The 50,023-nt window shown below is 71.3% G+C and carries 45 protein-coding genes; 29 read left to right on the top strand and 16 right to left on the bottom strand.

Annotated elements, in window-relative coordinates:
* Positions 1-174: 174 nt before the first annotated feature.
* From AB0F11_RS17850 to AB0F11_RS17830, 5 genes are all read right to left on the bottom strand, one after another.
* Complete coding sequence (locus AB0F11_RS17850; RefSeq protein ID WP_362174142.1) at positions 175-1,158, bottom strand: PAC2 family protein; 984 nt, start codon at positions 1,156-1,158, stop codon at positions 175-177.
* 127 nt (positions 1,159-1,285) lie between these two features.
* Positions 1,286-2,893, bottom strand: coding sequence for a glycerol-3-phosphate dehydrogenase/oxidase (locus AB0F11_RS17845; RefSeq protein ID WP_362174139.1), 1,608 nt, complete (start codon positions 2,891-2,893; stop codon positions 1,286-1,288).
* A gap of 38 nt (positions 2,894-2,931) precedes the next feature.
* Positions 2,932-4,473, bottom strand: coding sequence for a glycerol kinase GlpK (gene glpK / locus AB0F11_RS17840; protein ID WP_362174135.1), 1,542 nt, complete (start codon positions 4,471-4,473; stop codon positions 2,932-2,934).
* Between the two features lie 75 nt (positions 4,474-4,548).
* On the bottom strand, positions 4,549-5,331 hold the full coding sequence (locus AB0F11_RS17835; protein ID WP_362174132.1) for an MIP/aquaporin family protein: 783 nt from the start codon (positions 5,329-5,331) through the stop codon (positions 4,549-4,551).
* A 319-nt stretch (positions 5,332-5,650) separates the two neighbouring features.
* A complete protein-coding gene (locus AB0F11_RS17830) occupies positions 5,651-6,418 on the bottom strand; it encodes an IclR family transcriptional regulator (protein ID WP_362174129.1) in 768 nt (255 codons plus the stop codon).
* Positions 6,419-6,670: 252 nt separating this feature from the next.
* Between AB0F11_RS17830 and metH the strand changes: the two genes are divergently transcribed.
* The 4 genes from metH to AB0F11_RS17810 all read left to right on the top strand — a co-directional run bounded on the left by metH (position 6,671) and on the right by AB0F11_RS17810 (position 14,731).
* The gene (gene metH, locus AB0F11_RS17825; protein WP_362174126.1) at positions 6,671-10,183 is read left to right on the top strand and encodes a methionine synthase; all 3,513 of its coding nucleotides are present in this window, start codon (positions 6,671-6,673) and stop codon (positions 10,181-10,183) included.
* Between the two features lie 111 nt (positions 10,184-10,294).
* Positions 10,295-10,996, top strand: coding sequence for an HAD family phosphatase (locus AB0F11_RS17820; protein ID WP_362174123.1), 702 nt, complete (start codon positions 10,295-10,297; stop codon positions 10,994-10,996).
* Between the two features lie 476 nt (positions 10,997-11,472).
* Positions 11,473-13,077, top strand: a complete 1,605-nt coding sequence (locus AB0F11_RS17815) for an ABC transporter substrate-binding protein (protein WP_362174120.1) — start codon at positions 11,473-11,475, stop codon at positions 13,075-13,077.
* A 73-nt stretch (positions 13,078-13,150) separates the two neighbouring features.
* Positions 13,151-14,731: an ABC transporter substrate-binding protein gene (locus AB0F11_RS17810; protein ID WP_362174117.1), complete on the top strand. Its 1,581-nt coding sequence runs from the start codon at positions 13,151-13,153 to the stop codon at positions 14,729-14,731.
* 206 nt (positions 14,732-14,937) lie between these two features.
* On the opposite strand, the gene AB0F11_RS17805 is transcribed toward AB0F11_RS17810, so the two are convergent.
* Positions 14,938-15,612 carry a response regulator transcription factor gene (locus AB0F11_RS17805; RefSeq protein ID WP_362174115.1) on the bottom strand — a complete coding sequence of 225 codons (675 nt, stop codon included), beginning with the start codon at positions 15,610-15,612 and terminating at the stop codon, positions 14,938-14,940.
* A gap of 64 nt (positions 15,613-15,676) precedes the next feature.
* A complete protein-coding gene (locus AB0F11_RS17800; RefSeq protein WP_362174112.1) occupies positions 15,677-16,582 on the bottom strand; it encodes a RecB family exonuclease in 906 nt (301 codons plus the stop codon).
* Positions 16,583-16,651: 69 nt separating this feature from the next.
* On the opposite strand from AB0F11_RS17800, the gene AB0F11_RS17795 reads away from it, so the two are divergent.
* The 3 genes from AB0F11_RS17795 (at position 16,652) to AB0F11_RS17785 (ending at position 19,740) form a co-directional block, all read left to right on the top strand.
* Positions 16,652-17,971 carry a site-2 protease family protein gene (locus tag AB0F11_RS17795; RefSeq protein WP_362174109.1) on the top strand — a complete coding sequence of 440 codons (1,320 nt, stop codon included), beginning with the start codon at positions 16,652-16,654 and terminating at the stop codon, positions 17,969-17,971.
* 18 nt (positions 17,972-17,989) lie between these two features.
* Positions 17,990-18,880 carry a tRNA (adenine-N1)-methyltransferase gene (locus tag AB0F11_RS17790; protein ID WP_362174106.1) on the top strand — a complete coding sequence of 297 codons (891 nt, stop codon included), beginning with the start codon at positions 17,990-17,992 and terminating at the stop codon, positions 18,878-18,880.
* Between the two features lie 335 nt (positions 18,881-19,215).
* Positions 19,216-19,740, top strand: coding sequence for a hypothetical protein (locus AB0F11_RS17785; RefSeq protein ID WP_362174309.1), 525 nt, complete (start codon positions 19,216-19,218; stop codon positions 19,738-19,740).
* 4 nt (positions 19,741-19,744) lie between these two features.
* On the opposite strand, the gene AB0F11_RS17780 is transcribed toward AB0F11_RS17785, so the two are convergent.
* Positions 19,745-20,074, bottom strand: a complete 330-nt coding sequence (locus tag AB0F11_RS17780) for a ferredoxin (protein WP_362174104.1) — start codon at positions 20,072-20,074, stop codon at positions 19,745-19,747.
* A gap of 265 nt (positions 20,075-20,339) precedes the next feature.
* Here AB0F11_RS17780 and arc point away from each other — a divergent pair, with 265 nt between their 5' ends.
* From arc to prcA, 6 genes are all read left to right on the top strand, one after another.
* Entirely contained in the window at positions 20,340-22,106 is a 1,767-nt protein-coding gene (arc, locus tag AB0F11_RS17775) for a proteasome ATPase (protein ID WP_362174101.1), read from the top strand.
* 248 nt (positions 22,107-22,354) lie between these two features.
* A complete protein-coding gene (dop, locus tag AB0F11_RS17770) occupies positions 22,355-23,866 on the top strand; it encodes a depupylase/deamidase Dop (RefSeq protein ID WP_362174098.1) in 1,512 nt (503 codons plus the stop codon).
* A 207-nt stretch (positions 23,867-24,073) separates the two neighbouring features.
* Positions 24,074-24,286: a ubiquitin-like protein Pup gene (locus AB0F11_RS17765; protein WP_042803062.1), complete on the top strand. Its 213-nt coding sequence runs from the start codon at positions 24,074-24,076 to the stop codon at positions 24,284-24,286.
* Between the two features lie 70 nt (positions 24,287-24,356).
* Positions 24,357-24,932, top strand: a complete 576-nt coding sequence (locus AB0F11_RS17760) for an endonuclease VII domain-containing protein (RefSeq protein WP_362174306.1) — start codon at positions 24,357-24,359, stop codon at positions 24,930-24,932.
* Positions 24,884-25,723, top strand: a complete 840-nt coding sequence (gene prcB / locus AB0F11_RS17755; RefSeq protein WP_362174096.1) for a proteasome subunit beta — start codon at positions 24,884-24,886, stop codon at positions 25,721-25,723. Before AB0F11_RS17760 ends, prcB begins: the two co-directional genes overlap by 49 nt.
* 46 nt (positions 25,724-25,769) lie before the next feature.
* On the top strand, positions 25,770-26,531 hold the full coding sequence (gene prcA, locus AB0F11_RS17750; protein ID WP_362174093.1) for a proteasome subunit alpha: 762 nt from the start codon (positions 25,770-25,772) through the stop codon (positions 26,529-26,531).
* A 71-nt stretch (positions 26,532-26,602) separates the two neighbouring features.
* On the opposite strand, the gene AB0F11_RS17745 is transcribed toward prcA, so the two are convergent.
* Complete coding sequence (locus AB0F11_RS17745) at positions 26,603-27,616, bottom strand: LacI family DNA-binding transcriptional regulator (protein ID WP_362174090.1); 1,014 nt, start codon at positions 27,614-27,616, stop codon at positions 26,603-26,605.
* A 148-nt stretch (positions 27,617-27,764) separates the two neighbouring features.
* On the opposite strand from AB0F11_RS17745, the gene AB0F11_RS17740 reads away from it, so the two are divergent.
* From AB0F11_RS17740 to AB0F11_RS17680, 13 genes are all read left to right on the top strand, one after another.
* Entirely contained in the window at positions 27,765-29,015 is a 1,251-nt protein-coding gene (locus AB0F11_RS17740) for an MFS transporter (protein ID WP_362174087.1), read from the top strand.
* A gap of 58 nt (positions 29,016-29,073) precedes the next feature.
* A complete protein-coding gene (pafA, locus tag AB0F11_RS17735) occupies positions 29,074-30,435 on the top strand; it encodes a Pup--protein ligase (protein ID WP_362174084.1) in 1,362 nt (453 codons plus the stop codon).
* 103 nt (positions 30,436-30,538) lie between these two features.
* Complete coding sequence (locus tag AB0F11_RS17730) at positions 30,539-31,477, top strand: FKBP-type peptidyl-prolyl cis-trans isomerase (RefSeq protein WP_362174081.1); 939 nt, start codon at positions 30,539-30,541, stop codon at positions 31,475-31,477.
* A 74-nt stretch (positions 31,478-31,551) separates the two neighbouring features.
* Positions 31,552-31,932 carry an FKBP-type peptidyl-prolyl cis-trans isomerase gene (locus AB0F11_RS17725; RefSeq protein WP_362174078.1) on the top strand — a complete coding sequence of 127 codons (381 nt, stop codon included), beginning with the start codon at positions 31,552-31,554 and terminating at the stop codon, positions 31,930-31,932.
* Positions 31,933-32,095: 163 nt separating this feature from the next.
* Entirely contained in the window at positions 32,096-33,052 is a 957-nt protein-coding gene (locus AB0F11_RS17720) for a WYL domain-containing protein (RefSeq protein WP_362174075.1), read from the top strand.
* Between the two features lie 126 nt (positions 33,053-33,178).
* Positions 33,179-34,147 carry a WYL domain-containing protein gene (locus AB0F11_RS17715; RefSeq protein WP_362174071.1) on the top strand — a complete coding sequence of 323 codons (969 nt, stop codon included), beginning with the start codon at positions 33,179-33,181 and terminating at the stop codon, positions 34,145-34,147.
* Between the two features lie 127 nt (positions 34,148-34,274).
* Entirely contained in the window at positions 34,275-34,550 is a 276-nt protein-coding gene (locus AB0F11_RS17710; RefSeq protein WP_362174068.1) for a hypothetical protein, read from the top strand.
* 26 nt (positions 34,551-34,576) lie between these two features.
* The gene (locus AB0F11_RS17705) at positions 34,577-34,777 is read left to right on the top strand and encodes a hypothetical protein (protein ID WP_362174065.1); all 201 of its coding nucleotides are present in this window, start codon (positions 34,577-34,579) and stop codon (positions 34,775-34,777) included.
* Between the two features lie 225 nt (positions 34,778-35,002).
* Positions 35,003-35,287, top strand: a complete 285-nt coding sequence (gene tatA / locus AB0F11_RS17700) for a Sec-independent protein translocase subunit TatA (protein ID WP_362174062.1) — start codon at positions 35,003-35,005, stop codon at positions 35,285-35,287.
* Between the two features lie 106 nt (positions 35,288-35,393).
* Positions 35,394-36,359: a twin-arginine translocase subunit TatC gene (gene tatC / locus AB0F11_RS17695; protein ID WP_362174059.1), complete on the top strand. Its 966-nt coding sequence runs from the start codon at positions 35,394-35,396 to the stop codon at positions 36,357-36,359.
* Positions 36,360-36,379: 20 nt separating this feature from the next.
* Complete coding sequence (locus tag AB0F11_RS17690) at positions 36,380-37,270, top strand: diacylglycerol kinase (RefSeq protein WP_362174056.1); 891 nt, start codon at positions 36,380-36,382, stop codon at positions 37,268-37,270.
* A 98-nt stretch (positions 37,271-37,368) separates the two neighbouring features.
* Positions 37,369-40,221, top strand: coding sequence for a DEAD/DEAH box helicase (locus AB0F11_RS17685; RefSeq protein WP_362174053.1), 2,853 nt, complete (start codon positions 37,369-37,371; stop codon positions 40,219-40,221).
* A 90-nt stretch (positions 40,222-40,311) separates the two neighbouring features.
* The gene (locus tag AB0F11_RS17680) at positions 40,312-40,995 is read left to right on the top strand and encodes a helix-turn-helix domain-containing protein (RefSeq protein ID WP_362174050.1); all 684 of its coding nucleotides are present in this window, start codon (positions 40,312-40,314) and stop codon (positions 40,993-40,995) included.
* 18 nt (positions 40,996-41,013) lie between these two features.
* Here AB0F11_RS17680 and AB0F11_RS17675 read toward each other — a convergent pair whose 3' ends face one another.
* From AB0F11_RS17675 to AB0F11_RS17660, 4 genes are all read right to left on the bottom strand, one after another.
* Entirely contained in the window at positions 41,014-41,973 is a 960-nt protein-coding gene (locus AB0F11_RS17675; protein ID WP_362174047.1) for a pseudouridine synthase, read from the bottom strand.
* Positions 41,974-42,025: 52 nt separating this feature from the next.
* The gene (locus AB0F11_RS17670; RefSeq protein ID WP_362174044.1) at positions 42,026-43,567 is read right to left on the bottom strand and encodes a serine hydrolase; all 1,542 of its coding nucleotides are present in this window, start codon (positions 43,565-43,567) and stop codon (positions 42,026-42,028) included.
* A gap of 118 nt (positions 43,568-43,685) precedes the next feature.
* Positions 43,686-44,531, bottom strand: coding sequence for a siderophore-interacting protein (locus AB0F11_RS17665; RefSeq protein WP_362174041.1), 846 nt, complete (start codon positions 44,529-44,531; stop codon positions 43,686-43,688).
* Between the two features lie 49 nt (positions 44,532-44,580).
* Complete coding sequence (locus AB0F11_RS17660; protein WP_362174303.1) at positions 44,581-45,486, bottom strand: 5'-3' exonuclease; 906 nt, start codon at positions 45,484-45,486, stop codon at positions 44,581-44,583.
* A 266-nt stretch (positions 45,487-45,752) separates the two neighbouring features.
* Here AB0F11_RS17660 and AB0F11_RS17655 point away from each other — a divergent pair, with 266 nt between their 5' ends.
* Together AB0F11_RS17655 and AB0F11_RS17650 are read left to right on the top strand one after the other, a co-directional pair.
* Positions 45,753-46,364 (top strand): XRE family transcriptional regulator, encoded by a 612-nt coding sequence (locus AB0F11_RS17655; protein WP_362174038.1) that lies wholly within the window; start codon positions 45,753-45,755, stop codon positions 46,362-46,364.
* Positions 46,365-46,373: 9 nt separating this feature from the next.
* Complete coding sequence (locus AB0F11_RS17650) at positions 46,374-47,096, top strand: helical backbone metal receptor (RefSeq protein ID WP_362174035.1); 723 nt, start codon at positions 46,374-46,376, stop codon at positions 47,094-47,096.
* Here AB0F11_RS17650 and AB0F11_RS17645 read toward each other — a convergent pair.
* The gene (locus AB0F11_RS17645) at positions 47,093-48,250 is read right to left on the bottom strand and encodes a TDT family transporter (RefSeq protein WP_362174032.1); all 1,158 of its coding nucleotides are present in this window, start codon (positions 48,248-48,250) and stop codon (positions 47,093-47,095) included. The two genes, AB0F11_RS17650 and AB0F11_RS17645, sit on opposite strands and share 4 nt — an antisense overlap.
* Positions 48,251-48,320: 70 nt before the next feature.
* On the opposite strand from AB0F11_RS17645, the gene AB0F11_RS17640 reads away from it, so the two are divergent.
* Positions 48,321-49,244 (top strand): LysR family transcriptional regulator, encoded by a 924-nt coding sequence (locus AB0F11_RS17640; protein WP_362174029.1) that lies wholly within the window; start codon positions 48,321-48,323, stop codon positions 49,242-49,244.
* Positions 49,245-49,272: 28 nt separating this feature from the next.
* On the opposite strand, the gene AB0F11_RS17635 is transcribed toward AB0F11_RS17640, so the two are convergent.
* Positions 49,273-49,590, bottom strand: a complete 318-nt coding sequence (locus AB0F11_RS17635) for a DUF1876 domain-containing protein (protein WP_362174027.1) — start codon at positions 49,588-49,590, stop codon at positions 49,273-49,275.
* Between the two features lie 11 nt (positions 49,591-49,601).
* Positions 49,602-49,802, bottom strand: coding sequence for a DUF5988 family protein (locus AB0F11_RS17630; RefSeq protein WP_362174024.1), 201 nt, complete (start codon positions 49,800-49,802; stop codon positions 49,602-49,604).
* Between the last annotated feature and the right edge of the window lie 221 nt (positions 49,803-50,023).

Here is a 50,023-nt window from a genome sequence, read left to right as displayed (position 1 = left end):
CGACAACCCCCCCCACACCCCCCGGGGGGTGTATTATACACCCCCCGCGGGTGTTTGGGGGGGGGGGGCGGGGGGCCCCCCCCCCCGTTTCCGGGGGCACCTCCCAGCGGTAGCCGGGGGAGAAGGGGCGGGGAGGGGACACGCTCCGCGCAGCGGCATACGCGGCCCCCGGGGTCACGCGACGGGCGGCTCCGGCGGGGCCGGGTCGTCGCCCGGCTCCTGGTCCGGGTCCGACGGGCGGCGCGGCGGCCGGGTACGCCCCGAGGACGTGTCCCGGAGGTACGAGCCGTCGGCCCCCCCGGCGCCCGGCTCGGCAGCCGGATCCCGCCGCCGCAGATACCGCTCGAACTCCCGGGCAATGGCGTCCCCGGACGCCTCCGGCAGGTCCGCGGTGTCCCGCGCCTCCTCCAGCGTCTGCACGTACTCCGCGACCTCGCTGTCCTCCGCGGCCAGTTGGTCGACGCCGAGCTGCCAAGCCCGCGCGTCCTCCGGCAGTTCGCCGAGCGGGATCCGGATGTCGATCAGGTCTTCCAGCCGGTTCAGCAGGGCCAGCGTGGCCTTCGGGTTCGGCGGCTGCGAGACGTAGTGCGGGACCGCCGCCCACAGCGACACCGCCGGCACCCCGGCGTGCGTGCAGGCCTCCTGGAGGATCCCTACGATGCCCGTCGGCCCCTCGTACTTGGTCTCCTCCAGGTCCATCGTGCGCGCCAGGTCCGGGTCGGAGGTGACCCCGCTGACGGGCACGGGCCGGGTGTGCGGGGTGTCGCCCAGCAGCGCACCCAGGATGACCACCATCTCGACGCCCAGCTCGTGGGCGAAGCCCAGCAGTTCGTTGCAGAACGACCGCCACCGCATGGACGGCTCGATGCCCCGCACGATCACCAGGTCGCGCGGCTTCGCGCCGCCGATCCGCACCACGGACAGCCGCGTCGTCGGCCACGTGATCTTCCGTACGCCGTTGTCCAGCCACACGGTCGGCCGGTTGACCTGGAAGTCGTAGTAGTCCTCGGCGTCCAGTGCCGCGAAGACCTCGCCCTTCCACTCCCGGTCCAGGTGCGCCACCGCACCGGAGGCCGCGTCACCCGCGTCGTTCCAGCCCTCGAACGCGGCCACCATGACCGGGTCGATCAGCTCGGGCACGCCCTCAAGCTCGATCACCCAGGTCTCCTTCCGAAGTTCCCTTGTGTACGTGGGAAAGCCTAAGCCTTGTGGGGACGCCCGCCACAGCCCACGACAGAGGGGCGGTTCCCCTCGGAACCGCCCCTCTTCCCCACCTGCGCCGCAGCTATGCCTTGCGGGCCAGCATCTCCTCGACGCGGCCGCGGACCGCGTCGTCGTCGAGGCCGCGGATGGTCACCGTCGTGCGGCGGCGCAGCACGTCGTCGACGGTCTCGGCCCACTCGAAGTCGCGGGCGTAGGCGACCTGCGCCCAGATCTCCGGGCCGTCCGGGTGGATCCGCTCGGCCAGCGCCGGGTCCTCGTTGGCCAGGCGCGCGATGTCGAAGGCGAGCGAGCCGTAGTGGGAGGCCAGGTGGCGGGCGGTCAGCGGGTCCATGCGCGCGCCGGGCTCGCGGTCGACGAGCAGGCGGTGCGCGACCGCGTTCGGGTTGGCGACACCGGGCAGCGGCACCCGGCGCACCAGGGACTTCACCGGCTCCATGTCGTCGGTCAGCGGGCTGCCGGGCAGCTTGGCCAGCTTGTCCATGACCACGCGGCCGATGTGGCGGTACGTGGTCCACTTGCCGCCGGCCACCGACAGCATGCCGCCCGCACCCTCGGTGACGACCGTCTCGCGCTTGGCCTTCTCCACGCCGCCGGGGCCGCCGGGCAGGACGCGCAGGCCGGCGAAGGCGTACGTCATCAGGGACCGGTCGAGGTCGGCGTCCTTCACGGAGAAGGCGGCCTCGTCCAGGATCTGCTGGATGTCCTTCTCGGTGGCGCGCACGTCCGCCGGGTCGCCCTCGTACACCTCGTCGGTGGTGCCCAGCAGCAGCTGGTCCTCCCACGGCAGGGCGAAGGTGATGCGGTACTTGTCGATCGGGGTGGCCATCGCGGCCTTCCACGGCGACTTGCGCTTCATGACGATGTGGGCGCCCTTGGACAGGCGGATCGACGGCAGCGCGTGCTTGTCTTCCATGCGCCGCAGGTGGTCCACCCACGGGCCGGTGGCGTTGAGCACGACGCGGGCGTCGATGCCGAACTCGGTGCCGTCCAGGCGGTCCTTGAGCTCGGCGCCGGAGACCCGGCCGCGCGTGGTGCGCAGGCCGGTGACCTCGGCGTGGTTGAGGACGACGGCGCCGGACTCGACGGCCGCGCGGACCGTCATGACGGCGACGCGGGAGTCGTTCATCTGGTGGTCGTAGTAGACCGCGACGGCCTTGAGGTTGTCCGTCTTCAGGCCGGGGTTGTCGGCGACGGCACGGGCCGGGGATATGACCTTGCCCATGCCGTCGCCGAAGGCCGAGAGGGCGGAGTAGGCGAAGACGCCCGCGCCCAGCTTGGCCGCACCCACCGGGCCGCCCTTGTAGACCGGCAGGTAGAACGTGAGCGGGTTGACCAGGTGCGGGGCCACGTCCTTGGCCAGCACCCGCCGCTCGTGGTGGTTCTCGGCCACCAGCTTGACCGCGCCGGTCTGCAGGTAGCGCAAGCCCCCGTGGACGAGCTTGGAGGAGGCGGAGGACGTGGCGCCGGCGAAGTCGCCGGCGTCCACCATGGCCACCCGCAGACCCGACTGCGCGGCGTGCCAGGCCACCGAGGTGCCCAGGATTCCGCCGCCGATGACCAGCAGGTCGTACGTGGCCTTCGACAGCTGCTCACGGGTCTCGGCGCGGCCCGGGTTCGAGCCGGCGGTCGGGTGCGTTCCCAGGGCGGGGACGCTCTGCAGGGTGCTCATGTCTCTTCAGCTCCTCATCGGTTCGTCGGCTGGTGCGGTCAGCCGGCGTTTTCCTCGTCGATCCAGCCCATGGACCGCTCGACGGCCTTGAGCCAGTTCTTGTACTCGCGGTCCCGCTGCTCGGCGGGCATCCGCGGGGTCCACTCCGCCGCGCGGCGCCAGTTGGCGCGCAGGGCGTCGGTGTCGGGCCAGAAGCCGACGGCCAGGCCGGCGGCGTAGGCGGCGCCGAGGCAGGTGGTCTCGGCGACCATCGGACGGACCACGGGGGCGTCCAGGAAGTCCGAGAGCGTCTGCATCAGCAGGTTGTTGGAGGTCATACCACCGTCGACCTTGAGGGCCGCCAGCTCGACGCCGGAGTCCTTGGTCATGGCGTCGGTGATCTCGCGGGTCTGCCAGGCGGTGGCCTCGAGCACGGCACGGGCGATGTGCGCCTTGGTGACGTAGCGGGTGAGGCCGGCGATCACACCGCGGGCGTCGGAGCGCCAGTACGGGGCGAACAGGCCGGAGAAGGCGGGGACGAAGTAGGCGCCGCCGTTGTCCTCGACGGAGGAGGCCAGCGTCTCGATCTCGGCCGCGGACTTGATCAGGCCCATCTGGTCGCGCATCCACTGGACGAGCGAGCCGGTGACGGCGATGGAGCCCTCCAGGGCGTAGACCGGCTTCTGGTCGCCGATCTGGTAGCCGACCGTGGTCAGCAGGCCGCTGTAGGAGTTGATGATCTTGTCGCCGGTGTTCATCAGCATGAACGTGCCGGTGCCGTACGTGGACTTGGCCTCGCCCTCGGAGAAGCAGGTCTGGCCGAACAGGGCGGCCTGCTGGTCGCCGAGCGCGGAGGCGACCGGGACGCCGGCGAGGACGCCGTCCTTGACGTGGCCGTAGACCTCGGCGGAGGACTTGATCTCGGGGAGCACGTTGAGCGGGACGCCCATGGACTCCGCGATCTTCTCGTCCCAGGCCAGGGTGTGCAGGTTCATCAGCATGGTGCGCGAGGCGTTGGTGACGTCCGTGACGTGCGCACCGCCCTCGGCGCCACCGGTCAGGTTCCAGATGACCCAGGTGTCCATGGTGCCGAAGAGGATGTCGCCGGCCTCGGCGCGCTCGCGCAGGCCCTCGACGTTGTCGAGCAGCCAGCGGACCTTGGGGCCTGCGAAGTACGAGGCGAGCGGCAGGCCCGTCTCGCGGCGGAAGCGGTCCTGGCCGACGTTGCGGCCGAGCTCCTTGCACAGGGCGTCGGTGCGGGTGTCCTGCCAGACCAGCGCGTTGTGCACCGGCTCGCCGGTGTTCTTGTCCCACAGGACGGTGGTCTCGCGCTGGTTGGTGATGCCGATCGCCTTGACGTCGGCGGCGGTGAAGCCCGGGATGTCTTGGGCGGCCTTGGCGATGGCGCCGGCGACGACCTCCTGGACGTTGGCCCAGATCTCCTTGGCGTCGTGCTCGACCCAGCCGGGCTTGGGGAAGATCTGCTCGTGCTCCTTCTGGTCGACGGCGACGATGCGGCCGTCGCGGTCGAAGACGATGCAGCGGGAGGAGGTGGTGCCCTGGTCGATCGCGGCGATGAACGGGCCGGTGCTGCTGGTCATGGTGGCTGCTCCTGGGAGGTCTGTGGTGCGGAACCAGTAGGCGGTGCGGATCTTACGAACGCGGCCGGTAGCTGATCAGGCGAACGCGATGTTGTACAGACCGCCTGCGAGGGCGGCGCCGGCGAGCGGGCCGACCACCGGTATCCAGGAGTAGCCCCAGTCGGAGCCGCCCTTGTTGGGCAGCGGCAGCAGGGCGTGGACGATGCGCGGACCGAGGTCGCGGACCGGGTTGATGGCGTAGCCGGTCGGGCCGCCGAGCGAGAGGCCGATGCCCACGACGACGAAGGAGGTGATCAGGACGCCGATGACGCCGAGGCCCTTGCCGCCGTCCTGGAGGCCCTGGGTGAGGATCGCGAGGACGAGGACTGCGGTGCCGATGATCTCGGTGACGAGGTTCTGCACCACGTTGCGGATCTCGGGGCCGGTGGAGAAGACGCCGAGGACGGGGCCCGCCACGTCGTGCGGGTGCGGGTCCTCCGGGCCGAGCTTGGCGTCACGGATGTGCTCGGGGTCCGAGAGGTGGGCCCGGAACTGGCCGTAGTAGGTGACCCACATCAGCACGGCGCCGAGCATGGCGCCGAGGAGCTGGCCGGCGAAGTAGACCGGGACGTCGCTCCACTCGCCGTTCTTGACGGCGAGGCCGACGGTGACCGCCGGGTTGAGGTGCGCACCGGAGAGCGGGGCGGAGACGTAGGCGGCGATCAGTACGGCGAAACCCCAGCCGAAGGTGATCGAGAGCCACCCGGCGTTGCGGGCCTTGGAGCTCTTGAGGGTCACGGCGGCGCAGACACCGCCGCCGAGGAGGGTGAGCAGGGCGGTACCGATGGTCTCGCCGAGGAAGATGTCGGAGCTGGACACCCGCGACTCCTTTGTCTTACGTCCAGGGGTGGGCGGACACCGGGTCCCGTGACCCGTGGTCCGCGCACTCGGTGAGTGCTTCACCGGTCCTTGGCCTTGCCACACCCTAACGCGTATTGCCGGTAGGTGTTCGACAATGCCGACCGATGAACGGCAGTTTTTCGCCCAGGTGAAGAACGCGTCAAGGGTTGGCCAGGCCAAAGTGTCGGATCGTTACCGCTCGGTGTGTTCGAACGAATCAAGCCACCCGAGCGGCGAGATATGGCGAAAAGAGGGCAGAAAGCAGCCCGGGTGCGGCCGGGAAGCAAGTGGTGAGGGCCTAGAACCGGCCCGCGCCGAGGTCGCGCGAAACGGCCCGTGCGCAGTCGCGCACGGAGGCCACGAGGGCCGCACGGGGCTCCCCGGACTCCCCGCAGACCCGCTCGACGGCGCCCGCGACGGCCACCGCGCCGACCGGCATCCGCCGCCGGTCGTGGATGGGGGCCGCCACCGAGGCGATGCCCTCCCAGGTCTCCTCGACGTCCGTGGCCCAGCCGCGCGCCCGGGTCAGGTCCAGGATCTCCTCGAAGCCCGCGCCGTCGGTCACCGTGCGGGCCGTGAACGCCTCGCGCTCCGTCTCCAGGGCCTCGGCGTGCGCCATCGGGTCGTACGCCGACAGCACCTTGCCCAGCGCCGTGGAGTGCAGCGGCTGCATGGCCCCCACCTCCAGCACTTGACGGCTGTCGTCGGGGCGGAAGACGTGGTGCATGATCAGCACCCCGCTCTTGTGCAGCACGCCCACGTACACGCTCTCGCCGCTCGCCCGGGCCAGGTCGTCGGTCCACACCAGCGCGCGGGCGCGCAGCTCGTGCACGTCCAGGTAGCTGTTGCCCAGGCGCAACAGCTCGGCGCCCAGCTGGTAGCGGCCCGATGCCGGGTCCTGCTCCACGAAGCCCTCGGCCTGCAGGGTGCGCAGGATCCCGTGCGCCGTGCCCTTGGCCAGGCCGAGCGCGCCGGCGATGTCCGACAGGCCCAGGCGACGCTCCCCGCCCGCGAGAAGACGCAGCATCGCAGCGGCTCGTTCGAGCGACTGGATGTTCCGTGCCATGGCTGCAGCCTCCTGCTGACGTAGTTCGACAATGCTGAACACTATCGGCCCATGCCGACCTCCCGCATGGTTGGGCAACTGTTCAGGCCGATGTCGGCCGGAACCCCCCGTGCCGCGCCCCCGCGCACAGGATGCAGTCCGCCACGTGGACGGCCCTCACCGGGGTTGCCGAGGCGCGGTTACCCTGACCGCGTGCACCCTTGATTCAGCAAGGGAGCAAAGCCGACAGCCGTCGCATCCCAGGGAGCTCTCATGGCCTCGTTGCCGAACCCGCCCGCAGACACCCAGACCCGGGCCGACGCCCTCCGCGAGGCGCTCGCCACCCGGGTGGTCGTCGCCGACGGAGCCATGGGAACGATGCTCCAGGCCCAGGAGCCCACCCTCGACGACTTCCAGCAGCTCGAGGGCTGCAACGAGGTCCTCAACGTCACCCGCCCCGACATCGTGCGCTCGGTCCACGAGGCGTACTTCGCGGTGGGTGTGGACTGCGTGGAGACGAACACGTTCGGGGCGAACTTCGCGGCCCTGGCCGAGTACGACATCCCCGAACGCAACTTCGAGCTGTCCGAGGCCGGCGCCCGCATCGCCCGCGAGGCCGCCGACGCGTTCACCGCCTCGACGGGGCAGCAGCGCTGGGTCCTGGGCTCCATGGGCCCCGGCACCAAGCTGCCCACCCTCGGCCACATCGCCTACACCACCATCCGCGACGCCTACCAGGTCAACGCCGAGGGCCTGATCTCCGGCGGCGCCGACGCCCTGTTGGTGGAGACCACCCAGGACCTCCTGCAGACCAAGTCCTCCATCATCGGCGCCCGGCGCGCCATGGAGGCGCTCGGCGTCTCGGTCCCGCTCATCTGCTCCGTCACCGTCGAGACCACCGGCACCATGCTGCTCGGCTCCGAGATCGGCGCCGCGCTGACCTCCCTGGAGCCCCTCGGCATCGACATGATCGGCCTGAACTGCGCCACCGGCCCGGCCGAGATGAGCGAGCACCTGCGCTACCTGGCCCGCAACGCGCGGATCCCGCTGTCCTGCATGCCCAACGCCGGCCTGCCCGTCCTCGGCAAGGACGGCGCGCACTACCCGCTGTCCGCCGCCGAGCTCGCCGACGCCCAGGAGACCTTCGTCCGCGAGTACGGCCTCTCCCTGGTCGGCGGCTGCTGCGGCACCACGCCCGAGCACCTGCGCCAGGTCGTCGAGCGCGTCCGCGGCACCGCCCCGGTCGCCCGCGACCCCCGCCCCGAGCCCGGCGCCTCCTCGCTGTACCAGACGGTCCCCTTCCGCCAGGACACCTCGTACATGGCGATCGGCGAGCGGACCAACGCCAACGGCTCCAAGAAGTTCCGCGAGGCCATGCTGGAGGCCCGCTGGGACGACTGCGTGGAGATGGCCCGCGACCAGATCCGCGAGGGCGCGCACATGCTCGACCTGTGCGTGGACTACGTGGGCCGCGACGGCGTCGCGGACATGCAGGAGCTGGCCGGCCGCTTCGCCACCGCCTCCACCCTGCCGATCGTGCTGGACTCCACCGAGGTCGACGTCATCCAGGCGGGCCTGGAGAAGCTCGGCGGGCGCGCCGTCATCAACTCCGTCAACTACGAGGACGGCGACGGCCCCGAGTCCCGCTTCGCCAAGGTCACCCGTCTGGCCCAGGAGCACGGCGCGGCCCTCATCGCGCTGACCATCGACGAGGAGGGCCAGGCCCGCACCGTCGAGCACAAGGTCGCCATCGCCGAACGGCTCATCGCCGACCTGACCGGCAACTGGGGCATCAACGAGTCCGACATCCTCATCGACTGCCTCACCTTCACCATCTGCACCGGCCAGGAGGAGTCCCGCAAGGACGGCATCGCCACCATCGAGGCGATCCGCGAGCTCAAGCGCCGCCACCCGGCCGTGCAGACCACCCTCGGCCTGTCCAACATCTCCTTCGGCCTGAACCCGGCCGCCCGCGTCCTGCTGAACTCCGTCTTCCTCGACGAGTGCGTCAAGGCCGGCCTGGACTCCGCCATCGTCCACGCCTCCAAGATCCTGCCGATCGCCCGCTTCGACGAGGAGCAGGTCGCCACCGCCCTCGACCTCATTTACGACCGGCGCGAGGGCGACTACGACCCGCTGCAGAAGCTGATGGCCCTCTTCGAGGGCGTCAACACCAAGTCCCTCAAGGCCGGCCGCGCCGAGGAGCTCCTCGCCCTGCCCCTGGAGGAGCGCCTGCAGCGCCGCATCATCGACGGCGAGAAGAACGGCCTGGAGGCGGACCTCGAGGAGGCCCTCACCGCCCGCCCCGCCCTCGACATCGTCAACGACACCCTCCTGGAGGGCATGAAGGTCGTCGGCGAGCTCTTCGGCTCCGGCCAGATGCAGCTGCCGTTCGTCCTGCAGTCCGCCGAGGTCATGAAGACCGCGGTCGCCTACCTCGAACCGCACATGGAGAAGTCCGACGCCTCGGGCAAGGGCACCATCGTGCTCGCCACCGTGCGCGGCGACGTCCACGACATCGGCAAGAACCTCGTCGACATCATCCTGTCCAACAACGGCTACAACGTCGTCAACATCGGCATCAAGCAGCCCGTCTCCGCGATCGTGGAAGCCGCCCAGGAGCACAAGGCCGACGTCATCGGCATGTCCGGCCTCCTCGTGAAGTCCACCGTGATCATGAAGGAGAACCTGGAGGAGCTGAACCAGCGCAAGCTGGCCGCCGACTACCCGGTCATCCTCGGCGGCGCCGCCCTCACCCGCGCGTACGTCGAGCAGGACCTGCACGAGATCTACGAGGGCGAGGTCCGCTACGCCCGCGACGCCTTCGAGGGCCTGCGCCTGATGGACGCCCTGATCGCCGTCAAGCGCGGCGTCCCCGGCGCCGCCCTGCCCGAGCTCAAGCAGCGCCGCGTCCCCAAGCGCGACACCCCGCTGCCGACCGTGGAGGAGCCCGAGGAGCCGGGCGGCCGCTCCGACGTCGCCACCGACAACCCCGTCCCCACCCCGCCGTTCTGGGGCACCCGCGTCGTCAAGGGCATCCCGCTGAAGGACTACGCCTCCTGGCTGGACGAGGGCGCCCTGTTCAAGGGCCAGTGGGGCCTGAAGCAGGCCCGCGCCGGCGGCGCCACGTACGAGGAGCTCGTCGAGGGCGAAGGCCGTCCGCGCCTGCGCGGCCTGCTGGAGAAGCTGCACACCGAGAACCTCCTCGAAGCGGCCGTCGTCTACGGCTACTTCCCCTGCGTCTCCAAGGGCGACGACCTGATCCTCCTGGACGAGCAGGGCAACGAGCGCACCCGCTTCACCTTCCCGCGCCAGCGCCGCGGCCGCCGCCTCTGCCTCGCGGACTTCTTCCGCCCGGAGGAGTCCGGCGAGACCGACGTGGTCGGCCTGCAGGTCGTCACCGTCGGCTCGAAGATCGGCGAGGCCACCGCCAAGCTCTTCGAGTCCGACTCCTACCGCGAGTACCTCGAGCTGCACGGCCTGTCCGTCCAGCTCGCCGAGGCCCTCGCCGAGTACTGGCACGCCCGCGTCCGCGCCGAGCTCGGCTTCGGCGGCGAGGACCCGGCCGACGTCCAGGACATGTTCGACCTCAAGTACCGCGGCGCCCGCTTCTCCCTCGGCTACGGCGCCTGCCCCGACCTGGAGGACCGCGCCAAGATCGCCGACCTGCTCCGGCCCGAGCGGATCGGCGTCCACCTCTCCGAGGAGTTCCAGCTCCACCCGGAGCAGTCCACCGACGCGATCGTCATCCACCACCCCGAAGCGAAGTATTTCAACGCACGCTGAGCCTGATCGACGTACACTGGTCGGTCCCATACAGGCCGGTCGCCTGCTCCCCGGGGGAAACGCCCCGCGGGAAGGCGGCCGGCCTTCTCGCTCCCTACGAGAGGTGTGCGCATGACCAGCACCGTTCCCGTCTCCGTCACCCGCACGGCCGACGGCTCGGCCCTCCAGGCGGTGCTGCTCGACATGGACGGCACCCTCGTCGACACCGAGGGCTTCTGGTGGGAGGCCGAGGTCGACGTCTTCGCCGAGATGGGCCACCGGCTCGACGAGGCCTGGCGCGACATCGTCGTCGGCGGCCCCATGACCCGCAGCGCCGGCTTCCTGATCGAGGCCACGGGCGCCGACATCGACCTCACCGAGCTCACCGTGCTGCTCAACGAGCGCTTCGAGGCCCGCATCGCCGACCGCGTCCCGCTCATGCCCGGCGCCGAACGGCTGCTGTCCGAGCTGGCCCGGCACAACGTGCCCGCCGCCCTCGTCTCCGCCTCGCACCGCCGCGTCATCGACCGGATCCTGCACTCCCTGGGCCCCGAGCGCTTCGCCATGACCGTCGCCGGCGACGAGGTCCCGCGCACCAAGCCGCACCCCGACCCGTACCTGCTGGCCGCCCGCACCCTCGGCGCGCACCCCTCGCGGTGCGCCGTCATCGAGGACACCGCCACCGGCGTGGCCGCGGCGGAGGCCGCCGGCTGCCGGGTCGTCGCCGTCCCCTCGGTCGGCCTCATCCCGCCCGCCCCCGGCCGGACCGTCGTGCGCTCCCTGGAGGACGTCGACCTTCCGTTCCTGCGCTCGCTCATCACTCCGATGAACTGACCGCACACGCTGCGTGCCGAACGGAACCCCCGTTCCATGGGAATCCCGCGGAAGGATCTTCCGTTCTTTGGGGCGGGGGCCGAAATTCCATCCTTTCCGTGGCAGTTGAGTCGGGTGACCTTTGTCACCTGCAAAGCCCCCTACGGACCTGTACAGGCACCCCGCAGGGTTCCCTTGTGTCCGGATTGGTGATCTCCTGCCCGCATCTGCGACGACCCCGGCCCTGACAGGCAGTCCGCTCCCATCACCGTGCGATTACACCCCAAGTCCTGCCAGTTCAAGCCATCCCCCCCAAGGCCACTAATGTCGACGCGGGCACTGCGCACCGCAGCAGTCCCGGACACTCACACCTGTGCCGGGACCGTGTGGACCGATCGTCACAAAACCGGCCCGATCGTTCCGCCCTGAACGGGCGACCGCCGCGAGTGCCCTCTACGCCGCTTTGAACAAGTGCCGGTCAAGGGAGTACTTCCAGCATGAACCGCAAGACCCTGGTGCTGACGGCCGCGGCCGGACTGCTCACCCCCTCGCTCGCCGCCTGCGGCAGCGCGACGGGCGGAGGAGCGGGAACCGGAGCGATCGTCGTCGGCACCACCGACCGGTACGAGGCGGCGGACTACGCCCCCGCACCGTTCGACCCGGCGTACGCCTACGACGCCGGAGCCTGGAACGTCCTGCGGCAGACGGTCCAGACCCTGATGCACACCCCCCGCGGCGGCGGCCAGCCCGTCCCCGAGGCGGCCTCCGCCTGCCACTTCACCGACAGCAGCAACGAGAGCTACCGCTGCACCCTGCGCCCCGGCCTGAAGTTCGCCAGCGGCGAGCCCCTCACCGCCAAGGACGTCAAGTTCTCCATCGACCGCGTCCTGGCCATCAACGCCGAGAACGGCCCCTCCTCGCTGCTGTCCACCCTCGACACCGTCGAGGTCAAGGGCGCCGACACCGTCGTCTTCCACCTGAAGACCCCCGACGCGACGTTCCCGTACAAGCTCTCCACCCCGGCCGCCGGCATCGTCAGCCAGAAGACCTACGACGCCAAGAAGCTGCGCGAGGGCTTCGCCGTCGACGGTTCCGGCCCGTACACGATGAAGGCCGAGGTCAAGGGCAACCACCTCGTCCGCGCGGTGTTCAGCAAGAACCCGAACTACAAGGGCGACCTCAAGCTGCAGAACGACAAGATCGAACTGCGCACCTTCGACGACTCGGCCGCCATGGTCAAGGCGCTGGGCGACGGCCGCATCCAGATGGTCTCGCGCACCCTGTCGCCCGCCCAGATCACCGAGCTCTCCGCCAACCCGCCCAAGGGCGTCAAGCTGGTCCCGATGCCCGGCCTGGAGATCCGCTACATCGGCTTCAACACCGAGGCCCCCGCCGTCAAGGACAAGGCCGTCCGCCAGGCCCTCGCCGCCGCGGTCGACCGCAGCGCCCTCATCTCCAAGGTGTACGGCAAGTCCGCCCAGCCGCTGTACTCGCTGGTCCCCACCACCGTCACCGGCCACGTCAACTCCTTCCGCAACAAGTACGGCGACGCCAACACCGCCAAGGCCGCCCAGCTGCTGAGGGACGCCGGCATCAAGACCCCGGTCAAGCTGACGCTGAACTACACCAAGGACCACTACGGCGACGGCACGGCCGCCGAGTTCGAGGTCCTGAAGAACCAGCTGAACTCCACCCAGCTGTTCGACATCACCGTCCAGGGCAACGACTGGACCGAGTTCCGGCCCGCGCAGAAGAAGGGCGACTACGCCGCCTACGGGCTCGGCTGGTTCCCCGACTACCCGGACGCCGACAACTTCCTCGCTCCCTTCCTGGAGCAGGACAACTTCCTGGGCACGCCGTACGTCAACACCACGGTGCGCACCAAGCTCATCCCCGAGTCCCGCAAGGCCGCCGACCGCAACGTCGCCGCCCCCGCGATCACGGAGATGCAGGACATCGTCGCCGAGGACGTGCCCGTCCTGCCGCTGTGGCAGGGCCAGCAGTACGTCGCCGCACGCGACGGGATCACCGGAGTGGAGTGGTCGGTCAACGCCATCTCCGACCTCCAGCTGTGGGAGCTCGGCCGAGGCGTAAGCGGCTGAGACCGGCAGGACCGGCGGCGGGTGTCGCAGGCCGGCGCAACGATTCAGTAAGACCGATAAGGACGTTCGCGTGATGAGACGTAACCAGTGGCTCGCAGCCCCGCTCGGCGCAGCCACCGCCGCCGCGCTGCTCAGCGGTTGCGGTTCGACCGATGGCCCGGCCGCAGAAGGCGGCAAGGGCGTGGTCATGGGCATATCCGACAAGGTGAAGTCCACCGACCCCGCCTCGGGTTACGACCCGGGCTCCTGGCTGCTCTTCAACAACGTCTTCCAGTCGCTGCTGAGCTTCCCCAAGGGCGGCACCATCCCCGAGCCCGACGCCGCGCAGTCCTGCGCCTTCGACGGCAGCGACAGCAAGGTGTACAAGTGCACCCTGCGCCCGGGCCTGAAGTTCTCCAACGGACACGCCCTCACCTCGCAGGACGTCAAGTTCTCCTTCGAGCGCACGCTGAAGATCAACGACGCCAACGGCCCGTCCGTCATGCTGTCCTCGATCGCCGGCATCGACACCCCCGACGAGAAGACCGTCGTCTTCCGCCTCAAGACGTCCGACGCGACCTTCCCCAGCAAGATCGCCTCGGGCGCGGGCTCCATCGTCGACCACGCCGAGTACCCCGCCGACAAGCTCCGCACCGACGGCAAGGCCATCGGCTCCGGCGTCTACAAGCTCGACTCCATCAACGACAAGAGCGCCAACTTCTCGGTCAACGACTCCTACAGCGGCAAGGCCAAGGCGAAGAACACCGGCGTCACGCTGAAGTTCTTCAACCAGGACCAGGCCGCCCTGAAGAAGGTCCTCGAGAGCGGCGACGTCGACTTCGCCTTCCGCGGCCTGGCCGCCAAGGACATCGCCAGCCTGTCCTCCACCAAGACCGGCAACAACAAGATCGAGGTCGTCCAGGGCACCGGCGCCGAGGTCCACCACCTCGTCTTCAACGTCAAGGACGAGACCGCCGGCAAGCTCCCGGTCCGCAAGGCCATCGCCTTCCTCGTGGACCGCGAGGCGCTCGTCAAGGACGTCTACGAGGGCACCGCGACCTCGCTGTACTCCATCGTCCCGGCCGGCATCGGCTCGCACACCACCCCCTTCTTCGAGCGCTACGGCGGCTCGCCGCAGCCGAAGAAGGCCGAAGCCGTCCTGCGCGCGGCCGGCATCAAGGACAAGGTGAAGATCACCCTGTACTCGACGCCCGCCCGCTACGGCCCGGCGACGGACCAGGAGATCGCGCTCATCGCCAAGCAGCTCAACGACAGCGGCCTGTTCGAGGCCGACGTCAAGTCCGTCGAGTACGAGCAGTACGAGAAGGACATCGAGGCCGGCAAGTACGGCGTCTACGTCAAGGGCTGGGTGCCCGACTACCCGGACGCCGACAACTTCACCCAGCCGTTCTTCGGGCCGAACAACGTCCTGAGCAACAACTACGACAACAAGGAGATCACCGGGACGATCATCCCGGCGACCTCCTCGAAGTCCGACCGCACCGCGGCCAGCCCCGACTACACCCGCCTGCAGGACATCGTGGCCGACGAGGTCCCGATCCTGCCGCTGTGGCAGGGCAAGCAGTACGCGGTCACCCGCCAGAACGTGACCGGCCTGCAGTGGTCGCTGGACGCCTCCACCGTCTTCCGCTTCTGGGAGATCAGCAAGGGCTGACGCCCCCCTTTTTCGGGCGGCTTCGCCTCCGGGGCGCCGGATGCCGTGCTCCCAGCGTCCACGTGCTCAGAACGCTCGTTCCTCGCGTTCTTCCGCGCGAGGACCCTGGGAGCACGGCGCGCCCCTTCGGCTCAGCCGCCCCGGACACAGGTCCGCCCCGGCACCCGCGAAGGGTGCCGGGGCGGACCCGTATCCGAACCCGGCGGTTACTGCGGGGCCCCCGGCCGCACCAGACCGCTCTCGTACGCGTACACCGCCGCCTGGACCCGGTCGCGCAGCCCCAGCTTCGTCAGCACGTGCCCCACGTGCGTCTTCACCGTGGTCTCGCTCACGAACAGGTCCGCCGCGATCTCCGCGTTCGACAGCCCCCGCGCCACCAGCTTCAGCACCTCGACCTCCCGCTCGGTCAGCGAGCCGAGGGTGTCCGGGACGCTCTGCTCGCCCGACGGCAGGTGCCCCGCGTACTTGTCCAGCAGCCGCCGCGTGATGCTCGGTGCGAGCATCGCCTCGCCGCCCGCCACCACCCGGATCGCCTGCACCAGCTCGTTCGCCGGAGCGTCCTTCAGCAGGAACCCGCTGGCCCCCGCCCGCAGCGCCTCCACCACGTACTCGTCCAGGTCGAACGTGGTCAGCACCAGCACCTTCGCCGGACCGTCCCGCCCCGGACCCGTGATCTGCCGGGTCGCCTCCACCCCGTCCATGCGCGGCATCCGGATGTCCATCAGCACCACGTCGGGCTGCAGCGCCCGCACCTGCTCCAGCGCCTGCAGGCCGTCGCCGGCCTCCCCGACCACCGCCAGGTCCTGTTCGGCCTCCAGGATCATCCGGAAACCGGTGCGCAGCAGCGGCTGGTCGTCGACCAGCAGGACGCGGATCGCCACGGGGGACACCTCGAATTCGTACGGCGGCACGGCGGACGCCACCCATTCTGCCCTGACCGGATGATCAGGACTCCGCCGGACGGGCCTCTCCGGCAGCCGCCCTCGGCATGATCATCAGAGGATATGCCGGGGGAGTCCCGCCGAACTCCGGACACACCGCCCGGTGGTCGCACCAGCCGCACAGCTTCGTCGGCCGCGGCCGCCACTCCCCGCTGGCCGTCGCCTCCTCGATCGCCTCCCACAGCGCCAGCAGCTTGCGCTCCACCCGCTCCAGGTCCCCCACCACCGGGTCGTACGTCAGCACGTCCCCGCTGCCCAGATACACCAGCTGCAGCCGCCGCGGCACCACACCCTTCAGCCGCCACACCACCAGCGCATAGAACTTCATCTGGAACAGCGCACCCTCGGCGTACTCCGGCCGCGGCGCCTTGCCCGTCTTGTAGTCGACGATCCGCACCTCGCCCGTCGGCGCCACGTCCACCCGGTCGATGATCCCGCGCAGCCGCAGCCCCGACTCCAGCTCCGCCTCGACGAAGAACTCCCGCTCCACCGGCTCCAGCCGCGTCGGATCCTCCAGCGTGAACCACCGCTCCACCAGCGCCTCGGCCTCCGCCAGCCAGCCCGCCAGCCCCGCCGCGCCCTCCTCGCCGCCCGGGAAAAGCTCCGACAGCTCCGGCTTCGCCTCCAGCAGCCGGTCCCACTGCCCCGGAACCAGCGCCTTCGCCCGCACCGCCGTCCGCTCCTGCGCCGGATGGTCGAACAGCCGCTCCAGCACCGCGTGCACCAGCGTGCCCCGCGTCGCCGCCGCACTGGGCTTCTCCGGCAGCCGGTCGATCACCCGGAACCGGTACAGCAGCGGACACTGCATGAAATCGCTCGCACGCGAGGGCGACAGCGAAGAAGGCGCGAGCGCAGCCGGCGCCACACCGGTCTCCGCCGCGCCCGACAGGGGACCGGGGCTCGTCGTCATGCACAAAACCCTACGGCCCGCCACGGACACCCACGCACATACCATCGACGCCGAGCACCCTCGCACTGCATGATCGGAGCATCACACCGCGCTACCGCGCAGCCCCCGCCGCACCCGGCGTGCCCGTGGACCACACTGGAAGAACCCGCCGGCCGCAACCCGCCGGACAGCACCGAACGAAGGACATCCGTGGCAGACACCGACGACACCGGCGAGCGCGCGGGCAAACGCCCCGGACCGGGCGGCGGACTCCTCATGGGCCGCCCCTTCGGCGTACCCGTCTACGTCTCGCCCAGCTGGTTCCTCGTCGCCGCCCTCATCACCTGGGTCTTCGGCGACCGGCTCGACCGCGTCCTGCCCGACCTCGGCCCCGCCCGCTACCTCGTCTCCCTCTTCTTCGCCGTCGCCTTCTACGCCTCCGTCCTCGTCCACGAACTCGCCCACACCGTCGCCGCCCTCCGCTTCCGCCTGCCCGTACGCCGCATCCAGCTCCGGTTCTTCGGCGGCGTCTCCGAGATCGAGAAGGAATCCGAGACCCCCGGCCGCGAATTCGTCCTCGCCTTCGTCGGCCCCCTGCTCTCCCTCCTCCTCGCCGGCGCCTTCTACCTCGGGATGAACGCCGTCGACCCCGCCACCGTCCCCGGCGTCCTCCTCGCCGGCCTGATGATCTCCAACCTGCTCGTCGCCGCCTTCAACCTCCTGCCCGGCCTCCCCCTCGACGGAGGCCGCATGCTCCGCGCCGTCATCTGGGGCATCACCGGCAAACCGATGACCGGCACCGTCGCCGCCGCCTGGGTCGGCCGCGGCCTCGCCGTCACCGTCCTGCTCGGCCTGCCCCTGCTCACCCACACCGGCGTCCTCGGCAGCGGAACCGACGAGATCGGCGGCATGGACACCGTCATGGACGCCCTCCTCGCCGCCATCCTCGCCGCCATCATCTGGACCGGCGCCGGCAACAGCCTGCGCATGGCCCGCCTGCGCGAACACCTCCCCGAACTGCGCGCCCGCACCCTCACCCGCCGCGCCGTCCCCGTCGAGAACACCACCCCCCTCTCCGAAGCCCTGCGCCGCGCCAACGCCTACGGCGCCCGCGCCATCGTCGTCGTCGACGGCCACGGCGAACCCACCGCCATCGTCCGCGAGAGCGCCCTCGCCTCCGTCCCCGAACACCGCCGCCCCTGGATCGCCGTCAGCACCCTCGCCCAGGACCTCACCGACGGAATGAAGGTTTCCGCAGAGCTCGCCGGCGAAGAACTCCTCGACCACCTCCGCGCCACCCCCGCCACCGAATACCTCGTCCTCGAACCAGCCGGCGAGGTCTACGGCGTCCTCTCCGCCCTCGACGTCGAAAAGGCCTTCGTGAAGGCCATGGCACGGCCCCGCTCCTGAAGCCAATACACTGGTCACATGTCCGAACCGACCGGTGCCGCCCGCCGTCGCGGGCCCTTCAAGGTCGGGGACCAGGTCCAGCTCACCGACCCCAAGGGACGCCACTACACGTTCACGCTCGAAGCCGGGAAGAACTTCCACACCCACAAGGGTTCCTTCCCGCACGACGAGCTGATCGGCGCTCCCGAGGGCAGTGTTGTCCGTACCACGGGGAACGTCGCGTACCTCGCGCTGCGCCCCCTGCTCCCCGACTACGTCCTGTCCATGCCCCGCGGCGCCGCCGTGGTCTACCCCAAGGACGCGGGCCAGATCCTGGCCTTCGCCGACATCTTCCCCGGCGCCCGCGTCGTGGAAGCAGGGGTCGGCTCCGGCTCCCTGAGCAGCTTCCTGCTGCGCGCCATCGGCGACCAGGGCATGCTCCACAGCTACGAGCGCCGCGCGGACTTCGCCGAGATCGCCAAGGACAACGTCGAGCGCTACTTCGGCGGCCCGCACCCCGCGTGGCAGCTGACGGTCGGCGACCTCCAGGACAACCTGTCCGACACCGACGTCGACCGCGTCATCCTCGACATGCTCGCCCCCTGGGAATGCCTGGAGGCCGTCTCCAAGGCCCTCGTCCCCGGCGGCATCCTCTGCTGCTACGTGGCCACCACCACCCAGCTGTCCAAGACCGTCGAGTCCATCCGCGAAATCGGCTGCTTCGCCGAACCGCAGCCGTGGGAATCGATGATCCGCAACTGGCACGTCGAGGGCCTCGCCGTCCGACCCGACCACCGGATGATCGGCCACACCGGCTTCCTCGTCACCGCCCGCCGCCTCGCGGACGGCGTCGAGCCCCCCATGCGTCGGCGCCGCCCGGCCAAGGGCGCCTACGGCGAGGACTACACAGGGCCGGGCGGGCGGGAGTAGCACAGCTCCCGGCTCGGGCTCCGGACGCTCCGGCGACCGCGGCTGACCACCAGCCGCCCGGACCACCCCCCAGGCAACGCACAGGCGCTGCGGCGCAGTTCCCCCGAACCCGGCGGGAACTGCACCGCAGCGCCTTCTCGTTGTCCGGGTGCCGACCGCCCCGGCGCGGACCCGCCCGTTCCACCTCGGTGTGAGGTGTGGCACGATGCTGGCTCCCCGTCACCCCCGTACAGGAGACACCCCGCGTGCAGCACCGCACCGCCGCGCCGGAACTCGCCGCCGAACTGGCCCACAGCACCCCCCGGCCCGTCCACTGGCTCGCCACCGCCTCCGCCATGGCCGCCGTCATAGCCGGCGCGGGACTCCTCCAGCCCGACGCCACCGCCGCCGACCCCGCAGCCGCCTCCGCACCGGCCGCCGGCCCCGGAGCGCCCGACTCCCCGCGCGCCAAAGCCCCCGACGCCGCCGACGTCACCTACCCGCTGGACTGCAAAGGCCTGCCGGTGGCCGTCACCGCCACCGCCGAGGGCGACCTCGACGGCGACGGGCGCCCCGAAACCGTCGCCGCCGTCCGCTGCGACGCCGGCTCCGGCACCCCGCCCCACACCCTCTACGTCCTGGCCCAGGACAAGACCCCGGGCGCCCGCCCCCGCATCGTCGCCACCCTCCTCGAAGCCGGCCGCCGACAGACCGCGACCGACCTCACCGTGCGCGACGGAATCGTCACCGCGCACCTCCTGGGCTACTCCTCGCCCCAGGTGCCCCGCTACAGCCCCGACGTGAAACAGCTCGCCAAGTGGCGCTGGACCGGCGGAAAATTCCGCCAGGAGCTGACGAACTCAGACGCCCGGAGTGTTTGAACCGCTACTCGGCGTCCGGGCCGTACACCTCGACACCGTCCGAAACGCGCCTCACGTGGATGCAGTCGCCCGGGCACTCCTTCGCCGAATCCACCACGTCCTGAAGCAACGGCAACGGAACCGGAGTGGTCGCCCCCGGGTCCACCAGCAGCTCGTCCTCCGGGCTCTTCACGTACGCCAGACCGTCGATGTCCAGCTCGAACACCTCCGGCGCGTACTGCACGCAGATCCCGTCGCCGGTGCACAGGTCCTGGTCGATCCAGACCTCCAGCGACTCGCCTGCCTGCCCGGCGCCGGCAGCGCCCCCGGCGGTTGCCTCCTGCTGCACGGTCATATCTCCTGCCGTTCCCTGCCCTGAGTGATCCGTTCCCGCCATCTCCGCGCGGCAAGTCGCGCCAGCCCTGGCGGGTGTTGAACGCCTCGACCTTACAACCGGCCGCTTTCCGATGTTGAAGGGTGGGTATTTCCCTGGCGTGAGGGAGTACGCAAGGGTGAAGATCGGACACACCCCTACCGTCTTTGTGATCTAGGGGTTTCAATCACCACCAGCCCAGGTAGGGTCAGGAAGCGTCCAGCTCCCCTTGGAGGAGGTGAGGACCGTGGCAGCCCACGACGACGACATCAACCGCGGCATCCGGCCGGGGCGGGGGTCCGACGACCCCGCCGGCCAGGTTGCCTATCTCGAGCAGGAAATCGCCGTCCTGCGACGTAAGCTCGCCGACTCTCCGCGACACACGAGGATTCTCGAAGAGCGGATCGTCGAGCTCCAGACAAACCTGGCCGGCGTCTCCGCACAAAACGAACGACTGGCAAATACCCTCCGTGAGGCCCGCGACCAGATCGTCGCACTCAAGGAGGAAGTCGACCGGCTCGCACAGCCGCCGGCCGGATTCGGTGTCTTCCTGCAGGCGAACGAGGACGGCACCGTCGACATCTTCACCGGCGGCCGCAAGCTCCGCGTGAACGTCAGCCCCGGCGTCGCCCCGGAAGACCTCCGGCGCGGCCAGGAGGTCATGCTCAACGAAGCCCTGAACGTGGTCGAGGCCATGGAGTTCGAACGGGCCGGGGACATCGTCACCCTCAAGGAGATCCTCGAGGACGGCGAGCGCGCCCTGGTCGTCGGCCACACCGACGAGGAACGGGTGGTACGGCTCGCCGAGCCGCTGCTGGACATCACCATCCGCCCCGGCGACGCCCTGCTCCTCGAACCGCGCTCCGGCTACGTCTACGAGGTGGTCCCCAAGAGCGAGGTCGAGGACCTCGTCCTCGAAGAGGTCCCCGACATCGACTACGACAAGATCGGCGGCTTGGGCGACCAGATCGAGCTGATCCGCGACGCGGTCGAGCTCCCGTACCTCTACCCCGACCTCTTCAAGGAACACGAACTGCGCCCGCCGAAGGGCATCCTGCTCTACGGCCCGCCCGGCTGCGGCAAGACGCTCATCGCCAAGGCCGTCGCCAACTCCCTTGCCAAGAAGGTCGCCGAGGTGACCGGGCAGTCCGCCGGGAAGTCCTACTTCCTGAACATCAAGGGCCCCGAACTCCTCAACAAGTACGTCGGCGAGACCGAGCGGCACATCCGCCTCGTCTTCCAGCGCGCCCGCGAAAAGGCGAGCGAGGGCACTCCCGTCATCGTCTTCTTCGACGAGATGGAATCCCTCTTCCGCACCCGCGGATCCGGCGTCAGCTCGGACGTGGAGAACACCATCGTCCCGCAGCTCCTCGCCGAGATCGACGGCGTGGAAGGCCTGGAGAACGTCATCGTCATCGGCGCCTCCAACCGCGAGGACATGATCGACCCGGCCATCCTGCGGCCCGGCCGACTCGACGTGAAGATCAAGATCGAGCGCCCGGACGCCGAGGCCGCGAAGGACATCTTCGCCAAGTACCTCAAGGCATCCCTCCCGCTGCACGCCGACGACCTCTCCGAGCACTCCGGCTCGCCCGAGGTCGCCGTCCACAGCATGATCCAGACCGTCGTCGAGCAGATGTACGCCGAAAGCGAGGAGAACCGCTTCCTCGAGGTCACGTACGCCAACGGCGACAAGGAAGTCCTCTACTTCAAGGACTTCAACTCCGGAGCCATGATCCAGAACATCGTGGACCGGGCCAAGAAGATGGCCATCAAGGCCTTCCTCGAGCACAACCAGAAGGGCCTGCGCGTCTCCCACCTCCTCCAGGCATGCGTGGACGAGTTCAAGGAGAACGAGGACCTGCCCAACACCACCAACCCCGACGACTGGGCCCGGATCTCCGGAAAGAAGGGCGAGCGGATCGTATTCATCCGCACCCTCGTCACCGGAAAGCAGGGCGCGGACACCGGACGCTCCATCGACACGGTGGCGAACACAGGTCAGTACCTCTGATCCGAGGGCGGCTGCGGGTGCCCTCACCGGGCACCCGCAGCCGACTGCTTTACCGACCGCTTTCGGCCGTGACAGGGCGAAGTCAATGACGGAAATGATCTCCCCACCGGTCGTGGAGTGGTTCTAGGCTCATCCGTACCGCCGCATCCGCAGTGCGGGGACGGGCACCGCACACGCACCGCACCGGACCACCAGCGGTACTTGAGCGCCGCTCCCGAACGGGGGCGCCGCCGGGCAAGGAGGGCCGCATGACCGTACGGCGAGTAATGGGAATCGAGACGGAGTACGGGATCTCCGTCCCCGGTCACCCGAACGCCAATGCCATGCTCACCTCGTCCCAGATCGTCAATGCCTACGCGGCGGCGATGCACCGGGCGCGACGCGCCCGCTGGGACTTCGAGGAGGAGAACCCGCTGCGGGACGCCCGCGGCTTCGACCTCGCCCGCGAGGCCGCCGACAGCAGCCAGCTCACCGACGAGGACATCGGCCTGGCCAACGTCATCCTGACCAACGGCGCACGCCTCTACGTCGACCACGCCCACCCCGAATACAGCTCCCCGGAGATCACCAACCCCCTGGACGCCGTCCTGTGGGACAAGGCCGGCGAGCGGATCATGGCCGAGGCCGCCGTACGGGCCGCCCAGCTGCCCGGTGCCCAGCCGATCCACCTCTACAAGAACAACACCGACAACAAGGGCGCCTCCTACGGCACGCACGAGAACTACCTGATGAAGCGGGAAACCCCCTTCTCGGAGATCGTGCGCCACCTGACGCCCTTCTTCGTCTGCCGCCAGGTCGTCACCGGCGCCGGCCGCGTCGGCATCGGCCAGGACGGCCGCGAACACGGCTTCCAGATCAGCCAGCGCGCCGACTACTTCGAGGTCGAGGTCGGCCTCGAGACCACCCTCAAGCGGCCCATCATCAACACCCGCGACGAGCCCCACTCCGACGCCGAGAAGTACCGCCGCCTCCACGTGATCATCGGCGACGCCAACCTCTCCGAGATCTCCACCTACCTCAAGCTCGGTACCACGGCCCTGGTCCTGTCCATGATCGAGGACCAGTTCATCACCGTGGACCTGGCCGTCGACCAGCCCGTCCGCACCCTGCACCAGGTCTCCCACGACCCGGACCTGCGCCACCTGATCACGCTGCGCAGCGGCCGCACCCTGACCGCCGTACAACTGCAGATGGAGTACTTCGAGCTGGCACGGAAGTACGTGGAGGAGCGCTTCGGTTCCGACGCGGACGAGCAGACCAAGGACGTGCTCGCGCGCTGGGAGGACGTCCTGGGCCGGCTGGAGAGCGACCCGATGAGCCTTTCGGGGGAGCTGGACTGGATCGCCAAGCGGGAGATCCTGGAGGGCTACCGCAGGCGCGACAACCTGGGCTGGGACGCCGCCCGGTTGCACCTGGTGGACCTGCAGTACGCGGACGTACGGCCCGAGAAGGGGCTGTACAACCGCCTGGCGGCCCGCGGGAAGATGAAGCGGCTGGTGGAGGAGTCCGCGGTCCAGCGGGCCGCCGGAAAGCCTCCGGAGGACACCCGGGCGTACTTCCGGGGCCGGTGCCTGGAGCAGTACGCGGACGACGTGGCCGCGGCCTCCTGGGACTCGGTGATCTTCGACCTCCCGGGCCGGGACTCGCTCCAGCGGGTGCCGACGCTGGAACCCCTGCGGGGTACCCGCAAGCACGTCAAGGAGCTCCTGGACCGCTGCCGCACGGCGGAGGACCTGGTGCGGGTGCTGAGCGGGAACTGACCGCAGTGGACTGAGCACACTTCCGGGGCGCAGCAGGGGCCTGAAAGTCCCCGCCCCCGGGAATCATGGGAACACCCGGACGTTATGAAAGTGCGGGGACGAACCCCGGGCCCTCCTTGTAGGGTCCGACGTAGGGTCTGATCTTGAGGGATCCCGATCCCGGGGTCCCTCGTCACGAGCGTGCGAACCGAGCGGGGTGAGGTAGACATGGCGACCAAGGACACCGGCGGCGGACAGCAGAAGGCCACTCGCTCGACCGAGGAGGTCGAGGAGCAGGCCGCGGAAGCACAGTCCGACCTCAAGGAGCGACAGGAAAAGCTCTCCGACGACGTCGACTCCGTCCTCGACGAAATTGACGACGTCTTGGAGGAGAACGCCGAGGATTTCGTGAGGTCATTCGTCCAAAAGGGTGGTCAGTGAGGGCCGCTTAGGCTTATTGACCTTCGAATCGAAGGTGCGGGGGGCTGTGGCCGAGAACGTGCCGGAAGGCATGAAGCGCTGCTCTCGATGCAAGCGCGTACAACCTCACGAGGCATTTGCGAGCAACCGCTCGATGAGGGACGGCCTCCAGGCGTATTGCCGGGAGTGCCAGGCAGAGCACTACAAGGCGCGCCAGGAGGCCGCGGGACGGACGGTGCGGGTCAAGATTCCCGTGCCGTCCGGCCACAAGCGGTGCCCTGACTGCGGGGAGATCAAGCCCCACTCCGAGTGGGAGCCGAACCGGACGAGCTCCGACGGCTGGTCCAGCTATTGCAAGGAGTGCCGGGCCCAGCGGAATCGAGCGAGCTACTTCAAGCGCAAGTACGGCATCACCGAAGCCGAACGCGACGAAATGATCGCTGCTCAGGGCGGCGTCTGCGTGATCTGCCAGATAGGTCCGGCAGAGCATGTGGATCACGATCATGAGACGGGTAAAGTCCGAGGCGTACTGTGTTTCAGCTGCAACGCAGCCCTGGGGCAGTTCAAGGATCGGCCGGACGTCATAAGGCGTGCAGCCGCTTACGTGGAAGGAAACCTGTGGAACCCAACACTCGTGGCACAGGGCGTCTGCCGGCAGCCTTCCTGACGCCGGGGTCGTCGTCCTTCATGGACTTCCTGGGTGCGCACGCGCCCGAGATGCTGCCCGGCAACCGGCAGCTCCCGGAGGGAATCGTCGAGGCGCCGCACGGCACGACCATCGTGGCCGCCACCTTCCCCGGCGGGGTCGTCCTCGCCGGTGACCGCCGCGCGACGATGGGCAACATGATCGCGCAGCGGGACATCGAGAAGGTGTTCCCGGCGGACGAGTACTCCGCGGTCGGCATCGCCGGCACCGCCGGCCTGGCCGTGGAGATGGTGAAGCTGTTCCAGCTGGAGCTGGAGCACTTCGAGAAGGTGGAGGGCGCGACGCTCTCCCTCGAGGGCAAGGCGAACCGGCTCTCGACCATGATCCGGAGCAATCTGGGCATGGCCATGCAGGGGCTCGCCGTGGTGCCGCTGTTCGCGGGCTACGACGAGGCCAAGGAGAAGGGCCGGATCTTCTCGTACGACGTGACCGGCGGCCGCTCCGAGGAGCACGGCTACGCCGCGACCGGTTCGGGCTCGATCTTCGCGCGGGGCTCGATGAAGAAGCTCTACCGCGCGGACCTGACGGAGGAGCAGGCCACCACGCTGGTCGTGCAGGCGCTGTACGACGCGGCCGACGACGACTCGGCGACCGGCGGTCCGGACCTCTACCGCAACATCTATCCGATCGTCACCGTCATCACCGACGAGGGCTTCCGGCGGTTGACCGAGGAGGAGTCCCAGGCTCTCGCCCGCACGGTCACCGACCGCCGCCTCCAGGAGCCGGACGGCCCGCGCGCCGCCCTGCTCTGATCAGTCACAGCCCCTCAGGAGCCCAGAAGAAAGGGACGGTCAGCCGGTGTCGACTCCGTTCTACGTCTCCCCGCAGCAGGCGATGGCCGACCGGGCGGAATACGCCCGCAAGGGCATCGCCCGCGGCCGCAGCCTTGTCGTGCTGCAGTACGCCGACGGCATCGTGTTCGTCGGCGAGAACCCGTCCCGCGCGCTGCACAAGTTCAGCGAGATCTACGACCGGATCGGCTTCGCGGCCGCCGGCAAGTACAACGAGTACGAGAACCTGCGGATCGGCGGTGTGCGGTACGCGGATCTGCGCGGATACACCTACGACCGCGACGATGTGACGGCCCGTGGGCTGGCGAACGTGTACGCGCAGACGCTGGGCACCATCTTCTCCAGCGCCGGTGAGAAGCCGTACGAGGTGGAGCTGGTCGTGGCGGAGGTCGGTACGACCGCCGCGGGGGACCAGATCTACCGGCTGCCGCACGACGGTTCGATCGTGGACGAGCACGGCTCGGTCGCGGTCGGCGGCAATGCGGAGCAGATCAGCACGTTCCTGGACCAGCGCCACCGGGACGGGATGACGCTGGCCGAGGCGTTGAAGCTGGCGGTGCAGGCGCTGTCGAGCCAGGCGAACGGTGCGGACAAGACGATCCCGGCCGAGCGGCTGGAGGTCGCGGTGCTGGACCGGACGCGGGCGCAGCAGCGGAAGTTCAAGCGGATCCGGGGCCGGCAGCTGTCGCGGCTGCTGGAGCCGGACGTTCCGGCGGCGGCGCAGGCCGATGCCGTCTCCAACGACGAGGCGCCGGAGGACTCCGAGTAGGAGTGCTTCCCCGTACGACGCCGCCCCGGTCCGTCTCCCTGTGAGGAGGCGGGTCGGGGCGGTTTCGTGTGTCAGGGCCGGGTCGGCGGGGGCGGTGCGGTGGAGGCGCGGACGACGAGTTCGACGGGGATGTCGGGGGCGGTCCAGGGGGTGCCTTCGAGGACGGCGAGGAGGGCGGCCATGCCCTGTTCGCCGACGCGTTCGGCGGGCAGGTGGACGGTGGTCAGTTCGGGTTCGACGGCGGTGGCGAGGGCGAGGTCGTCGACGCCGGTGACGGAGAGGTCCTCGGGGACGCGCAGGCCGAGGCGGCGGGCGGCCTTGCAGGCGCCGGCGGCGAGGATGTCGTCGTCGCAGACGATGGCGGTGGGACGCGGGCCGTGGGCGGTCAGGGCGGCCTCGGTGGCGGTGAGGGCGTCGGCGACGGTGAGGGCGGCGCGCGCGGTGCGCAGCTCGGCGTGGGGGCCGAGGACGGCGGCGAGGGCTTCGGCGCGGATGTGGAAGGTCCAGGTGTCGATGTCCGCGGCGAGGTGGAGGATGCGGCGGTGGCCGAGGCCGAGGAGGTGTTCGGCGGCCTGGCGCATGCCGTCGGCCATGGCGAGGTTGACGTGTGCGGCGGCCTGGCCGGCGGTGGGGTCGCTGTCGAGCATGACGAGGGGGAGTCCGTTGCCGCCGTTTCCGCCGATGGCGTCGAGGGCGGCTGCGGCCATGGAGGAGGCGATGACTCCGTCGAGGGCGGCGCGGGCGGAGGGGAAGGGGTCGCGGGCGGGGCCGGTGCCGTCGGGGGAGGGGTAGAGGACGACGCCGAAGCCGTGGTCGGAGGCGATGCGGGCGGCGCCGGTGTAGACGCGGGCGAAGAACTCGTTGGTGAGGGCGGGGACGACGAGGAGGGCGGTGCGGGTGCTGCCGAGGCGCAGGTTGCGGGCGGCGAGGTTGGGGCGGTAGCCGAGGGTGTCGGCGGTTTCGCGGACGAGGGCGGCGGTGCGTTCGGAGACGCGGCCGCGCCATTTGCCGCCGAGGACGAGGGAGACGGTGGCCTGGGAGACCCCGGCTGCGCCGGCGACATCGCGGCTGGTGGGTCTCGTCACACGGGGCTCCTGAAGTACGAGGTCGTAGGGGTGGGGGGTGGTGTTCCGGGTGGACCCCTGCCCGGGGGCCATGGTACGTATGACGTCGCTAGTTATACGTATTACTTGCTTGATCACCCGGCTGGGCCCGGGCAAGAAGGGGGCGGACATGGCCGCGGGTTACGCGGAGCTGCTCAGGACCCGGCATGCGGCGCGGCTGCTGACGGGCACGCTGGTCGGCCGGCTGCCGAACGCGACGGCGGCGATCGCGATCGTGCTGTTCGTGCGGGCCGGGGGCGGCAGCTACAGCCTCGCGGGTGCGCTGGCGGCGGTGTACGGCTTTGCCAATGCGGTGGGCCAGCCGCTGCTGGGGCGGGCGGTGGACCTGTACGGGCAGCCGCGGGTGCAGCTCCCGGCGGCGGTGGTCTCCGCGCTGGGCATGGCGTGGCTGGCCCTGGCGGGCACCGGGTCGGCCGCGGCGGCGTACGGGGCCGTGGTGGTCGCGGGCTTCTTCTCGCCGCCGCTGGAGGGCGGCCTGCGGGCCCTGTGGCCGAGCGTGCTGGGCGGCCGGGAGGAGCGCGTGCACGCGGCGTACGCGCTGGACGCGGTGGCCCAGGAGGTCATGTACACGGTCGGTCCGCTGGTGGTGACGGTGTCGGTGGCCCTGTCCAGCCCGGCCGGCGCCCTGCTGGTGATCAACGCCCTGGGTGTGCTGGGCGCGCTGTCGGTGGTGCTCAGCGAGCCCTCGCGGACCTGGCGCTCGGAGCCGCGGGAGGCGCACTGGCTGGGCGCGCTGCGCTCGCGGGGGCTGCTGGCGCTGCTGGGGGCCTTCTTCTTCGTGGGTCTGGCCCTGGGGTCGATCACGGTAGCGGGTCTGGCGTACTCGGACGGCAACGGCGGCGAGTCGGTCTACGGCTGGCTGATGGCGGCGCTGGGCCTGGGTGCGCTGGTCGGCGGGGTGCTCTACGGTGCGCGGCAGTGGAGCGGTGCGCCGGAGCGGCGCCTGCGGCTGCTGGTGGGCCTGCTGGCCCTGTTCTACCTGCCGCTGCTGCTGACGCCGGGGCCGGTGGCCATGACGGCCCTGACGGCGCTGGCGGGGGTGTTCCTGGCGCCGACCATCGCCTGTGCGTTCATCGTGGTGGACCGGCATGCTCCGGCGGGCACGGTGACCGAGGCCTTCTCGTGGCTGGTGACCTTCTTCGGCGTCGGTGCGGCCGTGGGTACGGCGGTGGCGGGTCCGGCGGTGGAACTGGGCGGTACGGCGTCCGGCTTCGGCGTGGCGTGCGGGGCGGGCGCGGCGGCCCTGCTGGTCCTGATGGGTACTCAGCGGATCCTCGCTGCTCCCGGGCGGACCCGGACGGTGACGGGCTCTGCGGCGGCGGTCCCGGAGGGTGCGGACGGGCAGCTCGTCGGGAACTGATCGAAACGGCGTTCTCGAACCCGGTTTCAGAAGAGGGCAGAAGGCGTAATGTTCAGTCATGGACCGCCGCATTTTCGGGCTGGAGAACGAGTACGGCGTCACGTGCACGTTCAGGGGACAGCGCCGACTGTCTCCTGACGAAGTGGCGCGCTACCTCTTCCGCCGTGTCGTGTCATGGGGCCGCAGCAGCAATGTCTTCCTGCGGAACGGTGCCCGCCTGTACCTCGATGTGGGTTCGCATCCGGAATATGCAACTCCCGAATGCGACAACGTGACCGAACTGGTCACCCACGACAAGGCCGGCGAGCGCATTCTCGAAGGCCTGCTCGTCGACGCCGAACGCCGCCTGCACGAGGAGGGAATCGCGGGCGACGTCTATCTCTTCAAGAACAACACCGACTCGGCCGGCAACTCCTACGGCTGCCACGAAAACTATCTGGTGGCGCGGCACGGGGAATTCTCCCGCCTCGCGGACATCCTGATTCCGTTCCTGGTCACGCGCCAGCTGATCTGCGGTGCGGGCAAGGTGCTCCAGACGCCGCGGGGCGCGGTGTACTGCGTGAGCCAGCGTGCGGAGCACATCTGGGAGGGCGTCAGCTCGGCGACGACGCGCTCGCGTCCGATCATCAACACGCGCGACGAGCCGCACGCGGACGCGGAGCGCTACCGGCGCCTGCACGTGATCGTCGGCGACTCGAACATGTCCGAGACGACCATGCTGCTCAAGGTCGGGGCGACCGACCTGGTGCTGCGCATGATCGAGGCGGGCACGGTGATGCGTGACCTGACCCTGGAGAACCCGATCCGGGCGATCCGGGAGGTCAGCCACGACATCACGGGGCAGCGCAAGGTGCGCCTGGCGAGCGGCCGGGAGGCCTCCGCGCTGGAGATCCAGCGGGAGTACTACGACAAGGCCGTGGACTTCGCCGAGCGCCGGGGCATCCGTACCGGCACGGTGGACCGGGTGCTGGAGCTGTGGGGCCGCACGCTGGAGGCGATCGAGGCCGAGCAGCTGGACCGGATCGCCACCGAGATCGACTGGGTGATGAAGTACCAGCTGATCGAGCGCTACCGGGCCAAGCACGGGATGACGATGTCGAACCCGAGGGTCGCCCAGATAGACCTCGCGTACCACGACATCCACCGCCGGCGCGGGCTGTACTACCTGCTGGAGCGCAAGGGGCAGGCGGAGCGGATCTGCAACGACCTCAAGATCTTCGAGGGCAAGTCGGTGCCCCCGCAGACCACGAGGGCGCGGCTGCGCGGCGACTTCATCCGCCGGGCGCAGGAGCAGCGGCGGGACTTCACGGTGGACTGGGTGCACCTGAAGCTGAACGACCAGGCGCAGCGGACCGTGCTGTGCAAGGACCCGTTCCGGGCGGTGGACGACCGGGTGGAGAAGCTGATCGCCGGCATGTGACATACCGCCGATCTTGGCCGGGGCCTCGTACGGATCTCGTACGGGGCCCTCGGCACGCCTTAGAGTGGCGACGACCGCCAGCCGTCTGAGATCTGAGGAACACGTGCGCCGACTTGCCGGCCTGCTTGTCGTACCCCTTCTGCTGCTGTCGACAGCAGCCTGTGGCGACAGCGGCTCCGACTCCGCCGAGATGAAGAACGGGGTGCCCGCGATCACCAAGGGCGCCAAGTTCGGGGAGACCCCGACCCTGTCCCAAGGCAAGGGCGACCCGCCGAAGGAACTGAAGGCCGTGACCGTCAGCGAGGGCACGGGCCCGGCGCTGAAGAAGGGCGATGTCGCCCAGGTCAATTACTACGGTCAGGTGTGGGACGGCAAGGAGCCCTTCGACCAGAGCTTCGGCAAGGGCAAGCCGTTCGAGGTGACCGTCGGCGCGGGCATGGTCATCAAGGGCTGGGACCAGGGCCTGGAGGGCAAGAAGGTCGGCAGCCGCGTGGAGCTGGTGATCCCGCCGGCGCTCGGCTACGGCGACCAGGGCTCCCCGCCGAAGATCAAGGGCGGTGCCACGCTGGTCTTCGTCGTGGACATCGTCAAGGGCACCAGCGTCCCGGTCTCGGCCACGGGCAAGGAGGTCCCGCAGGAGGACAAGGACCTGCCGAAGATCGGGACGAACACGGACGGCAAGGAGGTCTCCGTGACCGTGCCGAAGGACGTGAACCCGCCGGCCAAGCTGGTGTCGAACTACGTCCTGGAGGGCAGCGGCCCGGCCGTGAAGGACTCCGACAGCGTCGTCGTGAAGTTCCACGGCAAGACGTGGAAGGACGACAAGACCTTCGAGAGCACGTACGCCACGGACCAGACGGTGACCTGGCCGATCGGCGAGATCTCGGTCAAGGGCCTCAAGGAGGGCCTGATCGGCAAGAAGGCCGGCAGCCGCATCCTGCTGGTGATCCCGCCGGACCAGGGCTTCGGCGACAAGGAGCAGGGGACGATTCCGGCGAACTCCACGCTGGTCTTCAGCCTCGACATCCTCGCGGTGATGTAAGACTGTCCCGGTTGTCCCTACCGGCCACCGCCGGGCGGGACCGTTCATTGCCAGAGTTCTGAGGAGCAGTTTCCGTGAGCGACAAGCTCGAGAAGCCCGAGATCGACTTCCCCGAGGGCCCGGTCCCGTCCGACCTCGTCATCGAGGACATCTGGGAGGGCGACGGCGCCGTTGCCGAGGCCGGCAAGAAGGTCTCCGTGCACTACGTGGGCGTGGCCTTCTCCTCCGGCGAGGAGTTCGACGCCTCCTGGAACCGCGGCGCCCCGCTGCAGTTCATCCTGGGCATCGGCCAGGTCATCTCCGGCTGGGACCAGGGTGTCCAGGGCATGAAGGTCGGCGGCCGCCGCAAGCTGACGATCCCCGCCCACCTCGCGTACGGCGACCGCGGCGCCGGCGGTGCCATCAAGCCGGGCGAGACGCTCATCTTCGTCTGCGACCTGATGGGCGTCGGCTGACCCGCCGTCCGCTGATGCCGTGAGGGCCCCTGCCGTGAGGCGGGGGCCCTCGCTTTTGTCCGGGCGCGCCGGGGCGGTACGGTCAACGGTCACGGACGTGCAACTCGTGTGCGTCGTGCACGTCGTGTGTGTCGTGCCAGCGGAGAAGGGCGGAAGGGCGTCGATGGCGATTGCCAAGGCCGAGCGGCTGATGAATCTGGCGCTGTGCCTGCTGGGGACCCGCCGGCCGCTGAGCAAGCGCGAGTTGCGCGGCTCCATCGAGGCGTACATGGAAGCGGGCAACGACGACTCCTTCAACCGCATGTTCGAGCGGGACAAGGACGATCTGCGCGAACTCGGCCTGGTCATCGAGACGGTGGAGAACCTGGAGGGCGAGACCGGCTACCTCGCCCGCCGCGACAGCAACCGGCTGCCGCCCGTCTCCCTGGACACCGAGGAGGCCGCCGCCCTGGGCCTGGCGGCCAAGGTCTGGCAGCAGGCCCGCCTGGCCGGGGCCGCCAGCGGCGCCCTGCAGAAGCTGCGCGCCGGCGGCATGCCGGAGGCGGGGGACCTCATCGGGGGCCAGCACAGCGCCATCGAGCCGCGCATCCCGGTGCACGAGGCCGCGTTCGAGCCGCTGATGCTCGCCTGCCGCGACCGCCGGCCCGTGGTCTTCGACTACCGCAAGTCCACCGCCGCCCGGCCCGAGACCCGCCAGGTCGAGCCCTGGGCGCTGGAGTGCTGGCGCGGCCACTGGTACCTGGCCGGCTACGACCGCGAGCGCGGCGCCGAGCGGGTGTTCCGGCTCTCGCGGATCACCGGCAAGGTGCGCTCCCGGGCGGGCAGGTACACCGCCGAGGTCCCCGATGTCGTCACCGTGCGGGAGACGGTGGCCGGATGGGCCGGGGAGAGCGCCGACCGCTCCGCCCTGATCCGGCTGCGGGCTGGGGCCGGCTACCCGCTGCGGGCCAAGGCCACCGCCGTACGCGAGGGCGCCGACGGCTGGGACGAGCTGGAGATCCCCTACGGCCACGGTCTGGACGCCTGGCTCGTGGAGTTCGGGCCCGACGTCGTCGTGGTGGAACCCGCCGACCTGCGGGCGGACGTGGTGGACCGGCTGCGCGCCGTCGCCGGCGGCTGAGCCCGCCCGGCCCCGGCCCGGCCGGGGCAGCGGCCGGACGCCGCCCGGCCCGCGGACGCGCCGCGATCCGCACCAACCGCACACCGCACCGTGTCACCACGTGCCCTGAGGGGGAGACCTACCAGTATGGCCGCCAACGCCATCGACCAGACCCGCCGGATGCTGTCCCTGGTGACGTACCTGCGCGAGCGCCCCGGGGCGCACGTCGCCGACGTCGCCCGCGCCTTCGGCATCACCGAGGACGAGCTCATCTCCGACCTCGACGTGCTGCCCATGTGCGGGACCAGCTTCCGAGGCGGGGACCTCCTCGACATCGACACCGACGGCGAGCGCATCTGGTGGCACAACGCCGACGCGTCCGGCGAGTCCACCGCCGAGCCGCTGCGCCTGGCCGCCGACGAGGCCACCGCCCTGCTCGTGGCCGCCCGTGCCGTGGCCACCCTGCCGGGGCTGCGCGAGAGCGACCGCGACGCGCTGGTGCGGGCCACCGCGAAGCTGGAGGCGGCCGCCGGGGAGGCGGCCGGGGCCAGCTCCCGGCTGTCGGTGACCTTCGAGGCCGAGGGCGGGGTCTTCGCCGACGTCGACCGGGCCATCGCCGAGCGCCGCCGGCTGTGGCTGCGCTACTACTCGCCCGCCCGCGACGAGCTCACCGAGCGCAAGGTCGACCCGATCCGGCTCTTCACCGTCGGCCACACCTACCTCGAGGGCTGGTGCCACCTCTCGGAGGCCCGGCGCACCTTCCGCCTCGACCGGGTCGCCGCGATCCGGCTGCTGGACGAGCGGTCCGAGCCGCCCGCCATCGAGCCGCGCGACCTGTCCGTGGGGCTCGTCCAGCCGGCCGCCGAGGACCCGGAGGTCGTCGTCGAGGTGGGTCCGGCCGGCCGCTGGGTCGCCGAGTACTACCCGCACGACAGCGCCGAGGAGCTGCCCGACGGCGGCCTGCGGATCACGCTGCGCAGCCCCGACCCGGCCTCGCTGCGCCGCCTGGCGCTGCGGCTGGGCCGCGACGGCCGGATCGTCGCGCCCGCGGAGCTCGCCGAGAGCGCCCGGCAGGCGGCCCGCGAGGCGCTGGCCGGGTACGGGGAAGCCGGCTGAGGCGGGCGGTACGGGCTGAGCCGGGCAGTACGGGCGGTACAGGGAGCAGGCGGCCGCAGCCGCGCCGGAGGCGGCCGCCACCGTATGCAGGACGCATGGGCCGAGGGGAGCGCCGAGGATGTCGCCAATGTCTGGGCCGCGGGGTGCGCACGGCACCGCTGCGGGGCCGCACGCACGGTCCGCGTCGGGCGGGCCGGTCACCTTCAAGGCGGCCTGCCCCGACTGCCGGGCCCGCTTCGAGCTGGACGCGGGCGCTCTGCGCCTGGTCATCGGCGGTAGCCGCAGGACCACCTTCTACTCGTTCACCTGTCCCGCGTGCGCCGCGGCCGTCCGCAAACCGGCCGGTGAGCGGATCGTGGAGCTCCTGACCGGCGGCGGCGTGAGCACCCTGCGCAGCATCTGAGGCGGCCGGTGGCCTAGGCTCGTCCCATGCTGTGGCCGATGCTCGCAATCGCCCTGGGATTCCTCGGGCTCACCGTCCTCGCCGTCCTGGCCGTGCGGGTCTTCGTCGAGGTCCGGCGGCTGTCCGGCCAGGTGGACCGGGCCAGCCGCATGATCGCGGAGGCCTCCGGCGACCTCGAGCGCGCGGCCGGCGACCTGGCCCGCGCGGGCCGCACCGTTCGCCCCTGATCCCTCCCGTCGGCGAGTCGGCCGATATCGCGCGGAGATCCCGCCGATACATGGAGAGTGTGGGATGTCCCCCGTACCGTCTGGCGCAGTCTCGCGCAAGATGGAACACCCCGGGGGATTGCCCGGCGTTAACCCCCGGGGGTTACGATCGTTGAAGCGGCCCGTTGATCACGGTCCGTCTCAGCGCTACCACAACCAGCCGTTTCGGTGAGAAGGAAGACACACATGATCGGCAATATGAAGCCCCTCGAGATCCTTCTGATCATCGCTGTCATCGTGCTGCTCTTCGGTGCGAAGAAGCTCCCCGAGATGGCCCGCTCCCTCGGCAAGTCGGCCCGCATCCTCAAGAGCGAGGCCAAGGCCATGAAGAGCGAGAGCGCCGCGGAGGACGCCGCGCGCGTCGCCGACCCGGCCCCGCAGCAGGCCGCGCCGCGTACCATCAAGGCCGCGCCCGGCGACGTCACCGGATCCCGTCCGGTCGGCGAGCCGAACCACACCGCCCAGGGCTGAACCACGGATCCGACCGCGGCCGGCGCCCGCGGTCGCGCATCCGCGGCCGTGATCACGGCCACGGTCACGGTCACACGGTCATCTGCAACGAGACAAGGGACGTGGGTTGCTCAAGTCTGCCCGCAAGCAGGAAAAGTCGAGCAAGCAGGAGAAGGACGCCGAAGGGCGGATGCCTCTTGTCGAGCACCTGCGTGAGCTGAGAAACCGCCTGCTGAAGTCGGTCCTGGCGATCCTCGTGATCACCATCGTCGCCGCCTTCTACTACAAGCAGATCATCGACTTCATGCTGAAGCCGATGCTGGACTCCGTCGGCTGCACCGACGGCGTGGTCTCGCAGCGCAACGGCCGCCCCTGCGCCGACATGACCGTGAACGGCCTCATCGCGCCCTTCTCGATCGCCCTGAAGGTCTCCCTCACCGCCGGCGTGGTCGTCTCCGCCCCGGTGTGGCTCTACCAGCTGTGGGCCTTCGTCGCCCCGGGCCTGCACAGCCACGAGAAGAAGTACGCCATGGGCTTCGTCGCCGTCGGCGCGCCGCTCTTCGGCGCTGGCGCGGTGCTCGCGTACAAGCTGCTGCCGCAGACCGCGACGATCCTGCTCGAGTTCACCCCCGAGAACGCCCGCAACCTGCTCCCGGTCGACGACTACCTCGACCTCGTGACGCGCATGGTCGTCGTCTTCGGCCTCGCCTTCGAGCTGCCGCTGCTGCTGATCCTGCTCAACTTCACCGGGGTCATCACCGCGAAGCGGCTCGCCGGCTGGTGGCGCGGCATGGTCCTGGGCATCACGATCTTCGCGGCGTTCGCCACCCCGACCGGCGACCCGCTGACCATGCTCTCGCTGGCCGCCCCGATCGTCGCGCTCTACTTCATCGCCCTCGGCATCTGCCTGGTCAACGACCGCAGGCGCCGCCGCAACAACCCCGACGCGCTGCTCGACGACGACGAGGCCTCCGAGCTGGACCTCACCCCCGCCGCGATCGGCTCGGTGGAGGAGATCCAGGCGCCGGCCGCGCTTCCCGAGCAGTCCGACGGCGGCCGCGGACGGATCAACGGTTACGACGACGCCACCTGACAGGTACATTCCGGTGGGTGATGAGCGCTGAGATCACCCTCTTCGTCAATCCCACCGCGGGACGCGGCCGGGGCGCGCACGCCGCGCAGCCGGCCGCTTCTGCGCTCAGGGCCGCCGGCTTCCACGTGCGGACCGTCGTCGGCACCGACGCCGAGGACGCGCTGGCCCGGCTGCGGGCCGCGGTCCGCGAGGGCACCGGCGCGGTGATCGCCGTCGGCGGCGACGGGGTGGTCTCCCTGGCCCTGCAGGCCCTGGCCGGGACCCTCGTCCCGCTCGGGGTGGTCGCCGTGGGCACCGGCAACGACTTCGCCCGCTCGCTCGGGCTGCCCGTACGGGAGCCCGCCCAGGCGGGCCGGCTGGCCGCCGAGGCCCTCAAGGAGGGCCGCCACCGCGAGATCGACCTCGGGCGGGTCGGCGACGGCACCTGGTACGGGACCGTGCTCTGCTCCGGCTTCGACTCCCGGGTCAACGACCGCGGCAACCGGATGCGGCTGCCCGCCGGCCGTTTCAAGTACGACCTCGCCATCCTCGCCGAGCTGGCCGCCTTCCGGCCGTTCCCGTACCGGATCGGCCTCGACGACGGACCCCCGCTGGAGACCGAGGCCACCCTGGTCGCCGTCGGCAATGGGACCTCCTACGGCGGCGGCATGCGGATCTGCGCCGACGCCCGGCCCGACGACGGGCTGCTCGACGTCGTGGTCGTCGGGGACTGCAGCCGGGCCACCCTGCTCAAGGTGTTCCCGCAGGTCTACAAGGGCACCCACCTCACCCACCCCAAGGTCACCGTGCACCGGGCCGCGAAGGTCACCCTGGAGGCCCCGGGGCTGACCGCCTACGCCGACGGAGAGCCCGTCGGGCCGCTGCCGGTGACCGCCGAGTGCGTACCGGCGGCCGTACGGGTCCTGGGATAGGCCGGGGAGCCGCGGAGGCGGGCCCGGCCCCGGCCCCGGGCAGCCGGCCATAAAGATCGAGACTGTTGTCGGAGGCGGCGGGTAGGCTCGAGAACAAGATGACCGAAGAACTCTCACCCGCCGAGCGGTACGCCGCTGCGCGGATCCGCGCCGCAGAAGAGGCCACGGCCCTGGCCCCCTTCCGCGAGATGTACGACTTCGACCTCGACGGCTACCAGGTCGAGGCGTGCAAGGCACTGGAGGCCGGCAAGGGCGTGCTCGTCGCCGCCCCGACCGGCTCGGGCAAGACCATCGTCGGCGAGTTCGCCGTGCACCTGGCCCTCGGCCAGGGCCGCAAGTGCTTCTACACGACGCCCATCAAGGCCCTGTCGAACCAGAAGTACGCCGACCTCGTCAAGCGCTACGGCCCCGAGAAGGTCGGTCTGCTGACCGGCGACAACAGTGTCAACTCCGAGGCGCCCGTGGTCGTCATGACCACCGAGGTGCTCCGCAACATGCTCTACGCGGGCTCCCAGTCGCTGCTCGGCCTCGGCTACGTCGTGATGGACGAGGTGCACTACCTCTCCGACCGGTTCCGCGGGGCCGTCTGGGAGGAAGTGATCATCCACCTCCCCGAGTCCGTGACGCTGGTGTCGCTCTCCGCCACCGTGTCCAACGCGGAGGAGTTCGGCGACTGGCTGGACACCGTCCGCGGCGACACCGAGGTCATCGTCTCCGAGGAGCGGCCCGTCCCGCTGTGGCAGCACGTCATGGCCGGCCGGCGGATCTACGACCTCTTCGAGGAGGAGTCCGACCACGGCGGCCGCGGCTCCGCGCGCCGCGAGGTCAACCCCGACCTGCTGCGCATGGCGCGCGAGGAGAACACCCGCACCTACAACCCCAAGGACCGGCGCCGCGGCAAGATGGTCCGAGAGGCCGACCGCGAGCGCGAGCGCCGCTCCCGCAGCCGCATCTGGACCCCCGGCCGCCCCGAGGTCATCGCCCGCCTCGACAACGACGACCTGCTGCCCGCCATCAACTTCATCTTCAGCCGGGCCGGCTGCGAGGCCGCCGTACAGCAGTGCCTGTACGCGGGCCTGCGCCTGAACGACGAGTCGGCGCGCGTGCAGGTCCGCGAGATCGTCGAGGAGCGCACCGCCTCCATCCCGGCCGAGGACCTGCACGTCCTGGGCTACTACGAGTGGCTCGAAGGCCTGGAGCGGGGCATCGCCGCGCACCACGCCGGCATGCTGCCCACCTTCAAGGAGGTCGTGGAGGAGCTGTTCGTCCGCGGCCTGGTCAAGGCGGTCTTCGCCACCGAGACCCTCGCGCTCGGCATCAACATGCCCGCGCGCACGGTCATCCTGGAGAAGCTCGTCAAGTGGAACGGCGAGCAGCACGCCGACATCACGCCCGGCGAGTACACCCAGCTCACCGGCCGGGCCGGCCGGCGCGGCATCGACGTCGAGGGCCACGCCGTGGTGCTGTGGCAGCGAGGCATGGACCCGGTCTCGCTCGCCGGGCTCGCCGGCACCCGCACCTACCCGCTGCGCTCCAGCTTCAAGCCCTCGTACAACATGGCGGTCAACCTGGTCCAGCAGTTCGGCCGGCACCGCTCGCGCGAGCTGCTGGAGACCTCCTTCGCCCAGTTCCAGGCCGACCGCTCGGTCGTCGGGATCTCCCGGCAGGTCCAGCGCAACGAGGAGGGCCTCTCGGGCTACCGGGAGGGCATGACCTGCCACCTGGGCAACTTCGAGGAGTACGCGCAGCTGCGCCGCGACCTCAAGGACCGCGAGACCGAGCTCGCCAAGCAGGGCGCCGCCCAGCGCCGGGCGCAGGCGGCCGGCTCGCTGGAGAAGCTCAAGCCGGGCGACGTCATCCACGTGCCCACGGGCAAGTTCGCCGGGCTCGCGCTCGTCCTGGACCCGGGCGTGCCCGCGGGGCGGGCCAACGGGTACCGCGGGTACGACTACGCCGAGGGCCCGCGCCCGCTGGTGCTCACCGCCGAGCGGCAGGTCAAGCGGCTCGCCGCGATCGACTTCCCGGTCCCCGTCGAGCCGATCGAGCGGATGCGGATCCCCAAGAGCTTCAACGCCCGCTCCCCGCAGTCCCGTCGGGACCTCGCCTCGCAACTGCGGGCCAAGGCCGGGCACATCACCCGTGAGCGGGGCCGGCGCGGCCGGGCCGCCGCGGCCGACGACCGCGAGATCGCCCGGCTGCGGGCGGCGCTGCGGGCGCACCCCTGCCACGGCTGCGACGAGCGCGAGGACCACGCCCGCTGGGCGGAGCGCTACCACCGGCTCAAGCGGGACACGCAGGCGCTGGAGCGGCGCATCGAGGGGCGGACCAACACCATCGCCCGCACCTTCGACCGGATCCACGCGCTGCTGACCGAGCTGGACTACCTGCGCGAGGACGAGGTCACCGTGCACGGCAAGCGGCTGGCCCGGCTGTACGGCGAGCTCGACCTGCTGGCGTCGGAATGCCTGCGCGCCGGGATCTGGGAGGGCCTGACCCCGGCCGAACTGGCCGCCTGCGTCTCGGCCCTGGTGTTCGAGGCGCGGCAGTCCGACGACGCGGTCGCCCCGAAGGTGCCCGGCGGCGCGGCGAAGGCCGCCCTCGGCGAGATGGTCCGGATCTGGGGCCGGCTCGACGCACTGGAGGAGGAGCACCGCATCAACCAGGCCGAGGGCGTGGGGCAGCGCGAGCCCGACCTGGGCTTCGCGTGGGCCGCGTACCAGTGGGCCTCCGACAAGAGCCTGGACGAGGTGCTGCGCGAGGCGGAGATGCCGGCCGGCGACTTCGTGCGCTGGTGCAAGCAGGTCATCGACGTGCTCGGCCAGATCGCCGCGGCGGCCCCGGCTTCCACGGTGCCCCCGTCCTCCCAGGGCGGCAGCACGGTGGCCCGCAACGCCCGCAAGGCCGTCGACGCCCTGCTGCGGGGTGTGGTGGCCTACAGCTCGGTCGGCTAGGCGGATTTGGGTCTTCCTCCTAGCCGGGGGTGGCCGGATCTGATCTCTTGACGTGGTGAAACCGTCGTCACCCTGTGCGACGATCGGGCCATGACTGGGGGACCGGACGAAGGGCCGAGACGGGTCGGAAGGCCACGTGCTGATCAGGTGAGACCGCACAGCGGCCGGCCGCCGCGCGAGGAACTCCTCTGCGCGGCGGCCGAGCTGTTCACCGTGCAGGGGTACGCGGCCACCACCACGCGAACGGTGGCCGAACGGGCTGGAATGCGCCAGGCCACGATGTACCACTACTTCGGCGGCAAGGAGGAACTCCTCGCCGAACTGCTGGAGTCGACGGTGGCGCCCTCCCTCGGGTTGTCGCGCCGGCTGCTGGCCGACACCGGGCGGCCCGCGGCCCGGCGGCTGTGGGAGCTGTGCCGCTCGGACGTGCTGCTGCTGTGCGGGGGCCCGTACAACCTGGGCGCGCTCTACCTGCTGCCCGAGGTGGCCGGATCCCGCTTCACCCGGTTCCGGCGGATGCAGGCCGAACTGCGCGGGGCCTACCGGGCGTTGCTGGCCCGGACCTCCGTCGGGGCCGAACTGGCCGGGGACCGGGCCGCCCTGGACCTGCGCAACGACCTGGTCTTCGGGCTGATCGAGGGGGTCATGCTGATCCACCGCTCCGACCCGGACCGCCCGGTGGCGCCCTTCGCGGAGGCCACCGCCGACGCCGCCCTGCGCATCGCGGGAGTGGCGGGCGCGGAGACGGCCGGGACCGGGCCGGCCGCCGGTTAGACGCCGGTTAGCCGCCGGTCAGGTGCCGGTCTCCCAGGCGGCGCGGTCCTCCCAGGCCCGCAGCCGCAGGCCGCTCTCGAAGCGGTGCTCGGCACCCGTCACCGGGTCGGTGAACGCCAGCGTGCGGGCCAGCAGCTGCAGCGGCCGCCGGAAGTCGTCCGGGGCCGGGTCGAGGAGCTGCGGGTACACCGGGTCGCCGAGGATCGGCAGGCCGAGCCGGTTCATGTGGACGCGCAGCTGGTGGGTGCGGCCGGTGTGCGGGGTCAGCCGGTAGCGGCCGAGCTCCCCGCGGGTCGCGAGGAGTTCGACGGTGCTCTCGGCGTTGGGCTCGCCGCCGGGGACCTCGCTCGCGCCGATGACGCCGCGGACCTTCTCGATCCTGCTGCGGACCGTGCAGGGCAGCGCGGTCCGGGGATCGTGGACGGCGACGGCCTCGTACTCCTTGGCCACCCGCCGCTCGGCGAACAGCTGCTGGTAGGCGCCGCGGTCCTCGGGCCGGATGCTGAACATGACCAGGCCCGCCGTCAGCCGGTCCAGCCGGTGGGCCGGGCTGAGCTCGGGCAGGTCCAGCTCGGCGCGCAGCCGGGCCAGGGCCGTCTGCACGATGTGGCCGCCGCGCGGGGTCGTCGCGAGGAAGTGCGGCTTGTCCACCACCAGCAGGTGCTCGTCGCGGTGGACGACGCCGATCGGGAACGGCACCACCGTCTCGGGGTCCATGTCGCGGTGGAACCACAGGTAGGAGCCCGGCTCGTACGGGTCCCGGGCGGTCAGGACCCGCCCGCCGGGGCCGAGGATCCGGCCGCCGGCCAGCAGCCGTGCGACGGACTCGGCGCCCTTGGTGCCGGCGTACCGCTCGGTGAGGTAGCTGCCGAGGTCGGGCCACCTGCCCTCCTTGTCGGAGGGCAGCCGCAGCCGCACCGGGTCGATGCCGGCGATCTGGGGCAGGGGCGAGGGGGGTATCCGGGTTCTGCTTCTCATCGCTCCCCAGGCTAGGGCAGCGGGCGGTGGCCGGGGCACGCCCGCCCGCCGGCTACCGCCGGGTGAAGGTGCCCAGGTGGTTCTCGTCCAGGTACTCGATGCGGACGGTGCCGTCGGAGAAGGCCACCCCGGTGCGGCCGACCGCGTTCTCGCCGGCGGTCACGAAGCTGAAGGTGTCGCCGTCGTAGTGGGTGAGCGGGAAGCGCAGCGGCTTCGGCCCCAGCGAGAGGGTCAGGCCCTTGCCGGCCGGGTCCGCCGTGACGGTGAGCCGGCCGTAGTACGGGTTGTCGTAGGTGCCCGTGTAGGCGCTGTCGGCGCGGGCCGGCTTCGCGTTCGCGGGCGGGTGGGCGTAGTCGGTCCTGGAGCGGTCGGTGTCGTCCAGCTTCGCGTACAGGGCCGCGGTCAGCGGCAGCCAGTCGGTGGTGGGCCTGCCGTGCTCGGCGGTGTCGAAGAAGTCGAGGGCGACGGCGTCGGCGAGGCCGACGGGGGCGCCGTTGGTCAGGACGACGATGCCGAGCTGCTCCAGCGGCAGCAGGGTGACGTTGGTGTTGGCGCCGAGGTCGAAGGCCCCGGAGTGGCTCAGGCGCAGCCGGCCCGCGTCGTCGTACGTGACGTTCCAGCCGAGTCCGTAGAACGTGGGCCGGCCGGTGGCGTTGACGTCCTGGGAGACGATCTCGGGCAGGTGCGTGCGCTGCAGGGTCGCGGAGGGGATGATCCGCTTGCCGTCGAGGGTGCCGTTGCCGAGCTGGAGCCGCATCCAGCGGGCCATGTCGCGGGCGGTGGAGCTGACGCCGCCGGCCGGGGCCTGGGCGTCGGGGTCGCGCACGTACCGCGGGGACCAGGTGCCGTCGGGGTTCTTCACGTGGGTGGCGGCGTGGTCGGGGGCCTTGGCGAAGGCGGAGAACTCGGTGCTGGTCCGGGTCATTCCGGCGGGCTTGAACAGGGTGTCCGCGGCCAGCTTCTGCCAGCTGGTGCCGTGGGCCCGGGCGATGGCCTCGGCGGCCGCGGTGAAGCCGAAGTTGGTGTACGCGTAACTCGCGCGGAACGGCGAGAGGGGCTCCAGGCGCAGGTGGTCGAGGATGTACGCCTGGTCGTAGCCGAGGTCCTCCAGGAGGTCGCCGGCGTGGTCGGGCAGGCCGCTGCGGTGCGAGAACAGGTCGGCGGTGGTCACGTGAGCGGTGACCCACGGGTCCTTGAGGGCGAATCCGGGCAGTTCGGTGCGGTCGTTGAAGCCGGCCGGGTCCTTCAGGGTGCCGGCCACGACCGTGGAGGAGATCGGCTTGGACAGGGAGGCGATCTGGAAGACCGTGTCGGGCCCGACGGCGCCGGTCTGCCCGGTGCGGCGGACTCCGAAGCCCTTGAGGTAGATCACCTTGTCGCGGTGGACCACGGCCACGGACAGGCCCGGGACGCCCGTGCTGCGCATCGTGTCGGCGATGTACTGCGGGAGGCGGTCGACCGCGTTCTGCACGGCCTGGTCGGTCAGCTGCGGCTTCGGCGCGGGCGGGGGGCTCGGCGCGGCCGCGACCGGTGCGGCGGCGGCCAGCGCGAGGACGGTTCCCGCCGCGGTGAGCGCGAGGCGTCGCGTACGCATGGGCTCATTGTGGCGCCGAGCGGGTGGCCCCGCCCGTCGGCCCCGCCGGCGCCCCACAGCAGGTCCGCAGTGGGGCCCGGGCCGCAGCCGGGCAGCCCGGGTCCGGTTGCGGCACGGTTCAGGCCGCTGCCTCCTGCGCCGCCTCCTGCTCGGCCAGCACCCGGGCGTTCCACTCGCCCTTGATGGCGCGCCAGCCCTCGTCCGTCTCGCCGAGCCGCCAGTAGCCCGAGATCGACAGGTGCTCCTTCGGGATGCCGCGCTCCAGGCGCAGGTGGCGGCGGAGCTCCTTGACGAAGCCCGCCTCGCCGTGGACGAAGGCGTGGACCTCGCGGGAGGGGAACTCCATCGAGGTGACGGCCTCGACCAGGGCCTCGCCGACCGGGCGGTCACCGCGGTGGAGCCAGACCGGCACGATGCCGTCCGGGGTGGCGATCCTCTGCTCGTCCTCGGGCCCCTCGACCTCCACCAGCGCGTGCACCACGGCTCCGGCCGGCATCCGCTCCATCGCCGCGGCGATCGCCGGCAGCGCGCTGTCGTCGCCCGCCAGCAGGTGCCATCCGGCCGCCGGGTCCGGCGCGTACGCACCTCCGGGGCCGAGGAAGCGGACCAGTTCGCCCGGCTGGGCGCGGGCCGCCCACGGCCCGGCCAGCCCCTCGTCGCCGTGGACGACGAAGTCGATGGTCAGCTCCAGGTGCGCCGGGTCCCAGGTGCGGACCGTGTACGCGCGCTGGCGCGGCCAGGCGGAACGCGGGTACTGCGCGCGGATCCGGTCGAGGTCCCACGGCGAGGGGTAGGTGACGCCCTCCGGGGGGAACAGGAGCTTGATGTAGTGGTCCGTGAACGCACCCGCATCGAATCGGGCCAGTCCGGCGCCACCCAGCACCACCCGCACCATGTGCGGCGTCAGCCGCTCGGTACGCACGACGACTGCTGTGCCGACCTTGCGGGCGCGTCCTTCTGCCACGGCGTCTCCCCTGACTCCCCTGAAACTTAGGATTACCTAAGTTAGCACCTCATGGGAGCAGTGCGCTGCTCAGGCGCGACACGGCCCCGCCCAGACCCCAGCGGTGGGCCAGCGCATCGACCAGTTCCGGCTGCGCCGGCGCCTTCGGCAGGGCCGGGTCGAACTCCGGCAGCGGCACGTCGGTGGCCACCTTCACCACCTTGGGGGCCACGGCCAGGTACGGCCGGGACTCGTCCAGCCGCCTGCGCTGAGCAGGGGTCAGCTTCGACTTCGGGTCGTCGACGGCGGCGATGATCCCGGCCAGACTCCCGTACGCCTCCAGCAGCTTGGCCGCGGTCTTCTCGCCGATCCCCGGGACCCCGGGCAGCCCGTCGCTCGGGTCGCCGCGCAGCAGCGCCAGGTCCGCGTAGCCGGGGCCGTCCACCCCGTACTTGGCGCGCAGCCACGCCTCGTCGGTGACCTGGAGCGTCCCTACCCCCTTCAGCGGGTACAGGACCCGTCGCTGCCGGGCGTCGTCCACCAGCTGGTACAGGTCGCGGTCGCCGGTGACGATGTCCACCGGACCGGAGGCACGCGCCGTGAGGGTGCCGATGACGTCGTCCGCCTCGTACCCGGCCACCCCCACCCGGGCGATGCCGAACGCGTCGAGCGCCGCCTCGATGATCGGCACCTGCGGGGCGAGCGTGTCGGGGATCTCCTCCGCGTCGGGCCCCGCCTCCACCACCTCCGCGACCCGGTGGGCCTTGTACGACGGGATCAGCTCCACCCGCCAGTGCGGCCGCCAGTCGGTGTCCATGCACGCCACCAGGTCGTCGGGGCGGTGGTCCTGCACCAGGCGGCCGATGAAGTCGAGCAGTCCGCGCACCGCGTTGACCGGGGTGCCGTCGGGGGCCTTCACGGAATCCGGCACGCCGAAGTAGGCACGGAAGTAGAGGGAGGCGGTGTCCAGCAGCATCAGGCGTCGAGTCGTCGTCATGACGGCGATGATGCCGCAGCCCGGGGGACCCGGCGGCGCCCGGTTACGGCCGGGGACACGGAAAGTGGCCGCACGAGTGAGCGGAGGTGGCACGGAAGTTTCACCCGCGGCGTACCCCGGTCCGCTCCTGCGCGCGAAACCCGGGGCGGTTGCTGCGTAAGGTGCTTACAGCACACCTCCGTGCGACGGACACGACGTACGCCAGCAGACGCCGACAGACCTGACAAGGGGAGGGCAGCCCCGCCATGGACGACAGGGACGGCTCGGACGACAAGGAACGGGACAAGGACGCCAAGGAACCGCTCCGGGTGGGCGTGGCCGTGCGCAAGCGGCGCCGGGCCCTGCACCTCACCCTCGCCGCCGTATCGGCGCGCAGCGGACTGTCGGTGCCCTTCCTGAGCCAGATAGAGAACGAACGCGCCCGGCCCAGCATGCGCTCGCTGGAGCGGGTCGCGGACGCGCTGGAGACCACGGCCGTCGAGCTGCTGGCCGCGTCCGACACCGCGCGCACCGTCGACCTCGTACGCGCCGGCGACGACTCCGGGCTCACGCCGCTCCCCGGCGTGCGGCCGCTGGTCCGCGGGCACCACCAGCTGCACGCGATCGAGTTCACCGGGGACCAGGACGCCGGCCGCGAGTACCAGCACCGCAACGACGAGCTGATGTACGTGGTCTCCGGCGCCTGCCAGGTGGAGGCCGAGGGGCGGGCGTACCGGCTGGAGAGCGGCGACGCGCTGTTCCTCTCCGGCGGGGTCCGGCACCGCTGGCGGGCCGTCACCGAGGACACCCGGATCCTGGTCGTGGCGGTCGGCGACCACATCCACGCCACCTTCGAACCGCCCTCGCCGGGGCGCTGAGGCAGCGCGGTGCGGGTCGTCTCGCTCGTGCCCTCGCTGACCGAGGCGGTGGCCGTCAGCGCCCCCGGCCTCCTGGTCGGCGTGACCGACTGGTGCACCCACCCCGCGGACCTCGCGGCGCGGGGCGCGGTGCGCATCGGCGGCACCAAGAACCCCGACGTCGAGGCGGTCGTGCGGCTGCGGCCCGACCTGGTCGTCGCCAACGAGGAGGAGAACCGCGCCCCCGACCTGGCCATGCTGCGCGAGGCGGGCGTGGAGGTGCTGGTCACGGAGGTACGCGGGCTGGACCAGGCCTTCGCCGAGCTGGACCGGCTGCTGACGGGCGCCCTGGGGCTGGCGCGCCCCAGGTGGCTCGACGAGGCCGAGGCCGCATGGGCCCGCGCGGAACCGGCGGGCCGGCTGCGGGCGGTCGTCCCGGTGTGGCGGCGGCCCTGGATGGTGCTGGGCCGGGACACCTTCGCGGGGGACCTGCTGGCGCGGCTGGGCGTGGAGAACCTCTACGCGGGCCACCCGGAGCGCTACCCGCGGGTGCCGGTGCAGGAGCTGGCCGGCGCCGACTGCGACCTGGTGGTGCTGCCGGACGAGCCGTACCGCTTCACGCGCGAGGACGGCCCGGAGGCGTTCCCGGGCCGTCCGGCCGCCCTGGTCAGCGGCCGCCACCTCACCTGGTACGGCCCTTCCCTCGCCGAGGCCCCGCAGGTGCTGGGGGCGGCGCTGGCCGCGGCCCGCTAGCGGGGGAGGAGCCGGCCGGTCAGCAGGCCCCGCAGGGTGTGGGCGGCGGCGAGCAGCCAGGCCGCCAGCAGGGCCGCGAACAGGGCGGCGGCCAGCCAGGCGAAGGCGGTCAGCCCGGTGTGCCGGGCCAGTCCGGCGGCGCCGGTGACACAGGTGCCGACGGGGAAGGTCAGCGCCCACCAGGTCATCGCGAAGCCCATTCCGGCGCGCGCCGCCCGGACCAGCATCGCGGCGGCCAGGGCCAGCCACAGCAGGGCGAACCCGAGCACGGGCACCCCGTAGACGACCGCGAAGGCGCCGAGCGCGCCGGCGTACGGGGAGCCGATGGCCAGCGGGGCCACGTCGGCGAGCTGGTTGACGGCGGTGGTGGACTGCCCGAGCGGGCCGAGGACCAGGAACAGGGTGGGGGTCAGCAGCAGCGGCAGCGGCCCGGCGGTGACCAGCCGGGCGAACACCAGCGGGAGCATCAGCAGGGTCGCCAGCAGGCTGGTGCCGAACATCGCGTAGCAGGCCAGCAGCAGCGCCTCGCGGGCCTGGCCGGCCGGCAGGTGGGGGACCAGGAGCGGGCCGACCGCGGCGGAGACCATGGGAGCCACCAGCGGCAGCAGCCAGACGGGGGTGGCGTCCGCGGCCTCGATCCGGTGGCGGACCACCATCAGGTAGGGCACCGCCACGGCCGTCACGAGGCCGATCACCGTGCCGAAGGTGAAGAGCACGGCGTCCGCGGCGACGGCGGCCGGCTCGCCGATCAGGTCCTTGCCCACGATCAGGGTGCCGGCGCCGACGGCCAGCAGGGCCATCGCGAGGCAGCCGTAGAACGGCGCGACGGCCGCGTCGAGGAGGTGGGCGCGGGCCTGGTCGCGGTGGTGCAGCCAGTGCCCGGCGCGGGCGGCGAGCAACAGCAGGAGGGCCGCGGCGGACAGGGCCCAGACGAACTGGCAGGCCGCGCGCTGGCCCGGCAGCTGGTACGGGAGCGCCGCGCCGGCGTTGGCGACGATGGCCGTGCCCATGACGGACGCGTACCAGTTGGGGCCGAGGTGGCGCAGCGCCGGGAAGGCCTTGTGGGCCGGGGCGGGAACGGGGGCCTCGGGGTTCTGCGGATTGCCGGGGGTGCCGGGGGTGAGGGCGCGGGGTCGCGCCAGGGTGGTGGCCATGACCCCAGCCTGGGGGCGGGACGGACCGGGCGGCAGGGGCCGCATCCCTATGAGGCCATAAACTGACTTTATGGGTAATGAGGAGCGGACTCCGCTGGTGCACCGGGTGCCGGACCTGGGGGCGCTGGAGCTGCTGCTCGCGGTCGCCCAGGTCGGCTCGCTCAGCGGGGCCGCCAAGCGGATGGGGATCACCCAGCCCGCGGCGAGCGCCCGGATCCGGGCGATGGAGGCGCGGCTCGGCGTCGCGCTCGTGGACCGCTCGCCGCGCGGGTCGACGCTGACCGCGGAAGGGGCGCTCGTCACGGACTGGGCCCGGCGGGTGGTCGAGGCGGCCGAGGCCTTCGACGCGGGCGCGCAGGCGCTGCGGGGCCGCAGGGACTCGCGGCTGCGGGTGGCCGCCAGCATGACCATCGCCGAGTACCTGCTGCCCGGCTGGCTGATCGCCCTGCGCGGCCAGCGGCCCGGCACGGCGGTGTCCCTGCACGCCGGGAACTCGGCGGTGGTCGCCCGTCGGGTCCTCGCCCACGAGGCCGACCTGGGCTTCGTGGAGGGCCTGACCGTGCCCGACGGGCTCGACTCCGCGGTGATCGCACAGGACCGGCTCGTGGTGGCCGTCGCCCCCGGCCACCCGTGGGCCCGCCGCACACGCGGGGTCGGGGCCGACGAGCTGGCGTCGACTCCGCTGATCCTGCGGGAGTGGGGATCGGGGACCCGGCAGGTGCTCGACGGTGCGCTGGCGGGCTGCGGGGGACTCGCCGAACCGCTGCTGGAGCTGGCCTCCACCACCGCCGTGAAGGCGGCCGCCGTCAGCGGGGCCGGGCCGTGCGTGCTGTCGGAGCTGGCGCTCGGCGACGAGCTCGCCGCCCGCCGCCTCGTCGAGGTCCCCGTCTCGGACACCGCCCTGGGCCGCGCCCTGCGCGCGGTCTGGCCCGCGGGCGCCCGCCCGGCCGGACCGGCCCGCGACCTGCTCTCCCTGACCCGCGTCCGCCCCTGACGGGCGCGGGCCGGGGGACCGCAGCGCGTCAGCGGGAGGGCCTGCGGGGGCTTTCGGAATCCTCCGGCCAGCCGTAGCCCGTGCGCGGTGGCTCCGGGGCCGCGGCGCCCATGGCGGCCAGGTCCCGGTCGGCGGCGCGCATCAGCTGGCCGGCCAGGTCGCGCATGGCGCGGCTCGCCGCGAGCTCGTCGCCGATGGCCGGAACCTCCACGTCCTCGGGGTTGCAGCGCGCCGAGCCGCGGCCGACGAGCTGCCCGGCGCCGGTGTCCAGCACGGCCCGGGCCCTCGTCGTGCCGCCCTCCTCGGTCAGCGAGACGCCGATGTTCCATTCCGCGCGGTGTGTCATGGCGTGCCCCGTCATTCCGCGATCTCGGTGCGTTCCCACCACTCGTACACGGGCAGCTGCCCCTGCGGGCCGTTCTGCTGCCGCGCCGTGGCCCGGAAGTGCTCGTACCCGCCGCGGTGTGCGATCTTCACGTCGTCCCCGGGGGCGGGGGCCTCGACGACCCGCTCGGTCAGGTCGGCCGGTCCGCCCTCCAGGACTGCCTTGTTCGTCATGTCTCCAGTCAACCGACCTGCCGGACGGCCCGCACGTCGGCGCGGGCCGCCGGCCGGGGAGGCGCCCGGGGGACGCCACCCGGTTCGTGGGAGCCGGGGCTAGTAGTGCTTGGTCAGGTGGGGGCTGGTGTGGTTATGCCGCGGTGGCAGGTGGGGCAGACGCCGGTCCATGTCGCGAGGAGGGTCTGTAGCTCGCGGACGACTTGGTAGAGGCTCAGGCC

It is taken from the genome of Streptomyces sp. NPDC032472, from assembly GCF_040636955.1.
Lineage (GTDB): Bacteria > Actinomycetota > Actinomycetes > Streptomycetales > Streptomycetaceae > Streptomyces.
This window is presented reverse-complemented; position numbering and strand designations above follow the sequence as displayed.

Excerpts from the sequence above, each read along its gene's own strand:
- AB0F11_RS17845 (WP_362174139.1), bottom strand. The coding sequence starts at position 2,893 with ATGAGCACCCTGCAGAGCGTCCCCGCCCTGGGAACGCACCCGACCGCC.
- glpK (WP_362174135.1), bottom strand. The coding sequence starts at position 4,473 with ATGACCAGCAGCACCGGCCCGTTCATCGCCGCGATCGACCAGGGCACC.
- AB0F11_RS17830 (WP_362174129.1), bottom strand. The coding sequence starts at position 6,418 with ATGGCACGGAACATCCAGTCGCTCGAACGAGCCGCTGCGATGCTGCGT.
- metH (WP_362174126.1), top strand. The coding sequence starts at position 6,671 with ATGGCCTCGTTGCCGAACCCGCCCGCAGACACCCAGACCCGGGCCGAC.
- AB0F11_RS17820 (WP_362174123.1), top strand. The coding sequence starts at position 10,295 with ATGACCAGCACCGTTCCCGTCTCCGTCACCCGCACGGCCGACGGCTCG.
- AB0F11_RS17815 (WP_362174120.1), top strand. The coding sequence starts at position 11,473 with ATGAACCGCAAGACCCTGGTGCTGACGGCCGCGGCCGGACTGCTCACC.
- AB0F11_RS17810 (WP_362174117.1), top strand. The coding sequence starts at position 13,151 with ATGAGACGTAACCAGTGGCTCGCAGCCCCGCTCGGCGCAGCCACCGCC.
- AB0F11_RS17800 (WP_362174112.1), bottom strand. The coding sequence starts at position 16,582 with ATGACGACGAGCCCCGGTCCCCTGTCGGGCGCGGCGGAGACCGGTGTG.
- AB0F11_RS17795 (WP_362174109.1), top strand. The coding sequence starts at position 16,652 with ATGATCGGAGCATCACACCGCGCTACCGCGCAGCCCCCGCCGCACCCG.
- AB0F11_RS17790 (WP_362174106.1), top strand. The coding sequence starts at position 17,990 with ATGTCCGAACCGACCGGTGCCGCCCGCCGTCGCGGGCCCTTCAAGGTC.
- AB0F11_RS17785 (WP_362174309.1), top strand. The coding sequence starts at position 19,216 with ATGGCCGCCGTCATAGCCGGCGCGGGACTCCTCCAGCCCGACGCCACC.
- AB0F11_RS17780 (WP_362174104.1), bottom strand. The coding sequence starts at position 20,074 with ATGACCGTGCAGCAGGAGGCAACCGCCGGGGGCGCTGCCGGCGCCGGG.
- dop (WP_362174098.1), top strand. The coding sequence starts at position 22,355 with ATGACCGTACGGCGAGTAATGGGAATCGAGACGGAGTACGGGATCTCC.
- AB0F11_RS17765 (WP_042803062.1), top strand. The coding sequence starts at position 24,074 with ATGGCGACCAAGGACACCGGCGGCGGACAGCAGAAGGCCACTCGCTCG.
- AB0F11_RS17760 (WP_362174306.1), top strand. The coding sequence starts at position 24,357 with ATGAAGCGCTGCTCTCGATGCAAGCGCGTACAACCTCACGAGGCATTT.
- AB0F11_RS17740 (WP_362174087.1), top strand. The coding sequence starts at position 27,765 with ATGGCCGCGGGTTACGCGGAGCTGCTCAGGACCCGGCATGCGGCGCGG.
- pafA (WP_362174084.1), top strand. The coding sequence starts at position 29,074 with ATGGACCGCCGCATTTTCGGGCTGGAGAACGAGTACGGCGTCACGTGC.
- AB0F11_RS17720 (WP_362174075.1), top strand. The coding sequence starts at position 32,096 with ATGGCGATTGCCAAGGCCGAGCGGCTGATGAATCTGGCGCTGTGCCTG.
- AB0F11_RS17715 (WP_362174071.1), top strand. The coding sequence starts at position 33,179 with ATGGCCGCCAACGCCATCGACCAGACCCGCCGGATGCTGTCCCTGGTG.
- AB0F11_RS17710 (WP_362174068.1), top strand. The coding sequence starts at position 34,275 with ATGTCTGGGCCGCGGGGTGCGCACGGCACCGCTGCGGGGCCGCACGCA.
- AB0F11_RS17705 (WP_362174065.1), top strand. The coding sequence starts at position 34,577 with ATGCTGTGGCCGATGCTCGCAATCGCCCTGGGATTCCTCGGGCTCACC.
- tatA (WP_362174062.1), top strand. The coding sequence starts at position 35,003 with ATGATCGGCAATATGAAGCCCCTCGAGATCCTTCTGATCATCGCTGTC.
- AB0F11_RS17690 (WP_362174056.1), top strand. The coding sequence starts at position 36,380 with ATGAGCGCTGAGATCACCCTCTTCGTCAATCCCACCGCGGGACGCGGC.
- AB0F11_RS17685 (WP_362174053.1), top strand. The coding sequence starts at position 37,369 with ATGACCGAAGAACTCTCACCCGCCGAGCGGTACGCCGCTGCGCGGATC.
- AB0F11_RS17680 (WP_362174050.1), top strand. The coding sequence starts at position 40,312 with ATGACTGGGGGACCGGACGAAGGGCCGAGACGGGTCGGAAGGCCACGT.
- AB0F11_RS17675 (WP_362174047.1), bottom strand. The coding sequence starts at position 41,973 with ATGAGAAGCAGAACCCGGATACCCCCCTCGCCCCTGCCCCAGATCGCC.
- AB0F11_RS17670 (WP_362174044.1), bottom strand. The coding sequence starts at position 43,567 with ATGCGTACGCGACGCCTCGCGCTCACCGCGGCGGGAACCGTCCTCGCG.
- AB0F11_RS17660 (WP_362174303.1), bottom strand. The coding sequence starts at position 45,486 with ATGCTGCTGGACACCGCCTCCCTCTACTTCCGTGCCTACTTCGGCGTG.
- AB0F11_RS17655 (WP_362174038.1), top strand. The coding sequence starts at position 45,753 with ATGGACGACAGGGACGGCTCGGACGACAAGGAACGGGACAAGGACGCC.
- AB0F11_RS17645 (WP_362174032.1), bottom strand. The coding sequence starts at position 48,250 with ATGGCCACCACCCTGGCGCGACCCCGCGCCCTCACCCCCGGCACCCCC.
- AB0F11_RS17640 (WP_362174029.1), top strand. The coding sequence starts at position 48,321 with ATGGGTAATGAGGAGCGGACTCCGCTGGTGCACCGGGTGCCGGACCTG.
- AB0F11_RS17635 (WP_362174027.1), bottom strand. The coding sequence starts at position 49,590 with ATGACACACCGCGCGGAATGGAACATCGGCGTCTCGCTGACCGAGGAG.
- AB0F11_RS17630 (WP_362174024.1), bottom strand. The coding sequence starts at position 49,802 with ATGACGAACAAGGCAGTCCTGGAGGGCGGACCGGCCGACCTGACCGAG.